Here is a 41,581-nt window from a genome sequence, read left to right on the forward strand (position 1 = left end):
CACCCCGTGACCCTGATGCGAGATCCGGGTCAGCCGGAGTGGAAGGGCGTGGGCCTGGCGAACGCTGCTGCCATTCTCGTCCCCATCGACAGGCGGGCGGCGATCATCATGGAGCCCCCTGGAGTGCCGGACTACGTGCTACCGGCGTCGGCGAAGGCGGCGCGTGAGCTGAATCGCCGCTTCGCCTGGAACTCGCGCACCGAGCTGTTCCATCACCCTGATGACAACCCTCTGGTCGGGATCGAACTGCCTCCGGTGAGGTCGATCGAAGCCGAGTTCAGTCAGACCGCCGAGGACTTCATCCGGCCCGAGGGGTTCACGGAGACCGCCTAGCGCCAGAAGATCTCGACCCCGTCTGGGTTCCGCACGTTGTTGGGCCGGGTTGCGGTACGGATCGGGAAGTGGTCCATGGCCCCCACTGACCGTGGCCCAAACCCGGATGCTCCGCCGGGTGAAGACGGAGCTGACCCGGGCCGCGCAGGCGTCCGCATAGCGTCCCCGGAACCGTCCTTCTGTCTTCGTCGTCTCGGCTGCTGACGTCTCAGATGGAGGGGCACCGTGGCGAAGATCGGTCTGAAGGAAGCGATACAGGCGGCGTACCTGGAGCTGCGTGAGGCGATCACAGAAATCCCGACCCACGACGACTTGAACTTTCAGTACGAAATGATCGAGTTGGAACTCGCCGTGGAAATGGGCGAGGCCAGCGAGACTCAGGGCGGTGTCAAGTTCTGGGTTCTGGAGGGCGGCGCCAAGAGGGCTCGCGACAAGAAGTCGACGCACGTGGTGAGAGTGACCGTCACGCCCCGTGACAGGGATGGGGGACTCGTGACCATCGCGAGTGCCTCTTGATCACTTCCAGAAGATCTCGACCCGGTCCGGGTTCCAGACGTTGAAGGGCCGGGTTGCGGGGTGGATCAGGATCTCCCTGATCAGGCCCCTGTACGTGGACTGCTTCCGGGCGACGGAGTAGTCCTTCCACGCCTCCCGCAGCTCGGCGGCGCTGACCTCGGAGAGGTTGGCCTTGACCGCGTACTGGGCGATCTCCTGACGGGCCCCGGCCATCCGGCCGTTCAGGGTGTCGACTGCGTCCTGGATCTCCCGGGCCGGACGGTCGCCGTCCAGGAGTTCGTCCTCCAGCTCCTTCTTCCGCCGCTCCCAGCGGGCGAGCTTGGCCTCCAGCCCAGGGCGGGGGTCGTTGTCGTCTGCCTCGGCCGCCGCCTCGACCTCGTCCAGGCGCTCGAAAAGGAGCTTCTCCATCAGCGGCTCCAGGTCGGGGATCTGGATCGTCCGGCCGCCACAGCCGCCCCCGTCCTTCTTGCACGTATAGATGGGCATGTCCTTGTCCCCACGCTGCGCCGTGCTCATCTTGTGGTGCCGCTTCCCCTCATCCTGGCAGGAGCAGGGCTCGCCTACGACGTGCGGGACCTTGCACGTGCACTTCACCAGGCCGCTCAGGGGGTACTTCAGGGCCGGGGTGTCGCGCTCCCCGAACTCCGCCTTGAACTCCTCGGAGCGCTGGGCGAGCAGGGCCCGGATCATGTCGCTGTCCTCGGGCTCGATGATCTTCGGCCAGACGGCCTGGCCCTTGATCTCACCCTTGTGCTCCTTGCGCCCGCTGATCCGGCCGGACATCAGCAGGAAGCGCATGGCCTGGTACGACCAGGCTCCGCCGGTGGAGGTCTTGATACCCGCCTCGTTGGCCTCGGCCACGAGGGTCCCGAGCTTCTCGCCCTCCAGGACGCGGCGGGCCCACTTCCTGACGTGGGCGGCCTCCTCCTCGTTGAGGATCTCGCCGAGGATCTTCCGACGCGGCCCCTCGCCGTCGAACAGCCGGGTGTAGCCGAAGGGTCGGTGGCCGGAGTTGTGAATCTTCCCGGCCGCCACCAGCTCCTGGACCTTGCGGAGGATGCGCTCCTGCTTGTGCTCGACCTCGTACTTGGCGATGGCTCCGAGCATGCGGGCCACGAGCCGGCCCGTGGGGGTGCTCAGATCGAGGTCGCCCGCCTTGACGGTCGCGATCTCGGTCTTGTGGTCCTCCACGATGATGATCAGGTCCTCCAGCTCTGCGGGCTGGCGGTACAGGCGGTCCGGGTGCCAACTGATGATCGCGTCGATGTGGCCGGACTCGATGTCCTCCAGCATCCGCAGGTAGTCCTTGCGCTTCTTCCGGCGGTCGGCGGCCGTCACGTCGTTGTCGACGTACACCTCCACGACCTTCCAGCCGAGGGAGGCGGCGAGGAGGCGGCAGTCGTCCTCCTGGCGCTTGACGCCAAGTCCCCCGCCCTCGCGGTCATCCGAGATGCGGACGTAGATGCCGACGCGGCGAACTCGATCTCTGGCGGAGGTCTTCATGTAGTACAGGGTAGGAGAGTAGATACGCTTCAAGGAAGGTATGGCACCACGGTTCGGCCTACCAGGATCCGGGCCTGATAAGCGTGATGGCTCCACGACTGGCCCTCATCTCGGTGGGCGCGGACAACCCCTACGGCCACCCGGCGCCCAGCACGGTCGCCGCGCTGCGGGCCGGGGGAGCCACGGTGCTGCGGACGGACGAGGACGGTGCGATCGCCGTCGCGGGCACGGCGAAGGAGCTGCTCGTGGCGAGAGACTGACGTCATGGACACCGCGAAGCTTGACGCCTACCTACGCCGCCTCGGAGCCGAGCAGCCGGCCCGGCCCACGGACGACGCGCTGCGTGAACTGCAGCTGCGCCATCTGCGGGCGGTGCCGTTCGAGAACCTGTCGATCCACCTCGGCGAGGAGATCGTCCTGGAGGAGAAGCGGCTGCTGGACAAGATCGTGGAGCACCGCAGGGGTGGCTTCTGTTTCGAACTGAACGGACTGTTCGGGGCGTTGCTCACGGCACTCGGGTTCGACGTGACGCTGCTCGCGGCACGGGTGTACGGCGAGCAGGAGCGGCTCGGTATCCCGTACGACCACCTCGCGCTGCGGGTGCGGACGGTGGACGGGGGTGACCGGCTGGTCGATGTCGGGTTCGGGGCGAACAGCCACCGTCCGCTGGAGTTCGGGAATCGGGGTGAGCAGAAGGACCCGGGGGGCACGTTCCGGGTGGCCGAGGCGGACCGGGAGAGCGGAGGGCGTGAGTTCGGGGACCTGGACGTGTTCCGGGAGGGCAAGCCGCAGTACCGGCTGGAGGTGAGGCCGCGCGCGCTCGGGGACTTCGTGGCCGGGGCCTGGTGGCACAGCACGTCACCGGCGTCCCACTTCACCCGGTCCCTGGTCTGCTCCCGCGTCGCCGAGGACGGAGGCCGCATCACCCTCAGCGGCCGCACCCTCACGGTCACCTCGGCGGACGGCGCTCGCGAGGTGACCGAGCCGGCGACGGACGCGGAGGTGTTGGCGGTGTACCGGGAGAGGTTCGGGATCGAGTTGGGGCGGGTGCCGGAGGTGGGAGCGGGGAGGGGCGCGATCTAGCGAGGGAGGGCTCGGGGGAGGGCGGGGGAGGGGGTGGGGGAGGGGAGGGAGGGGCCCCGGAGGAGCAGCGAGAAGGGCGGCGGAGAATGGGGCCGTGAGTGATGTGAGACATGTGCTGGTGCTGCCCGATCGTGACGCGGCCGAGGAGGCGGCGGAGGCGCTCGGGGCGCGGTTCGGGCTGGACGAGGAGCCGCAGCTGGTGCGGGACGCGCTGGCGGGGGAGGACGACGCCGAGGACGCGCAGTGGCTGTTGGTGCTGAGGGACGAGCGGGGACGGCTCGATCCGGCGGCGTTGGACGAGTTCGCGGGGGAGTGGGAGGGATGGCGGGAGGAGCCGTGACGCTCCGCCGGGGGCGTCGGGCCACTAGACGGCTGGTGCGGAGGTGCGGAGGTGCGGGGGGTTCTCGCGTACCCCCTCGCGTATTTCCTGTGTTTCCCGCGCACTTCCCCGTGCCCCTCGTAGGGAGCGGTCGGCGCGCGGGTCGGGTTGTCAGTGGGGCGTGGGATGCTGTCCGGGATGGCCAAGAAGACTGCGCATGACGACCCTCTCGCCCCCGTGACGCTTGCCGTGGGGCAGGAGGAGCTGCTGCTCGACCGTGCCGTGCAGGTGGTGGTGGCCGCCGCGCGGGCCGCCGACGCCGACACGGACGTACGGGATCTGTCCTCGGACCAGGTGCAGCCCGGCACGCTCGCCGAGCTGACGAGTCCGTCGCTCTTCGCGGAGCGGAAGGTCGTGGTCGTGCGGAACGCGCAGGATCTGTCGGCCGACACCGTCAAGGACGTGAAGGCGTATCTCGGGGCTCCCGCCGAGGAGATCACCTTGGTGCTGTTGCACGCGGGTGGGGCCAAGGGGAAGACGCTGCTGGACGCGGCGCGCAAGGCGGGGGCGCGGGAGGTGGCGTGCCCCAAGATGACGAAGCCGGGGGACCGGCTGGCGTTCGTGCGGGGGGAGTTCCGGACGCTCGGGCGGTCGGCGACGCCGGAGGCGTGCCAGGCGCTGGTCGACGCGATCGGGAGTGATCTGCGGGAGTTGGCGGCCGCGGCGTCGCAGTTGGTCGCGGATGTCGAGGGGACCATCGACGAGGCCGTGGTCGGCCGGTACTACACGGGGCGTGCCGAGGCGTCGAGCTTCGAGGTGGCCGACCGGGCGGTGGAGGGGCGGGCGGCGGAGGCGCTGGAGGCGCTGCGGTGGTCGTTGGCGACGGGGGTGGCCCCGGTGTTGATCACCAGTGCGCTGGCCCAGGGCGTGCGGGCGATCGGGAAGCTGTCGTCGGCGCGGGGTGGGCGGCCGGGGGATCTCGCGCGCGAGTTGGGGATGCCGCCGTGGAAGATCGATCGGGTGCGGCAGCAGATGCGGGGGTGGACCCCGGACGGGGTGGCTGTGGCGCTGAGGGCGGTGGCCGAGGCGGATGCGGGAGTGAAGGGCGGGGGGGACGATCCCGAGTACGCGTTGGAGAAGGCGGTTGTGGTGATCGCGCGGGCGGCTCGGTCGCGTCGGGGCTGAGTTCTCGCCCTCCGCCCGCCCGTCCGCAAGCCCGCCCGTCCGCAAGCCCGCCCGTCCGCCAGCCCGCCCGTCCGCCAGCCCGTCCGTCCGCCCGTCCGCGCGTCAGCCCGTCCCTGCCCGGCCCGTCCCGGTTGCCGGCGGCTGCGGGTTCGTCGTGGCTTTCGCGCAGTTCCCCGCGACCCTGAAGGACTGCCGTCACCCGCCCTGAATGCCTGCCGTCACCCGCCCTGCGAGCGTGCCGTCACCCGGACTGCCGACAAGCCCGCCGATCCCCTCCGGTGCGGAGAAGCTCGCACACGCCCCTGCTCCCGAGAACCGCCTGCCCCCGACCGCACAGGCATGCCGAAGGCCCCGCCCCCGTCCCTGGGGAAGGGACGGGCGCGGGGCCTTCGGTCAATGCGTGTGGACCTGTACCCGCGTGGCGAACGCAGGCCGCGTACGGGTCCGGGGTGCCGGGTGGGAGCGGATGAGAGAGGGCCCGCTCTGGGTCCAGCCGGCGGTCAGATCAAAGGTGAAGCTCAGCCCTGGAGGGAAGCGACCTTGGAAGCAAGCGCCGACTTCTTGTTGGCGGCCTGGTTCTTGTGGATGACGCCCTTCGAGACGGCCTTGTCGAGCTGACGCGCGGCAGCGCGCTGGTACTCGGTGGCCTTCTCGGCGTCACCCGCGGCAGCGGCCTCACGGGCCTTGCGGATCGCGGTCTTGAGCGACGACTTGACGGCCTTGTTGCGAAGACGCGCCTTCTCGTTGGTCTTGTTCCGCTTGATCTGGGACTTGATGTTCGCCACGAATGAGCCTTTTCAGCTACAGGTGTACGAGACCATGGAGGTCGTGCAGGACACGCCGCGCACGCCTCGGACACCGTTTGATTTCCTTGGGATGTGTCTCCTGCTGAGAGGGCATGAGACACAGCCGCCCACGCTACCAGCAGCCCCCGGGTCGGCCCAAACCGGTCGCAGTTCTCCGCCCGTGGGACCATGGTGCCTACGTACCAGACCCGCCAGATCCGACCCGAGACCGCAGACGGCTGCGGACACCTCAAGAATCAGGACCCTGCGTGCCCGCGATCCCTAGCCATGTGCCCGAGCCGAGCCGTACCGACCCGGCTCTGATCCGCAACTTCTGCATCATCGCGCACATCGACCACGGCAAGTCCACGCTCGCCGACCGGATGCTCCAGCTGACCGGTGTGGTCGAGCAGCGGCAGATGCGTGCTCAGTACCTCGACCGCATGGACATCGAGCGTGAGCGTGGCATCACGATCAAGTCCCAGGCGGTGCGTCTGCCCTGGGCGCCGACCGACGATCCGGGCAGTACGCACATTCTCAACATGATCGACACCCCTGGGCACGTCGACTTCACGTACGAGGTGTCGCGGTCGCTGGCGGCCTGTGAGGGGACGGTCCTGCTCGTCGACGCGGCCCAGGGCATCGAGGCCCAGACCCTCGCCAACCTCTACCTGGCGATGGAGAACGACCTCAAGATCATCCCCGTACTGAACAAGATCGACCTGCCGGCCGCCCAGCCGGAGAAGTTCAGTGAGGAGCTCGCCAACCTCATCGGCTGTGACCCGGAGGACGTGCTCAAGGTCTCCGCGAAGACGGGCCTGGGTGTCGAGGCGCTGCTGGACCGGGTCGTCGCCGAGGTCCCCGCCCCGGTCGGTGTCCAGGACGCGCCCGCGCGGGCGATGATCTTCGACTCGGTGTACGACTCGTACCGTGGTGTCGTGACGTACGTGCGTGTCATCGACGGGCAGCTCAACAAGCGTGAGCGGATCCGCATGATGTCCACCGGCGCGACCCACGAGCTGCTGGAGATCGGTGTCTCGGCGCCCGAGATGAAGGCGGCCGACGGTCTCGGCGTCGGTGAGGTCGGCTATCTGATCACCGGTGTGAAGGACGTCCGCCAGTCCAAGGTCGGTGACACGATCACCACCCTGCACAAGGGTGCCACCGAGGCGCTCGGCGGTTACAAGGACCCGAAGCCTATGGTCTTCTCGGGTCTGTATCCGCTCGACGGCTCCGACTACCCGGAGCTGCGGGACGCCCTCGACAAGCTGCAGCTGAACGATGCCGCGCTGGTGTACGAGCCGGAGACGTCCGCGGCGCTCGGATTCGGTTTCCGTGTCGGTTTCCTGGGGCTGCTGCACCTCGACGTGATCCGTGAGCGGCTGGAGCGCGAGTTCGGGCTCGATCTGATCGCCACCGCGCCGAACGTGGTCTACCGCGTCGTCATGGAGGACGGCGCCGAGCACACGGTCACCAACCCGAGCGAGTTCCCCGAGGGGAAGATCGACGCCGTCTACGAGCCCGTCGTGCGGGCCACGATCCTCGCGCCCTCCGAGTTCATCGGCTCGATCATGGAGCTGTGCCAGACTCGGCGCGGCACCCTGCTCGGTATGGACTACCTCTCCGAGGACCGGGTCGAGATCCGCTACACGCTCCCGCTCGCGGAGATCGTCTTCGACTTCTTCGACCAGCTGAAGTCGAAGACGCGCGGCTACGCCTCCCTGGACTACGAGCCCACCGGTGAGCAGAGCTCCAGCCTGGTGAAGGTCGACATCCTGCTGCACGGCGACAAGGTGGACGCCTTCTCGGCCGTCACCCACAAGGACGCCGCGTACGCCTACGGTGTGCGGCTCGTCGCCAAGCTGCGCGAGCTGATCCCGCGGCAGGCGTTCGAGGTGCCCATCCAGGCGGCGATCGGGTCGCGGGTCATCGCCCGCGAGACCATCCGCGCCATCCGCAAGGACGTCCTCGCCAAGTGCTACGGCGGTGACATCTCCCGGAAGCGGAAGCTGCTGGAGAAGCAGAAGGAGGGCAAGAAGCGGATGAAGATGGTGGGCTCCGTGGAGGTTCCGCAGGAGGCCTTCATCGCCGTTCTGTCCAGCGACGACAGCGCCGGCGGGGGCAAGGGCAAGAAGTAGCCACCGGGCGGCGGGGGCGGCGGACCGCTGTTACCCCCGGAAACTCGGGCATGATGCGGGCCCGTCGCGTTTCGGCGCGACGGGCCCGCAGGTCGTCCGGGAGATGCCGGCGCGTGTTCGTAGGGTCGTTCTCGGTGGAAAGTGACTGCCCGCCGCCCCTTACGAACCGGCCAGTCGCGCTCTACCCTGATCACCACTCGATGGTTACTCGCGAGTTAAACAACAGCCGCTTTGAGCCAGCCGCGCAGTCCTGAGCACACAGTCCATGAGCCAGCCGCGCTGTCGCGTGCCCCGGAGGATGTCGTGAGCGACACACAGACCCTGATCGAGAACCGCCCGCCGTCCATGGCGGCCCTCTTCCTGGAGCGCGTGGCGGCCACACCGGACGCCGAGGCCTTCCGGTACCCCGTGCCGCCGGCCTCCGGCGAGGGCCCCTCGGACTGGAAGTCGCTGAACTGGACCCAGGCGGCCGAACGGGTCAACGCCATCGCGGCCGGACTCGTCGAGCTGGGCGTCCAGCCCGAGCAGCGGATCGCCCTGTCCTCGGCCACCAGGATCGAGTGGATCCTGTGCGACCTCGGCATCATGTGCGCGGGCGCGGCCAACACCACGGTCTACCCGCAGACGAACGCCGAGGAATCCGCGTACATCCTGTCCGACTCCGGCAGTCGGGTCCTCATCGCCGAGAACGCCGCGCAGCTCGCCAAGGCCCGGGAGAAGAAGGCCGAGCTGCCCGAGCTGACCCATGTCGTCGTCATCGATCCCGAGGGCGCGGACCTCTCCGAGGACTGGGTGCTCTCCCTCGCCGACCTGGAGAAGCGCGGCGCCGCGTACCTGGAGAAGAACCCCGACCTGATCAAGGAGAAGGTCGGCGCGATCACCAAGGACCAGCTCGCCACCCTCATCTACACCTCGGGCACCACGGGCCGCCCCAAGGGCGTGCGTCTGCCGCACGACAACTGGGCGTACATGGCGAAGGCCATCGGCGCGACCGGGCTGCTCGAACCGGCGGACGTGCAGTACCTGTGGCTGCCGCTGGCGCACGTCATGGGCAAGGTGCTCCTCGCCGGGCACATCGAGGTCGGGCACATCACGGCCGTCGACGGCCGGGTCGACAAGATCATCGAGAATCTGCCGGTCGTGCAGCCGACGTACATGGCCGCCGTGCCGCGCATCTTCGAGAAGGTCTACAACGGTGTCGTCGGCAAGGCGCGCGCGGGCGGCCCGGCCAAGTACAAGATCTTCCAGTGGGCGGCGGGGGTCGCCCGGGAGTACGCGAAGGTCAGCCAGGACAACTTCCGGCGCACCGGGACCGCGTCCGTCCCGTTCGGGCTGGAGGCCAAGCACAAGGTCGCCGACGCGCTGGTCTACAAGAAGCTGCGCGAGGCGTTCGGCGGCCGGCTGCGCGCCTGTGTCTCCGGTTCGGTCGCGTTGGCGCCCGAGATCGGCTTCTTCTTCGCCGGCGCGGGCATCCCGATCCTGGAGGGCTACGGCCTGACGGAGTCCTCCGCCGCGTCCTTCCTCAACCCGGGCGAGGCGTACCGCACGGGCACGGTGGGCAAGCCGCTGCCCGGCACGGAGGTGCGCATCGCGGACGACGGCGAGATCCTGCTGCGCGGCCCCGGCATCATGGAGGGCTACCACGGGCTGCCGGAGCAGACCGCGGAGGTCCTGGAGGCCGACGGGTGGTTCCACACCGGTGACATCGGGGAGCTGTCGCCCGACGGGTACCTGCGGATCACCGACCGCAAGAAGGACCTGTTCAAGACGTCCGGCGGCAAGTACATCGCGCCGACCGAGATCGAGGGCCAGTTCAAGGCGCTCTGCCCGTTCACGTCCAACGTGATGGTGATCGGCGCCGACCGTAACTTCTGCACGGCGCTCATCGCCCTCGACGAGCTGGCCATCCAGGCGTGGGCCGCGGAGAACGGGCTGGCCGGGAAGTCGTACGAGGAGGTCATCTCGGCACCGGCGACGGTGGAGATGATCGAGGGGCATGTCACCCAGCTGAACCAGGGGCTGCAGCGGTGGCAGACGATCAAGAAGTTCCGGCTGCTGCCGCGGGATCTCGACGTCGAGCACGGTGAGCTGACGCCGAGCCTGAAGCTGAAGCGGCCGGTGGTGGAGAAGGAGTACAAGCACCTCATCGAGGACATGTACGCCGGGGCGCGTGAGGCGTAGCACGGTGTGAAGGGGGGCGGGGCCGCGTGCGGATGCGGCCCCGCCGTCCGCTTCCCCCTCGGGGTCAGTCGCCGCGGTCCCTCGTCACCAGGGACCGGAGGTCCCGCAGCTGTATGCGGACCTCCGGCAGGTCCGGGGTCATCTCGGCCAGTTGCTTCTCCAGGGCCGCCAGCCGGGCGTCGACCTGTTCCGCGTGCTCCCGCCGGTCCGTCAGCAGGGTCTCCAGCTGCCGGGTCTTGTGGTGCAGTTCCAGGAAGACACTCACCTTCGCCCGTAACACCCAGGGGTCGAAGGGCTTGGTGACGTAGTCCGCCGCGCCCGTGGCATAGCCGCGGAAGGCGTAACCGGCGTCGGCGTCCGTGCCGGTGAGGAAGACGATCGGGACGTCCTTGGTCTGGTCGAGGCGCTTGATGTGCGCGGCGGTCTCGAAGCCGTCCATGCCCGGCATGCGGATGTCGAGGAGGACGACGGCGAAGCGCTGCCGCAGGAGGGCCTTCATGGCCTCCTCGCCCGAACGGGCGCGCACCAGCGGCTCGTCGAGGGACGCCAGGACGGCCTCCAGGGCGACCAGGTTGTCCTCCATGTCGTCGACGAGGAGTATGCCCGCGCGCCCGTCGGCCCGGTCCCGAGTGGTCATGGTGAGGGTGCCTCGTTCTCGTCGGTGCGTCGCCCGGGTGCCGGATCCCCCGCCTCCGCCGGGTCGCGGGCGCCCTCCGGGTCCAGGACCGCGCAGACGACCGTGAGCAGCTGGTCGACGTCCACGGGCTTGGGGACGTAGTCGTTGGCGCCGCGGGCGATGGACTTGTCGCGGTCGCCGGGCATCGCCTTGGCGGTGAGAGCGACGATGGGCAGGCCCGCCCAGCGTGGGGTGCGGCGGATGGCGGAGATCGTCTCGTAGCCGTCCATCTCCGGCATCATGATGTCCATCAGGACGAGTTCGACGTCCGGGTTGCGCTCCAGGGTCTCGATGCCCTCGCGGCCGTTCTCCGCGTACAGGACGGGCATGCCGACGCGGCCCAGGACGTGGGTGAGCGCGAAGACGTTGCGGATGTCGTCGTCGACGATCAGCACCCGGCGGCCGGGCAGGACCTGGCCGGCACGGCCCGCCTTCCACGCCTCCAGCTTGGTGGGGGCCGGCCAGGTGTCGTCGCTGTCGTGCGCGTCGCCGTCCTGCGCGGCCGGGTACGGCTCGCTGGTCAGCTGTTCGGGTACGAGGCTGCCGGGATCCTCGGCGGCGGGGCCCGTCACCCCGTGGCCGGGGCTGAAGACGGGGACGTACAGCGTGAAGGTGGAGCCCTTGCCGGGGACGCTCTCGGCGATGATGCGGCCGCCCAGCAGACCGGCGATCTCCCGGCTGATGGACAGGCCGAGGCCGGTGCCGCCGTACTTCCGGTTGGTGGTGCCGTCGGCCTGCTGGAACGCCTCGAAGATCACCGGGAGTTTCTCCGCCGCGATGCCGATGCCGGTGTCGGAGACCGCGAAGGCGATGACCTCGTCGTGGTGCTCGCGGGTGAACCGGTGGTCGGGGTCCTTGACACGGTCGACGGTCAGTTCGACCCGGCCGGACGCCGTGAACTTGATCGCGTTGGACAGCAGGTTGCGCAGGATCTGCTGGAGGCGCTGCTCGTCCGAGTACATCTCGCGCGGCACGTTCTCGCCGACCGCGACCTCGAAGGCCAGACCGCGGTCGAGGGTGAGCGGGCGGAACGTGGCGTGGACGTAGTCCAGGAGTTTGATGAGGGGCAGACGCTTGGGGCGTACGTCCATCCGGCCCGCCTCGATCTTGGAGAGGTCGAGGATGTCGTTGATCAGCTGGAGGAGGTCGGAGCCCGAGCGGTGGATCGTGGTCGCGAACTGCACCTCCTGGTCGGTGAGATGGCCGTCCGGGTTGTCGGAGAGCAGCCGGGCCAGGATCAGCAGCGAGTTGAGCGGGGTGCGCAGCTCGTGGGACATGTTCGCCAGGAACTCCGACTTGTACTGGGAGGAGGTCGCCAACAGGGCGGCCTTCTCCTCCAGTTCGGCATTGGAGCGCCGCAGCTCCGCCTGCTGCTTCTGGAGTTCGTCCGAGCGTTCCTGGAGCTGCATGGCCAGGCGCTGGGACTCGCCGAGGAGGGACTCGGTACGGGAGTTGGCGATGATGGTGTTGATGGCGACGCCGATGGTGTTCACGAACTGGTCGAAGAACGCCAGGTGGACGTCGGAGAAGCGGGAGAACGAAGCCAGCTCGATCACGCCGAGGAGCTTGTCCTCGAAGAGGATCGGGATGATCACGACGCTGGACGGGGAGGCCTCCCCGAGACCACTGTTGATCTTGATGTAGCCCGGTGGGGCCTCTTCCACCAGGATCCGCTTCTTCTCGCGGGCGGCCTGCGCGACCAGTCCGTGCACCGGCAGACCGCCGGTCTCGACGGTCGCGCCCTGCGCCGCGCCGTACCCCGCGATGAAGGCGAGGCCCTTGGTGGGCGCCACCGGGAGCGGCGCCGCGCCGTCCTCGTCGGGGTCGGCCAGGTAGAAGGCGCCGTACTGGGCGTTCACCAGCGGGGTCAGCTCGCGCAGGATCAGGTCGGCGACCTCCATCAGGTCACGGTGGCCCTGCATCAGGGCGGCGAGCCGGGCGAGGTTGGACTCCAGCCAGTCCTTCGCGCGGGTGGTCTCGCGGAGGTTGGCCACCATCAGGTTGATGTTGTCCTTCAGCTCGGCGACCTCGCCCTGCGTCTCCACCGTGATCGACCGCGACATGTCGCCCTGGGCCACGGCCGAGGCGACCTCGGCGATGGCGCGGACCTGGGTGGTCAGGTTCGAGGCGAGCTCGTTCACGTTCGTCGTCAGACGCTTCCAGGTGCCGTACACGCCCTCGACCCGCGCCTGGCCGCCGAGCCGGCCCTCGGAGCCGACCTCGCGGGCGACGCGGGTGACCTCGGAGGAGAAGGAGGACAGGGTGTCGACCATCGTGTTGATGGCGGTCTTCAGCTCCAGGATCTCGCCGCGCGCGTCCACGTCGATCTTCTTCGAGAGGTCGCCGTTGGCCACGGCCGTGGTCACCTGGGCGATGTTCCTGACCTGGGAGGTCAGGTTGTCCGCCATGTAGTTGACGTTGTCGGTCAGGTCCCGCCACACGCCGGACACGCCCTGCACCTGGGCCCGGCCGCCGAGCGCGCCGTCCGTGCCGACCTCGCGGGCGACCCGGGTCACCTCGTCGGCGAAGGCCCGCAGCTGCTCCACCATCGTGTTGACGGTGTCCTTCAGCTCCAGGATCTCGCCGCGGGCGTCGACGGTGATCTTCTTGGAGAGGTCGCCGTTGGCGACGGCGGTCGTCACCTGGGCGATGTTGCGGACCTGCGAGGTCAGGTTCAGGGCCATGAAGTTGACGTTGTCGGTGAGGTCCTTCCAGACGCCCGACACACCCCGCACCTGCGCCTGACCGCCGAGATTGCCCTCGGTGCCGACCTCGCGGGCGACGCGGGTGACCTCGTCGGCGAAGGCGGAGAGCTGGTCGACCATGGTGTTGATCGTCGACTTCAGTTCGAGGATCTCGCCCTTCGCCTCGACCGTGATCTTCTTGCCGAGGTCTCCCTGCGCGACGGCCGTGGAGACGAGGGCGATGTTCCTGACCTGTGAGGTCAGGTTGTCCGCCATGAAGTTGACGTTGTCGGTGAGGTCCTTCCAGACGCCGGAGACGCCCCGCACCTGGGCCCGGCCGCCCAGGTTCCCCTCGGTGCCGACCTCGCGGGCGACGCGGGTGACCTCACCGGCGAACGCGGAGAGCTGGTCGACCATCGTGTTGATCGTCGACTTCAGCTCCAGGATCTCCCCCTGCGCGTCGACCGTGATCTTCTGGCTGAGGTCGCCGTTGGCCACGGCCGTGGTCACCTGGGCGATGTTGCGGACCTGCGAGGTCAGGTTGGACGCCATGAAGTTGACGTTGTCGGTGAGGTCCTTCCAGACCCCGGAGACGCCTCGGACCTGGGCCCGGCCGCCGAGGCGGCCCTCGGTGCCGACCTCGCGGGCGACGCGGGTGACCTCGTCGGCGAAGGCGGAGAGCTGGTCCACCATCGTGTTCACGGTGAGCTTCAGTTCCAGCAGCTCGCCGGTCGCCTCGACGGTCACCGTCCGGGTGAGGTCGCCGCGCGCCACCGAGGTGGTCACCAGGGCGATGTCCCGCACCTGCGCGGTCAGCCGGGCGGCCATGGTGTTGACCGCCTCCGTCACGTCCCGCCAACTCCCGGACAGACCGCGGACCTTGGCCCGGCCGCCGAGGCGCCCCTCGGTGCCGACCTCACGGGCCACCCTCGTCACCTCGCCGGTGAACAGCGACAGCTGGTCGACCATCGTGTTCACGGCACGGCCCAACCGCCGCAGATCGCCTCGCAGTTGGCGGTTGCCGTCGTGCAGATCGACGCGCTGGGTCAGATCGCCGCCGGCTACCGCGTCCAGCACGCGCGTGGCGTTCGCTGCGGGCGCGACCAGGGCGTCGAGCGTCTGGTTCACGTCGTCGACCCGGGTTGCCCAGGCGCCCTGGCCCGGACTGGCCGACAGCCGCTCGTCGAGGCGTCCGTGGCGGACCAACTCGCGCCGTACGCGCTGCACTTCGGAGCCGAAGTGGGTGCTGCGGTCGATGATCTGGTTGAAGAGGGCGCACAACTCCGCGACCGGCGCGGGGCCCGTCACCGGGACCTTCGTGAAGCTGCCGTCGCGCGCGGCGGTCATGGCCGCGGCCAGCACGCGGAGATCGGACGCGGGGATCAGTTCGTCCGGTGGCCCGTCCGTGCGGCCGTCCGTGCGGCTGCCCGTTCGGTCGTCCTTCCGGCCGTTTTCGGACATCCGCGTACCACTGTTCTCGCTCATGGTGGCCCACTTCGGTAACTCGGCGCTTATGGGCGCGGTCAGTCTGTCACTCTGACCATGCCGCCTGAGGCCTATTCGTCCGAACTTTCTCAGGGAGCCGCTCAGTGGGGGCCATTCCGACGCAACGGGACACCGTGTCCTGCGTTTCTGATGCGCCGGCGCGCGTCGGGTCCGAGTCCCTGCACGCCGCGCCCGCGTACGCGGGTCTCGACCGGCGCGCGACCGCGCATCTGTCACTTCCCGGCGGACCGCTCGCGCCCGGAGCCGCCCGGCGCTTCGTCTCCGCCGCGCTCACGGAGTGGGCGGAGCTGGGCCTGCCCGGCGCCGCCGCGCTCCCGGCCCGCGTCGTCGAGGACGTGCTCGTGGTGGTCAGCGAGCTGGTCACCAACGCGGTCGTCCACGCGGGCACCGATGTCGAACTGTTCTGCCGGCTCGGCCGGGACGCCCCGACCGCCGCCGGGTGGCTGCTCCTGGAGGTCTCGGACCACCATCCCTCCCGGGAGGTACGCAGCGAGGGCGCCGAACGGCCCTACCTCCTCGAACGGCCTTACGGCGCCGCCGAGTACGGGCGCGGCCTGCGCCTGGTCGCCGCGCTCAGCGAAGCCTGGGGGATCACCTACCGGACCGGCGCGAAGACCGTCTGGGCCCGGCTGTCGGTCGACGGCGCGATGGCGGTGGAGGGGGTGTTCGAGCCGTACGGCGGGGATGCGGGTGCGGGGGTCGAGGGCGGCTCGGCGGCTGAGCGTGCCGAGGCGGACGACGTCTGGGACGCGCGGGCGTACGCCGGTGCGGTGGGCCCCGGGCAGGGCGTGGACCCGGCCGGCCCGGTCGCCTCCGTGCCCCGGCCCGGCGGGGAGCACGACCGGGAGTGGCTGAACCGGGGCGCGCTCTCCTTCCTCGCGGAGGCGTCCGACCTGCTCACCGGACAGCTGGACGAGGACCTGGTCGCCGCGCTCGCCGGGCAGCTGCTCGTGCCGAGGCTGGCCGACTGGTGCGCGGTGTGGCTGGAGGAGGAGGGACTGGGCTGGCGCGGCGGCGACGGTTCCCTCGGCCCCGCGCCACGGCTCGCCCGCGTCTGGCACGGCAGCGAGAACCGCATCGACGAACTACGCCGGGTCCTGGAGGAGAACCCCCCGAGGCTCCCCGACTCGGTGAGATCACGAGCGGTGCCCGTGCCGTGGCCGGCGCTGGAGGAGGACGGCGCCGGGGCGTTCGACGGCGAAGCCGGGCCGACGAGGGAGAGCTGCGGGGGAGGGCCGGTCGCGGTCGGTCATGGTGTGCCTGGGATGGAGTACGGAGAGGGGGTGCCCCGGGGCGGGACCGGGCCCGAGGCCGGAACCGATGCCCATGCCGGGCCCGTAGCCGGTGCCGGACACGAGTTCGGGCCTGGAGCCGAGCCCGGAGCCGGAGCCCGGCCCGAGGGCGGAGCCCGGCCCGATGCCGAAGCCGAGGTCGAAGCCGCAGCCGCAGCCGAAGCCCAGGCCGCAGCCGCAGCCGAAGCCCAGGCCGCAGCCGCAGCCGGAGCCTGGCCCGAAACAGCAGCCGCAGCCGCAGCCGCAGCCGAGCCCGGGGCCAAAGCCGAGCCCGGCAAGCAAGGCGGTGCCGCGCTTGCGTACCGATTGATCGCCGGGGGGCGGCCGCTCGGGACGCTTGTCATCGGGCGGGCCGGGCTGCCGCGGTTTCCCGACGAGGTGACCGGGCTGGTCGAGGACCTCAGCCGGCGGATCGCTCTGTCCATCGGCGCGGCCCGCCAGTACGCCCGCCAGGCCACCATCAGCCGCGTCCTGCAGCGCGGACTGCTGCCGGGCGCGGTCGCCGAGATCCCCGGTGTGACGAGCGCGCTCGTCTACGAGCCGTGCGACAAGGGCGGACCCAGCGGCGACTTCTACGACCTCTTCCCGGCGGGCCGGGGCCGCTGGTGCTTCGCGATCGGCGACGTCCAGGGCAAGGGCCCCGAGGCGGCCGTCGTCATCGGCCTCGCCCGGCCCTGGCTGCGGCTGCTCGCCCGCGAGGGCTACGGCGTCGCGGACGTGCTCGACCGCCTCAACCAGCTCCTCCTCGACGACGCCACCGAGGCCGCCGACGCCGCCGCCCGCGCCCTGGTCACGGCCGGCGACCCCGGCCTGGTCGACCCCGACGGCCCGCAGACCCGCTTCCTCTCCCTCCTCTACGGCGAACTCGTCCCCGTCGACGGCGGCGTCCGCTGCACCCTCGCCTCCGCCGGCCACCCGTTGCCGCTGCTGCTGGCCCCCGACGGCGACGTACGGGCCGTGGCCGAGCCGCAGACGCTGCTCGGGGTGATCGAGGACACCGAGTACGTCTCCGAGACCTTCGAACTGCGTCGCGGCGACACCCTGCTGTGCGTGACCGACGGGGTCACCGAGCGCCGCAGCGGCCCGCGCATGTTCGACGACGAGGACGGCCTCGCCATCGCGCTCTCCGGCTGCGCCGGGCTCGACGCCGAACTCACCGCCGAACGCATCCGGCGGCTCGTCCACGAGTTCGGCGACCGGCCCCCCGACGACGACCTCGCGCTGCTGGTGCTGCGGGCGGACTGAGGACCCGCGGGGGTGCGGGACAATGGAGGACATGCCTTCCGCACTCCCCGACGGTGAGCCCGTCCCCGACGACGGCGCGCTGCCCGCGCACGCCCTGGCCGGCGCGGCCGAGCGGCCCCTCGGGTTCTATCTGCACGTCCCGTACTGCGCGACCCGCTGCGGCTACTGCGACTTCAACACCTACACCGCCACCGAGCTGCGCGGCACCGGCGGCGTCCTCGCCTCCCGCGACAACTACGCGGACACCGTCGTCGACGAGATCCGCCTCGCCCGCAAGGTCCTCGGCGACGACCCGCGCCCCGTCCGCACCGTCTTCGTCGGCGGCGGCACCCCCACCCTGCTGGCCGCCGACGACCTCGTGCGGATGCTGGGGGCGGTCCGGGACGAGTTCGGACTCGCCGACGACGCCGAGGTGACGACGGAGGCGAACCCGGAGTCCGTCGACCCCGCGTATCTGGAGACCCTCCGCGCGGGCGGCTTCAACCGCATCTCCTTCGGCATGCAGAGCGCCCGGCAGCACGTCCTGAAGATCCTCGATCGTACGCACACGCCCGGGCGCCCCGAGCGTTGCGTGGCGGAGGCGCGCGCCGCCGGCTTCGACCACGTCAACCTCGACCTGATCTACGGCACGCCCGGCGAGTCCGACGACGACTGGCGGGCCTCCTTGGACGCCGCGCTCGGCGCCGGACCCGACCACGTCTCGGCGTACGCGCTGATCGTCGAGGAGGGCACGCAGCTCGCCCGGCGCATCCGGCGCGGCGAGGTCCCGATGACGGACGACGACGTCCACGCCGACCGGTACCTGATCGCCGAGGAGATGCTGTCGGCCGCCGGGTTCGACTGGTACGAGGTCTCCAACTGGGCCACCTCCGCGGCCGGGCGCTGCCTCCACAACGAGCTGTACTGGCGGGGCGCCGACTGGTGGGGCGCGGGACCGGGCGCCCACAGCCACGTCGGCGGCGTGCGCTGGTGGAACGTCAAGCACCCCGGCGCGTACGCGGGCGCGCTGGCGGCGGGGAAGTCGCCGGGCGCCGGGCGCGAGCTGCTGGCGGACGAGGACCGCCGGGTCGAGCGCATCCTGCTGGAGCTGCGGCTGCGGGAGGGGTGCCCGTTGTCGCTGCTGCGGGAGGAGGGCCTCGCGGCGGCCGGGCGCGCCCTGTCGGACGGCCTGCTGGAGGCGGGCCCGTACGAGGAGGGGCGTGCGGTGCTCACCCTGCGCGGGCGGTTGCTGGCGGACGCGGTGGTGCGGGACCTGGTGGACTGATCACTCTGGGGGTGAATCGGTGCGGAACGGGGGTTCGGTACCTAATCTGGTTCGTAGGCTGCCGCTAAAAGTACGCGGCGGATGTGGAGGGCCACGGCGAAGCCAGCGAGCCCATTCCGGACCTGCTGGTGCTGGAACGCGGCGTGGCTCCGGCCTCGGGAAGTCTGGTTCCCTCTCAGTGGGCCACCTTGGTGGTTGAGGTGGTCTCGAAAACGAGTGTCGACCGGGACTACGGCGTCAAGCGATCTATCTACGCGGCAGGCAAGATCCCCGCTCATCTGATCGTCGACCCCATCGTGGCGCACTGCGTTCTCTTGACCGATCCGGTAGGAGAGGGGGACCAAGCTGACTACCGTGGACAGTGGATCACCAAGTTCGGTGATCCGGTGGTGCTCGGATCGCTCGATCTGAAGCTGGACACGAGCGAGTTCGGGACGGTCACCGGGGTGCGGCTTCACCGGCTGCCGTGACGAAGTCGATCAGCTCCTCCACCCGCCCCAGCAGCTCCGGCTCCAGGTCCCGATAGGACCCCACCCGCCCCAGGATCGCCTGCCACACCGCCCCGGTGTTGTTCGCGGGCCACCCCAGCGCCCGGCACACCCCCGTCTTCCAGTCCTGCCCCCGCGGCACCCGCGGCCACGCCTCGATGCCCACCGACGCCGGCTTCACCGCCTCCCAGATGTCGATGTACGGGTGGCCGACGACGAGCGCGTGCTCGCTGGTCACCGACGCGGCGATACGGGACTCCTTGCTGCCCGGCACCAGATGGTCGACCAGGACCCCGAGGCGGGCGTCCGGTCCCGGGGCGAAGTCCTCGACGATCGCGGGCAGGTCGTCCACGCCCTCCAGGTACTCCACCACCACGCCCTCGACGCGCAGATCGTCACCCCACACCTTCTCGACGAGCTCGGCGTCGTGGCGGCCCTCCACGTAGATGCGCCCGGCGCGGGCGACGCGCGCGCGGGCGCCCGGGACGGCCACCGAGCCGGAGGCCGTGCGGGAGGGACGGACAGGGGCCGGCGACGACGGGCGGACCAGCGTCACCACCCGCCCCTCCAGCAGGAAGCCCCGCGGCTCCAGCGGGAACACACGGTGCTTGCCGAAGCGGTCCTCCAGCGTCACCGTGCCCGCCTCGCAGCCGACGACCGCGCCGCAGAAGCCGGTGGTGGGCTCCTCGACGACCAGACCGGGATCGGCCGGGACCTCGGGGGCCGGCTTCGGCTTCTTCCAGGGAGGGGTCAGGTCGGGTGAGTACTGGCGCATTCGAGTGACGATAGGAGAAGCCGCGCCCGGATGCCCCCGAGCTCAGTCCGACACGCCGAAACGGCGCGCCAGGGCGTCGCGCTGGGCCCGGACGAACGCCGCGTCCACCACCGCCCCGTGGCCCGGCACGTACAGCGCGTCCTCGCCGCCCAGGTCCAGCAGCCGGTCCAGGGCGGCCGGCCAGCGCGCGGGGATCGCGTCGGGTCCGGCCTGCGGCTCGCCGGACTCCTCGACCAGGTCTCCGCAGAACACCACCTCCCGGGAGCCGTCCGCGGTGCCGGGGACCAGGACCGCCAGGTCGTGGCCCGTGTGCCCGGGGCCCACGTTCGCCAGGAGCACCCGGACCTCGCCCCCGAGGTCGAGGGTCCACTCGCCGGAGACCAGGTGCCGGGGGCGTACCAGCAGGTCGGCGGCCTCGGTGGCGTCCGCCGGGGGAAGGCCGTGGTGCACGGCGTCCGCGCGGAGGGCCTCGTGGTCCCGGCTCAGGACGCCGTCGAGACCCACCGCGCCGAAGACCTCCACACCGGCGAACGCCGCCGCCCCGAAGACATGGTCGAAGTGGGGGTGGGTGAGCGCGAGATGTGTCACACGGGCGCCACCGAGCAGCCGGCACGCCTCGCCGCGCAACCGCGCGCCCTCCCGCAGGCTCGAACCCGCGTCGATCACGAGGGCCGCGCCCTCCCCGACCACCAGCCCGGCCGTGCAGTCCCAGCCGGGCAGGCGGCATCGTCCGACCCTGGGCGTCAATTCCTGCCACCCGCACTCTTCCCAAGTCACCGTCATGCGCCGACGCTAGCCGTAGCTCCGGCGACGGCGTCGCCGTGTACTCCCCAGTAGGAAAGTGCCCCCGACCGGAGACCGGCCTTGCCGGGGGCGTACCCCACCGCCGTACACTGGGCGGGGAGTGCTGGCACTCGCCCGGGGTGAGTGCCAAGGGGAAGCCGCAGGAGAGCGAAGTGGAGGTGTGCGCGGTGCTCAGTGAACGCAGGCTCCAAGTGCTGCGCGCCATCGTCCAGGACTACGTGGGCACCGAGGAGCCGGTCGGTTCCAAGGCGCTCACCGAGCGGCACAACCTCGGCGTCTCCCCGGCGACCGTCCGCAACGACATGGCGGCGCTGGAGGACGAGGGCTTCATCGCCCAGCCCCACACCAGCGCGGGCCGCATCCCCACCGACAAGGGGTACCGGCTCTTCGTCGACAAGCTCGCCGGGGTCAAGCCGATGACCCCGCCCGAGCGGCGCGCCATCCAGAACTTCCTGGACGGCGCGGTCGATCTCGACGACGTGGTGGCGCGGACCGTACGGCTGCTCGCGCAGCTCACGCGGCAGGTCGCCGTCGTGCAGTACCCGTCGCTCACACGGTCGACGGTGCGGCACGTGGAGTTGCTGGCGCTGGCGCCCGCCAGGCTGATGCTCGTGCTGATCACGGACACGGGACGGGTGGAGCAGCGGCTGGTGGACTGCCCGGCGCCGTTCGGAGAAACGTCACTCGCGGATCTGCGGGCCCGGCTCAACAGCAAGGTCGCGGGCCGCCGGTTCACCGACGTGCCCCGGCTGGTCGAGGACCTGCCGGAGGCGTTCGACGTCGAGGACCGGGGCACGGTCGCGACCGTGCTCTCCACCCTCCTCGAAGCACTTGTCGAGGAGAGCGAGGAGCGGCTGATGATCGGCGGAACCGCCAATCTCACCCGCTTCGGACATGACTTCCCCCTCACCATCCGGCCCGTTCTGGAAGCCTTGGAGGAGCAGGTCGTCCTCCTCAAGTTGCTTGGTGAGGCGGGAGATTCGGGCATGACCGTACGCATCGGTCATGAGAACGCGTATGAGGGACTCAACTCCACGTCCGTCGTCTCCGTCGGCTACGGTTCGGGCGGCGAGGCAGTAGCGAAACTGGGCGTGGTCGGACCTACGCGCATGGACTATCCGGGAACGATGGGAGCGGTACGAGCGGTGGCACGGTACGTCGGACAGATCCTGGCGGAGTCCTGAGTGGCCACGGACTACTACGCCGTGCTCGGCGTGCGCCGCGACGCTTCCCAGGACGAGATCAAGAAGGCGTTCCGGAGGCTCGCGCGCGAGCTGCACCCGGACGTCAACCCCGATCCGAAGACCCAGGAGCGGTTCAAGGAGATCAACGCCGCCTACGAGGTGTTGTCGGACCCGCAGAAGAAGCAGGTCTACGACCTCGGCGGCGACCCCCTGTCCCAGGCGGGCGGCGGAGGTGCGGGCGGCTTCGGCGCCGGTGGCTTCGGGAACTTCTCGGACATCATGGACGCCTTCTTCGGCACGGCGTCGCAGCGGGGTCCCCGCTCGCGTACGCGCCGGGGGCAGGACGCGATGATCCGGCTGGAGATCGACCTCGACGAGGCGGCCTTCGGCACGACGAAGGACATCCAGGTCGACACCGCCGTCGTCTGCACGACGTGCAGCGGCGAGGGCGCGGCCCCGGGTACGACCGCGCAGACCTGTGACATGTGCCGCGGCCGCGGTGAGGTCTCGCAGGTCACGCGGTCCTTCCTCGGCCAGGTCATGACCTCCCGGCCCTGCCCGCAGTGCCAGGGGTTCGGCACGATCGTCCCCAACCCCTGCCCCGAGTGCGCGGGCGACGGGCGGGTGCGGTCGCGGCGGACGCTCACGGTCAAGATCCCGGCCGGTGTCGACAACGGCACGCGGATCCAGCTCGCCGGTGAGGGCGAGGTCGGGCCCGGTGGCGGTCCCGCCGGTGACCTCTACGTCGAGATCCACGAGCTGCCGCACTCGACGTTCCAGCGGCGCGGTGACGATCTGCACTGCACGGTCACGATCCCGATGACGGCGGCCTCCCTCGGCACGAAGGTGCCGCTGGAGACGCTGGACGGTCTGGAGGAGGTCGACATCCGGCCCGGGACGCAGTCCGGGCAGTCGATCCCGCTGCACGGCCGCGGTGTCACGCATCTGCGGGGCGGCGGCCGGGGCGATCTGATCGTCCACGTCGAGGTGCAGACGCCGACGAAGCTGGATCCCGAGCAGGAGGGGCTGCTGCGGCAGCTCGCCGCGCTGCGGGGGGAGGAGCGGCCCACGGGGCAGTTCCAGCCCGGGCAGCAGGGGCTGTTCTCCCGGCTGAAGGACGCGTTCAACGGGCGCTGAGCGGGTGCGTCGTCGGGTGCGGCTGCGTGGGGCCGATCGCGCCCACGCGGCGGAGCCGCATATCGACACGGGCCTGGTCGTTCAGGAGGCCAGGGCCTGTGCTTGTGAGGGGCGCGGGGAACTGCGCGAGCAACCCCCGCCCACCCGCACCCGACGAACAACCGTCCGCCTCGATTCGGCTCCACCCGGAGGGCGTGGCACCATGCCGTCATGTCCTCCGCGCTGACCGATCTCGTCCCGCTGCCGATCGTGCAGGCCCCCATGGCGGGCGGCGTGTCCGTGCCGCGGCTGGCCGCCGCCGTGTCCGAGGCGGGCGGGCTGGGCTTCCTCGCCGCCGGGTACAAGACGGCCGACGGGATGTACCAGGAGATCAAGGCGCTGCGGGCCCTCACCTCGCGCCCCTTCGGCGTGAACCTGTTCATGCCACAGCCGGAGTACTCCGAGCCCGCTGCCGTCGACGTCTACGCGGAGCAGCTGGCCGGCGAGGCCACCTGGTACGACGCCGGGCTCGGCGACCCGGACAGCGGACGCGACGACGGCTACGAGGCCAAGCTCGCCGTGCTGCTGGACAACCCCGTGCCGGTGGTGTCGTTCCACTTCGGCTGCCCGACCCCCGAGGTCGTGGAGTCCCTCGCCCGCAAGGGCACGCTCACCCTGGTCACCGCGACCTCGGCGGAGGAGGCCCAGGCCGTGGAGCGGTCCGGGGCCCACGCCGTGATCGTGCAGGGGGTCGAGGCGGGCGGCCACCAGGGCACCCACCGCGACGACCCCGAGCGGGACTGCGCCGGCATCGGCCTGCTCTCCCTGGTCGCCCAGGTCCGCGAGGCCGTGGCGCTGCCGATGGTCGCGGCCGGCGGCATCATGCGCGGCGGTCAGATCGCCGCCCTCCTCACGGCGGGCGTGAGCGCGGCCCAGCTCGGCACGGCCTTCCTCGCCACCGCCGAGTCCGGTGCGCACGCCGTCCACAAGCAGGCCCTGACCGACCCCCTGTTCGTCCGCACCGAGCTGACCCGCGCCTTCTCCGGGCGCCCGGCCCGCGGCCTGCTCAACCGCTTCCTGCGCGAGCACGGCCCGTACGCGCCCGTCGCCTACCCCGAGGTGCACCACCTCACCTCACCGCTGCGCAAGGCCGCCGCCCAGGCCGGCGACGCGCAGGGCATGGCGTTGTGGGCCGGCCAGGGGCACCGGATGGCCCGGAACCTGCCGGCCGGGGAACTGGTCGCGGTGCTGGCCGCCGAGATCGCCGCCGCGCAGGCCGAGCAGGCCGCCGCGCGGGTCGGCAGCCAGGGCGGCGGCCAGACCGGGAGCGAGGGCCGATGACCGCACCCGTGTTCGTGGTGGACCGGTTCGACGGCCGGGGACCGGAGATCGTGCTCGACGGCCCCGAAGGACGGCACGCCGTCTCGGTGAAGCGGATGAAGCCCGGTGAGGACGTCGTCCTCACCGACGGGCGGGGCCGGTGGCTGGAAGGTGTGGTGAAGGCCGCCGAGGGCAAGGACCGGCTGGTCGTCATGGACGTGGGGAGCCTGCGCGAGGAGCCCCCGGCCGAGCCCCGGCTCACCGTCGTCCAGGCGCTGCCCAAGGGCGACCGGGGTGAACTCGCCGTCGAGACCATGACCGAGGTCGGCATCGACGCGATCGTTCCCTGGACGGCCTCCCGCTGCATCACCCAGTGGCGGGGCGACCGGGGGCTGAAGGCGCTCGCCAAGTGGCGGGCCACCGCGCGGGAGGCGGGCAAGCAGTCCCGCCGGACGCGGTTCCCCGAGGTCGCGGACGCGGCCACGAGCAAGCAGGTCGCGGCACTGCTGGCGAAGGCCGACTTCGCCGCCGTCCTGCACGAGAGCGGCGACGAGACCCTGGCGACGGCGGAGCTGCCTGCGGCCGGGGAGATCGTGCTCGTCGTGGGGCCCGAGGGGGGCGTGTCGCCGGAGGAGCTGGCGCTCTTCGGCGAGGCGGGCGCGGGGGCGTACCGACTCGGGCCCAGCGTGCTGCGGACGTCGACCGCCGGAACGGCGGCCGGGGCGCTGCTGCTGGGCAGAACCGGACGCTGGTCCTGACCGCCCCGGTCCCGGCCGCCGTCCCCGTACCCCTGGGAGCATCGTGGAACTCGCACAGGTAAGACTGCTCGTCTCCGACTTCGCCGCGTGCTATCGCTTCTACGCCGACGTCCTCGGGCTGAAACCGCAGTCCGGGGCGGCCGAGGGGCCGTACGAGAAGTTCAGCCCGGCGGTCGGGTCCGCGGGCATCGCCCTGCAGGACCGGGCGATGATGGCGGAGATCCTCGGCGAGCTGGCCGGCGCGGCGAACGGACACAGGTCGCTGGTCGTCCTGCGGGTCGACGACCTCGACGCGTACTGCGAGCAGATCACCGAGCGCGGCGCACACCTGCTGCACGGGCCCGCACCCATGACCGACCGGATGCGCGTGGCCCATCTCAAGGACCCCGAGGGGAACTTGGTGGAGCTGCAGGAATGGCTGCTGATGCGCGGCTGAGGCCGCGTACGCCCGGTGCACCCCCGGTTCACCCTTCCCGGCGGCATGGCCGCACGCGGTCTTCCGCGGCGCGGCCACCGGTGGCAGGCTGCCGTGCATGCGGGTATGGAGGCGTGTCAGGGCGCACCGGACCGGCGGGCGCCGGCTTCTGCTGGGAGCCGGGCTCGGACTCGGCGCCGTCATGAGCCTGGTGGCCTGTGAGGGCGGCGGGCTCAACACCGGCGCGGTCGCGTTCACGACGGACCAGCTGGCCACCAAGGAGCTGGAGCGGGAGGGCCTCGACGTCCGGTGGCTGACCTGCACGGCCTCGTACGACGGCGACGCGGGCAAGAAGTCCGGGTCGCCGTCCGCGTCCGTCGCCACCGTCGCGGACGTCGACTGCACGGGTGAGGACAAGGAAGGCCGGGACATCAGCCTCACCGGCAAGGTGACGAAAGGCGTCAACGGCAGGTGCGTACGCGGGGACCTGACCGCGAAGGTCGGCGGCAAGGAGTGGTTCCACGTCGAGGGGCTCGGCAACTGCGACGCCCCCGCCCCGAGCACCGGGCCGACGGATCCGGACCGGCCGGGACCGACCGTGACGGTCACCGTCACCCAGACCATCTGGTGCCAGAAGGACCCGGCGTGCGTGCCCGAGGGCAAGTGAGGCCCGGCCCCGAGGGCAACCGGGGCCCGGGTCGAGGGACATGATCCAAACCCCTCCCCATCAGACCGAACGCTGCTTACAGTGACCGGGTGACTCAGCTCGCGTATTTCCGGTATCCGCACCTGCACGGCGACCTGGTCGCCTTCACCGCCGAGGACGACGTGTGGGTCGCGCCTCTGGACGGCGGCCGTGCCTGGCGGGTCAGCGCGGACAACGTGCCCGTGAACCATCCCCGGATCTCCCCCGACGGCGCCACGCTCGCGTGGACCTCCACACGGGACGGCGCGCCCGAGGTGCATGTGGCGCCCGTCGACGGCGGATCGGCCAGGCGCCTGACGTACTGGGGGAGTTGGCGCACCCAGGTGCGCGGCTGGACACCCGACGGCCGGGTCCTCGCGCTCAGCACCGAGGGGCAGGCCAGCCTCCGGCGGAGCTGGGCGCGCGCCGTCCCGCTCGACGGCGGGCCGGCCACCACCCTCCCGTACGGGCCGGTCGGCGATGTCGCCCACGGTCCCGCCACCGTGCTGCTGTCCGCGCCGATGGGTCGCGAGGCCGCCTGGTGGAAGCGCTACCGGGGCGGCACGGCGGGCAAGCTGTGGATCGACCGCACCGACGCCGGTGACGAGAACACCGGGGAGTTCACCCGTCTGCACGCCGAGTTGGACGGCAACCTCGAATACCCGCTGTGGGTGGGGGACCGGATCGCGTTCCTCTCCGACCACGAGGGCGTCGGGGCGCTGTACTCCTCCCTCTCCGACGGCTCCGACCTGCGCCGGCACACACCTCTCGACGGTTTCTACGCCCGCCACGCGGCCACCGACGGCACCCGGGTCGTGTACGCGGCCGCGGGTGAACTGTGGCTGCTGGACGACCTGGACGGGGCCGAACCGCGCAGGCTCGACATCCGCCTCGGCGGGCAGCGCGTCGACCTCCAGCCCTTCCCGGCGAACGCGTCCCGCTGGTTCGGTTCCGCCTCGCCCGACCACACCGCCCGGGGCAGTGCCGTCTCCGTGCGCGGCTCGGTCCACTTCGTCACCCACCGCTCCGGCCCCGCCCGCGCGCTCGCCGCCGAGCAGGGCGTCCGGGCCCGGCTGCCGCGCACCTTCCGGGTGGAGGGCGAGGAGTGGGTGGTGTGGGTGACGGACGCCGAGGGCGACGACGCGCTGGAGTTCGCCCCCGCGACCGGTGCCGCCCCGGGCGCCACCCCGCGCCGGCTCGCCGCCGGGCAGCTGGGCCGCGTCCTCGGGCTCGCGGTCGCGCCGGACGGCAGCCGGGTCGCCGTCGCCGCGCACGACGGCCGGGTCCTGCTCGTCGAACGGGAGACGGGGGAGGTGCGGGAGGTCGACCGCAGCGCGGACGGCGAGGTGTCGGGGCTGGTCTTCTCGCCCGACTCCGCCTGGCTCGCGTGGTCGCACCCCGGCCCGCGCCCGCTGCGGCAGCTCAAGCTCGCCAACACCGCCGACCTGTCCGTCACCGAGGCGACCCCGCTCCGCTTCCAGGACTTCTCGCCGACGTTCACCCTCGACGGCAAGCACCTCGCCTTCCTCTCCGCCCGCGCCTTCGACCCCGTCTACGACGAACACGTCTTCGACCTCCACTTCGTCAGCGGGGCCAGGCCGCACCTCATCACGCTCGCCGCGACCACCCCGTCGCCCTTCGGGCCGCAGCGGCACGGGCGCCCGTTCGAGGCGCCCGACAAGGACGAGACCCCGGACAGCGAGGGCGCCCCGGCGACCCGGATCGACCTGGACGGGCTCGCCGACCGGATCGTCCCCTTCCCGGTCGAGGCCGCCCGCTACTCCACGCTCCGCGCCGCCAAGGACGGTGTCCTGTGGCTGCACCACCCCGTCACCGGCGTCCTCGGCCACTCCCGGGCCACCCCCGAGGACCCCGAGCCGAAGACCTCCCTGGAGCGCTACGACCTCGCCCAGCGGCGTCTCGAACACCTCGCCTCCGACGCCGACCACTTCGCCGTCAGCGGCGACGGCAAACGGGTCCTGCTGTGGACCGACGGCAAGCTCAAGGTCGTCCCCAGCGACCGGCGCGCCTCGAACGACGACGAGAGCGACAGCAACGTCACCGTCGACCTCTCGCGCGTCCGGCAGACCGTCGACCCGGCCGCCGAATGGCGCCAGATGTTCGACGAGACCGGCCGTCTGATGCGGGACAACTTCTGGCGCCCGGACCTCGGCGGCGTCGACTGGGACGGCGTCCTGGACCGGTACCGCCCCGTCCTGGAGCGGGTGGCCACCCACGACGACCTCGTGGACCTGCTGTGGGAGGTGCAGGGCGAGCTCGGGACCTCGCACGCGTACGTGACCCCGCGCGGCCGGGGCGGCTCCGGTGACCGGCGGCAGGGGCTGCTCGGGGCGGACGTCTCCCGGCACGAGGACGGCAGCTGGCGCATCGACCGGGTGCTGCCCTCGGAGACCTCCGACCCGGACGCGCACTCGCCGCTCGCCGCGCCCGGGGTGGCCGTGCGGGCCGGGGACGCGATCGTCGCCGTGGGCGGCCGGCCGGTCGACCCGGTGGCCGGGCCCGGACCGCTGCTCGTCGGCACGGCGGGCAAGGCGGTCGAGCTGACCGTCCTGCCGGCCGGCGGCGGGGACCTGCGGCATCCCGTGGTGGTGCCCATCTCCGACGAGGAGCCGCTGCGCTATCACGCGTGGGTGGCGGACCGGCGGGCCTACGTCCACGAGAGGTCCGGCGGCCGGCTCGGGTATCTGCACGTGCCCGACATGGTCGGCTCCGGCTGGGCGCAGCTCCACCGCGACCTGCGGGTCGAGGTCGCCCGGGAGGGGCTCGTCGTGGACGTCCGGGAGAACCGGGGCGGGCACACCTCGCAGCTCGTCGTGGAGAAGCTGGCGCGGCGGATCGTCGGCTGGGACCTGCCGCGCGGGATGCGCGCGACCAGCTACCCCGACGACGCGCCCCGGGGGCCCGTCGTCGCCGTCGCCAACGAGTTCTCCGGGTCCGACGGGGACATCGTCAACGCGGCGATCACGGCGCTCGGGATCGGGCCGGTGGTGGGGACGCGGACGTGGGGCGGTGTCGTCGGGATCGACAGCCGCTACCGGCTGGTGGACGGCACGCTCGTGACACAGCCGAAGTACGCGTTCTGGCTGGAGGGGTACGGCTGGGGCGTGGAGAACCACGGGGTCGATCCGGACGTGGAGGTCGTGCAGGCGCCGCAGGATCACGCGGCGGGGCGTGACCCACAGTTGGACGAGGCGATCCGGATCGCGCTGGAGGGGCTGGAGACGACACCGGCGAAGGTGGCACCCCCGTTGCCGGAGGCGTAGCGGCGCGGGGGTGCGTGGTCGGGTGCGGGTGCGTGGGGGGCTGGTCGCGCAGTTCCCCGCGCCCCTGAGAAGCGGGGGCTGCGCCCACTGCTTTTCAGGCCCGCCGCCGGTCGCCTTCCAGAGCCGTGGGGGTCCTGGGCTTTCAGGCCCGCGGGGCCTGGGCTTTCCAGGGCGCCGGTAACTGCGCGAGAAGCCCACCGGGCCCGCACCCGACCACGCTCCCGCACCAACACCCGCGCCCTCGTCGCACCCTGGCGCTACCATGCCCCCGGTAAGGGATCACCGGTGGCTGGGAGGCACGCGCATGGCTGGGGAGCCGCAGGACGACTGCCTGTTCTGCAAGATCGTGGCGGGACACGTCCCGGCGACGATCGTGCGGGAGACCGACACGACCGTCGCGTTCAGGGACATCAACCCCCAGGCGCCGACGCACGTCCTGGTCATCCCGAAGGCGCACTACGCGGACGCCGCGACCCTCGCCGCCGCCGCCCCGGACCTCGCCGCCGACGTCCTGCGCGAGACGCGGGCCGTCGCCGAGGAGGACAAGCTGGAGAGCTACCGGATCGTCTTCAACACCGGCACCGGCGCCGGCCAGACCGTGTTCCACGCGCACGCCCACGTCGTCGGCGGCCGCGGCCTGCAGTGGCCCCCCGGGTAGCGCGCCGTGTCCGTACGTGAACTGGTGGTCCTCGGCACCGCCAGCCAGGTCCCGACCCGGCACCGCAACCACAACGGCTATCTGCTGCGCTGGGACGCGCAGGGGCTGCTGTTCGACCCGGGCGAGGGCACCCAGCGGCAGATGCTGCGCGCCGGGGTCGCCGCACACGACCTGAACCGGATATGCGTCACCCACTTCCACGGGGACCACTCGCTGGGGCTGGCCGGTGTCATCCAGCGGATCAACCTCGACCGGGTCCCGCACGAGGTCACCGCGCACTACCCGCGCTCCGGGCAGCGGTTCTTCGACCGGCTGCGGTACGCCACCGCGTACCGGGAGACGGTCCAGCTGGTCCAGGCGCCGGTCGACGGGGACGGCGGGACACTGGCCGCCGACTCCTCGTACACCCTCGACGCGCGCAGGCTCTCGCACCCCGTCGAGTCCTACGGCTACCGGCTCGTCGAACCCGACGGGCGCCGGATGCTGCCCGATCGGCTCGCCGAGCGCGGGATCGCGGGGCCCGACATCGGACGGATCCAGCGGGAGGGCGCGGTCGGCGACGTCACCCTGGACGACGTGAGCGAGCCGCGGCGCGGACAGCGGTTCGCGTTCGTCATGGACACCCGGCTGTGCGACGGGGTCTACGCCCTCGCCGACGCGGCCGACATGCTCGTCATCGAGTCCACGTTCCTCGACGAGGACGTCCAACTCGCCGTGGACCACGGGCATCTGACGGCTGGACAGGCTGCCTCGGTCGCCCGCGACTGCGGCGTACGGCATCTCGTGCTCACCCACTTCAGCCAGCGGTACTCCGATCCCGCCGAGTTCGAACGGCAGGCGCGCGCCGCCGGGTTCGAGGGGGAGCTGACCGTGGCGCACGACCTGCTGCGGGTGGCGCTTCCGAAACGGCGGTAGAGCGGCCGTACGATGCTTTGATGCCCCTCCCCAAAGCTGAACTGCACCTGCACATCGAAGGCACCCTGGAACCGGAGCTGGCGTTCGCGCTGGCGGACCGGAACGAGGTGGCGCTGCCGTACGCGGACACGGACGCGCTCCGTAAGGCGTACGAGTTCGAGGATCTGCAGTCGTTCCTGAATCTGTACTACGAGCTGATGGCCGTCCTGCGCACCGAGCGGGACTTCGCCGACCTCGCCGACGCCTATCTGGCCCGCGCCGCCGCCCAGGGCGTACGCCACGCGGAGATCTTCTTCGATCCGCAGGCCCACATCGCGCGGGGTGTGGACATGGGGACGGTCGTCGAGGGACTGTGGCGGGCGCTGGGGCGGAGCGAGGAGACCCACGGCGTCTCCACGCGGCTGATCATGTGCTTTCTGCGGGACGAGTCCGCCGAGTCGGCCCTCGCCACCCTGGACGCGGCGAAGCCGTACCTCGACCGGATCACCGGGATCGGGCTGGACTCCGCCGAGGTCGGGCATCCGCCGGTCAAGTTCCGCGCGGTGTACGAGGCGGCCGCCGCGCTGGGACTGCGGCGGGTCGCGCACGCGGGGGAGGAGGGGCCGCCGGAGTACATCACCGAGGCCCTCGACGTCCTCGGTGTCGAACGGGTCGACCACGGGCTGCGGTGTATGGAGGACCCGGCCCTCGTCGAACGGCTGGTGCGGGACCGGATCCCGCTGACGCTGTGCCCGCTGTCGAACGTGCGGCTGCGGACCGTCGACACCCTCGCCGACCACCCCCTGCCCGCCATGCTCGACGCGGGCCTGCTCTGCACGGTCAACTCCGACGACCCGGCCTACTTCGGCGGGTACGCAGGCGACAACTTCGACGCCGTGCGGCGCACGCTCGGCCTGAGCGAGGAGCGGCTGCGCGCACTGGCCCGCAACTCCTTCACCGCCTCCTTCCTGGAGGACGACGAGGAGCGGCGGGCCCGGTACCTCGCCGAGGTGGACGCGTACGAGTTCGGCTGAGACGGGGGCCTCGTGACCCGCGGACGAACCGCCGGCGGCCGTCAGGCCGAGCGGCGGAAGCCGATCGTGGGGACCGCCCGGCGCAGCGGCCAGGGGCTGACGTGGTCCGTCGGCAGCAGGTCCGCGAGGAAGGCGTACCGGCGCAGCGCCTCGGGGTCCTGGCCGTCCAGCGACCGCACCCGGCGCCACCACGCGGCCAGCTCCGACCAGCCGGGAGCGGACAGCGACCCGCCGAACTCCTGCACCGACAGGGCGGCGGTCAGGCCCGCGAAGGCCAGCCGGTCCGCGAGGGGCCAGTCCGCAAGGGTGCCGGTGACGAAGCCGGCCACGAACACGTCACCCGCGCCCGTGGGGTCCAGGGCCTCCACGGCGATGGCCGGCACCTCCGCCGTCTCGCCGGTCCGGCCGTCCACGGCGTACGCGCCCTCCGCGCCCAGGGTCACCACGGCCACCGGGACGTGGTCGGTCAGGGCGCGGGCGGCGGCCCGGGGGCACTCGGCGCCGGTGTACCGCATCGCCTCGGCCGCGTTGGGCAGGAACGCCTCGCAGTGGGCGAGATCGGGCAGGCCCGCCAGGTCCCAGGCGCCGGTCTCGTCCCAGCCGACGTCCGCGAAGATCCGGGTGCCCGTGCTCGCGGCGCGCGCGATCCAGGGGGCGCGCACGCCGGGCGTGAGGGAGGCGACGGCGGCGCGGGCGTGGGGCGGGTACTCCGGCTCGGACTGCTCCGGGGGTGCGGCGTGGCCGTGGGAGACCATCGTGCGTTCGCCCTCGTAGGCCATGGAGACCGTGACCGGGGAGTGCCAGCCGAGGACCGTGCGGGAGGCGGAGAGGTCGATGCCCTCGCCCTGCTCCAGGGCGTCCCAGCAGTACTCGCCGTAGTGGTCGTCACCGAAGGCCGCCGCGAGGGAGGTCTTCAGGCCCAGCCGGGCCAGGGCCGTGGCCATGTTGGCCACACCGCCGGGGCTCGATCCCATGCCGCGCGCCCAGGACTCCGTCCCGCGCACCGGGGCGGAGTCGAGGCCGGTGAAGATGATGTCGAGGAAGACGGTGCCCGTCAGGTAGACGTCCCAGGGCGGGTCGTCCGGTGCGCGCAGGGCCCTCAGCGGGTCTACCTGGGGCCGGTGCGGTCGCTCTCCCTTGAACGCGGTCACGATGTGCTCCCTGGCGTGGTGCGGATCCAGCCAGTCTGCACCACGCGCTCCGCTCGGGGGTGCGGGTCGGGGTGGTGGGGGGGCTCGGGTGTGTTGTCGGGCGCGGGTGCGTGGGGGCTGGTCGCGCAGGTCCCCGCTTTCCTGAGAAGCAGGGGCTGCGCCCACTGCTTTTCATGCCTGCCGCCCCTGTCGCCTTTCAGGCCCGCAGGGGCCTGATGTTTTCAGGGGCGTGGGGAACTGCGCGAGAAGCCCCACCGGGCCGCAGCGACGACGCACCCGGCGGTCTACCAGCGGGGCATCCGCGGCGTCACCCACCCCGGCTCCGCCACCCGCATCGCCGCCGCGTCGTCCCGCTCCCGCAGGGCACCGTCGTCGGACAGCCAGCGCCGGTGCAGGAACTCCAGCTTCGCCCGGTCGAGTTCGACCCCGAGGCCCGGCGCGTCCGACACCCTGACCGCCCCGTCCTCGAACGTGAGCCGGGACGTGAGGACGTCCTCCGACTGCCAGGGATAGTGGGAGTCGCAGGCGTGGTGCAGATTCGGCACGGTCGAGGCCACCTGGGTCATCGCCGCCAGGCTGATCCCCAGGTGCGTGTTGGAGTGCATGGAGACCCCGACACCGAACACCCGGCAGATCGCGGCCAGTTCACGGGTGTTGCGCAGCCCGCCCCAGTAGTGGTGATCGGAGAGGACGACCTGCACGGCCCCCTTCGTGAACGCCTCCTCGATCTCCGCGAAGGTCGTCACGCACATGTTCGTGGCGAGCGGCACGGGCGTCCCCGCCGCCACCTCGGCCATCGCGGGCGTCCCGAGAGCAGGGTCCTCCAGGTACTCCAGTACGTCCGCCAGCGCGTCGGCGACCCGCAGGGAGGTCGCGACGGTCCACGCCCCGTTGGGGTCCAGCCGCAGCGGATGGCCGGGGAACGCCTCGGCCAGCGCGCGGACCGCCGCGATCTCCTCGTCCGGCGGGAAGACGCCTCCCTTGAGCTTGAACGACGTGAACCCGTACCGGTCCTTGAACCGCCGGGCCTGCGCGACGACCCCGGCCGGGTCCACCGCCGCTCCCCAGTCGTCCTTCTCGCAGGCGACGCCCTCGGGATGCTCCGCCCACTTGTAGAAGAGGTAGGCGCTGTACTCCACGGCGTCCCGGACCTTCCCGCCGAGCAGGGCGTGCACGGGCAGCCCCAGCGCCTTGCCGAGCGCGTCGAGACAGGCGACCTCGAACGCCGAGACGACCGACAGCCGGAGTTTGTCGGCGGTCTGGACGCCCCGCAGCCCGCCCACGTCGACCTGTCGCGAGACCCGCGCCCCGTCGACCGCCACCTCGTCGGCGAGGACGGACAGCGCGTTCAGATCGCTCACCCGGCGGCCCACCAGCTTCCGCGCGAACGGCCGGGCCAGCTCCAGGTACTTGGTGTCGCCGTAGGTCTCGCCCACACCCGTGGTCCCGTCGGCGGTGACGACCTCCACGATCAGTCGCGGGGTGTACGGCTGGTGCACGCCCTGTGTGTTCAGCAGCGGCGGGTCGGCGACCAGGATCGGGGTCAGCCGGACGTCGGTGACGGTCAGGTCGCGGGTCACAGGGCGGCTCCGGCGGTCGGTACGGCGGACACGGGGCGGGTGGGGCCGCCGGCGGGCGTGCCGACCAGGCCGAGACCGTCGGCGAGCAGCTTCTCCAGGTCCGCGAGGTCGGCGGGCGAGGGGTCGGTGAGCGGGGCGCGCACGGGGCCGACGGGGCGGCCACGCAGCCGGGCCGCCGCCTTGACCAGGGAGACCGCGTATCCAGGGCGGCGGTCGCGCAGGTCGACGAACGGCACGTAGAAGCCGCGCAGCAGCCGGTCCACCGCCGCGTCGTCGCCGCCGCGCAGCGCGTCGAAGAAGGCGCCGGCGATCTCGGGCGCGAAGGCGTGCACGGCGGAGGAGTAGGCGGGGACACCGACGGTGGCGTACGCGCGGGCCTGGATCTCGGCGGTGGCGGCGCCGTTGAAGAAGAGGAAGCCCTCGGGGGCGGCGAGCGTGAGGCGCTGCAGCCGGTCGAGGTCGCTGTGGCCGTCCTTGAGGCCGACGACCCGCGGGATCCGGGCGATCCGCCGCAGCGATGCGGCGGTGAGGGCGACCTGGCCGCGCTGGTAGGCGATGAGCGGCAGCCGGGTGCGGGCGGCGATCTCCTCCAGTTGCCGGACCAGGCCCTCCTGCGGGGCGGCGACGAGGTAGTGCGGCAGGACGAGCAGGGCGTCGGCGCCCGCCTCCTCGGCGATCCGTGCGAACCGTACGGCCTGCGCCCAGCCGTAGCCGATGCCCGCGACGACGGGCACCCGGCCCGCGGTGACCTCCACGGCGGCGGTCACGACCTGCCGGTACTCGTCCTCGTCGAGCGAGAAGAACTCGCCGGTGCCGCAGGCGGGGAAGACGGCGCCGGGAGCGGTGGCGACCTGTGCGTCGAGGTGCGCGCGGAAACCCTCGAGGTCGAGGGAGCCGTCGGCGCGGAAGCTGGTGAGCGGGAACGACAGGACGCCGTCCGCCATGCCGTGCCGCAGCCGCCGGACCGTGTCCGCGCAGGGGTCCGCGGCCTGACCGGTCGCCGCTCGGTTCGCCGGGTCCGTGTCGCTGCCCACACGCATCATCTTCCTATGGAGACATCATTCATGTATGGAAATGGAGATTAGGTAAGTGAACGAGGGGCGTCAAGAGGCCCGCGGACGGGGGCGACGGCCCGCATACGATCGGCCCATGGCGGAGACAGACGGCGCCGGGGGCGTCCGCGAGGTGAAATCGGCGGCCCGTACGGTCGACCTGCTGGAACTGCTGGCCGCACGCGGCGACCGCCCGGCACGCCTCCAGGAACTGGCGGACGAGCTGCGGGTCCCGCGCAGCTCCATGTACGCCCTGCTGCAGACCCTGATCGGCCGCGGCTGGGTCCGTACCGACACCACCGGCTCCCTCTACGGCATCGGGATCCGCGCGCTGCTCACCGGCACCGGCTACCTGGACTCGGACCCGCGCGTGCGCGCCGTACGGCCCTATCTCGACGAGGCGTCCGAGGCCCTCGGGGAGACCATCCACCTCGCCCGTCTCGACGGCACGGACGTCGCCTACCTCGCCACCCGCGAGTCCCACGAGTACCTGCGCACGATCACCCGCGTCGGCCGCCGCCTCCCCGCCCACGCCGGCGCCCTCGGCAAGGCCCTCCTCGCCGAACGCCCCGACACGGACCTCCCCGAGGGGCCCTACGAGGCGCTCACCCCGAACACCCGCACCACCCGCGACGCCCTCGCCGCCGACCTCGCCGCCGTCCGTGCCCGCGGCTACGCCGTCGACCGCGAGGAGGGCGTCACCGGCATCGTCGGCTTCGGCTTCGCCCTGCGCACCGACACCCCGGCCGAGGACGCCGTCAGCTGCTCGGTCCCGGTCGCGCGCCTGACCCCGGAGCACGAGCGCCGCATCGTGGAGGTGATGCGGGAGATCCGCGCGAAGATCGAGGCGGTGACCCCGTCAGGGGCAGGGGTGCCGGTCTGGCGCTGACCGGCGAGGGGCGCGGCCCCGGCCGTCACCCGGTAAAAGCCCTACGGCACTGTCACCGCCGCGTCGTACTCTGGAGAAGGGCGACACGAGCCCCACGGGCAAGAGGAGGAACCGCGGCCTACAGAGCCGGCCCATGACTCAGACACGCACAGTTCGCACCTCCGCGCAGGGCAAGGCGAGAGCGCAGTTCACCGTCCCCGCGGCGCACCCCATGGTGACCGTGCTGGGTTCCGGCGACTCCCTCTTGCGCGTGATCGAGAAGGCCTTCCCGGCGGTCGACATCCATGTCCGGGGCAATGAGATCAGCGCGGTCGGCGAGGCTCCCGAAGTCACTCTCGTCCAGCGCGTGTTCGACGAGATGATGCTGGTGCTCCGCACCGGACAGCCGATGACGGAGGACGCAGTGGAACGCTCGATCGCCATGCTGAGGGCGAGCGAGAACGGGAAGAGCGACGGCCAGGAGACCCCGGCCGAGGTACTGACGCAGAACATCCTGTCCTCGCGCGGCCGCACGATCCGCCCCAAGACGCTCAACCAGAAGCGGTACGTCGACGCCATCGACAAGCACACCGTCGTCTTCGGCATCGGCCCCGCCGGTACGGGCAAGACCTACCTGGCCATGGCCAAGGCCGTCCAGGCCCTGCAGTCCAAGCAGGTCAACCGCATCATCCTGACCCGTCCGGCGGTCGAGGCCGGCGAGCGTCTGGGCTTCCTGCCGGGCACGCTCTACGAGAAGATCGACCCCTATCTGCGCCCGCTGTACGACGCGCTGCACGACATGCTCGACCCGGACTCGATCCCGCGGCTGATGGCCGCCGGGACCATCGAGGTCGCGCCCCTGGCGTACATGCGCGGTCGCACGCTCAACGACGCCTTCATCATCCTCGACGAGGCCCAGAACACCTCGCCCGAGCAGATGAAGATGTTCCTCACCCGCCTCGGTTTCGACTCGAAGATCGTCATCACCGGTGACGTGACCCAGGTCGACCTGCCGAACGGCACGAAGTCCGGTCTGCGTCAGGTGCAGGACATCCTGGAGGGGCTGGACGACGTGCACTTCTCCCGGCTGTCGTCGCAGGATGTCGTACGGCACAAGCTCGTCGGCCGTATCGTCGACGCGTACGAGAAGTACGACAGCGAGCACGGCACCGAGAACGGCGGCCACCAGGGCGGCCGGGGCAGGCAGTCCGGGCCCAAGGGGAAGTAGACAGACACCGCACCATGTCGATCGACGTCAACAACGAGTCCGGAACCGAGGTCGACGAGCAGGCGATCCTCGACATCGCCCGCTACGCGCTGACACGGATGCGCATCCACCCCCTCTCCGAACTGTCGGTGATCGTGGTGGACGCGGACGCCATGGAGCAGCTGCACATCCAGTGGATGGACCTCCCCGGTCCGACCGATGTCATGTCCTTCCCGATGGACGAGCTGCGTCCGCCGTCGAAGGACGACGACGAGCCGCCGCAGGGCCTGCTCGGCGACATCGTGCTCTGTCCCGAGGTCGCCGAGAAGCAGGGCAAGGACGCCGAGACGCAGCACTCCATGGACGAGGAGCTCCAGCTCCTCACCGTCCACGGAGTGCTGCACCTGCTCGGCTACGACCACGAGGAGCCGGACGAGAAGGCCGAGATGTTCGGCCTCCAGGCCGCCATCGTGGACGGCTGGCGCGCGGAGAAGGGCTTCACCGGCCCCTCCCCGGCACCGACCGTGTCATGAGCGCGACTCTCATCGCGGGTGCCGTCGCCCTGGTCGTCGTCGCCTGGCTCGCCGCCTGCGCGGAGGCGGGCCTCGCGCGCGTCTCCAGCTTCCGCGCCGAGGAGGCCGTACGGTCCGGGCGGCGCGGCAGTGCCGGGCTCGCCCAGATCTCCGCGGACCCGACCCGCTATCTGAACCTCGCGCTGCTGGTGCGGGTGGCCTGCGAGATGGCCGCCGCCGCGCTCGTCACCTACGCCTGTCTGCAGGAGTTCGACCGGACCTGGCAGGCCCTGGCCGTCGCGATCGGGGTCATGGTCCTCGTCAGCTACGTGGCCGTCGGGGTCTCGCCCCGCACCATCGGCCGCCAGCACCCCCTGAACACGGCCACGGCGGCGGCGTACGTGCTGCTGCCGCTGGCCAGGGTCATGGGCCCCATCCCCTCGCTGCTCATCCTCATCGGCAACGCGCTGACACCCGGCAAGGGCTTCCGGCGCGGCCCGTTCGCCTCCGAGGCGGAGCTGCGCGCACTGGTCGACCTGGCCGAGAAGGAGTCGCTGATCGAGGCGGAGGAGCGCCGCATGGTGCACTCGGTCTTCGAACTGGGCGACACCCTCGTCCGCGAGGTGATGGTCCCGCGCACCGATCTGGTCGCCATCGAGCGCTACAAGACGATCCGCCAGGCCCTCACCCTCGCCCTGCGCTCCGGTTTCTCCCGTATACCGGTCACCGGCGAGAACGAGGACGACGTCGTCGGGATCGTGTACCTGAAGGACCTGGCCCGCAAGACGCACATCAGCCGGGACGCCGAGAGCGAACTGGTCTCCACGGCCATGCGCCCCGCCGTCTTCGTCCCCGACACCAAGAACGCCGGCGACCTGCTCCGCGAGATGCAGCAGGAGCGCAACCATGTCGCCGTCGTCATCGACGAGTACGGCGGCACCGCCGGGATCGTCACCATCGAGGACATCCTGGAGGAGATCGTCGGCGAGATCACCGACGAGTACGACCGCGAACTCCCGCCGGTGGAGGACCTCGGCGAGGACCGCTACCGCGTCACCGCCCGCCTCGACATCACCGACCTCGGCGAGCTGTACGGCCTGGATGCCTACGACGACGAGGACGTGGAGACCGTGGGCGGCCTCCTCGCCAAGGCCCTGGGCCGCGTGCCCATCGCCGGGGCCTCCTCGGTCGTCGCGCTGCCGGACGAGCGGGAGCTGCGTCTGACGGCGGAGGCCGCGGCAGGACGCCGGAACAAGATCGTCACGGTCCTGGTGGAGCCGATCGGTCCGGCGGGCCCGCCGCAGGAGGAGACGAAGTCCGAGTGACCCCACAGGAGTTGCGTGCCTTCTGCCTCTCGTTCGACGAGGCCGTCGAGGACTTCCCCTTCCGCCCGGAGATCTCCGTCTTCAAGGTCCTCGGCAAGATGTTCGCGCTCAGCTGGATCGACCAGCGCCCCCTCAAGGTCAACCTCAAGTGCGACCCCGAGGACGCGATCCGGCTCCGCACCGCGCACCCCGGCCTGATCGCCCCCGGCTATCACATGAACAAGCGCCATTGGAACACCGTGACCCTCGACGCGAATCTGCCCGACGGTCTGGCCCGGGAGCTGATCGAGGACTCGTACGACCTGGTGGTGGCCGGACTGCCCCGCGCGGACCGGCTCCGGCTCGACCGGGCGTGAAACGTATGCTCGGCTCATGACCGACAGCAGCGCGCTCGCCCCCGAGGACCGCAAGATCGTGACCCTGGCCCGTTCCGCGCGGGCCCGCAACGGGGTGCCCGAGGGGGCGGCCGTCCGGGACGAGACGGGGCGCACCTATGTCGCCGGGACCGTGGCCCTCGACTCCCTGCGGCTGAGCGCGCTGCGCACGGCCGTCGCCATGGCGGTCGCCTCCGGTGCCACCTCCCTGGAGGCGGCGGCCGTGGTGACCGCCGCCGACACCGTCTGCGACGAGGACCGGGCGGCCGTCCGGGACCTCGGCGGCCCGGAGACCCCGGTGCTCCTGGCCGCACCGGACGGGTCCGTACGGGCGACGGTGCAGGCGGGCTGAGAACCACCGGAAGGCCGGCGTGACGCCCCGCCGGCCAGGGGCCCTACGGGGTGGGCCGGGCGGCCGAAGTCCGGCGCCCCCGGTGGTGGCCGTCACGAGGAGCCCGATCCTGGCCGGTGGGTGACGCCGGGGCGCTCGCCGCATAGCGTTACGGCCGGTAACGGCCCTTCGAGCTGCGCGAAACCCATGCGCGGGCGAGTGGACATCCGCGCCGAGCCACCGGCGAAAGCGTGCGGGGCGGGACAGATCGGCGCACCGGCACGGCACCTCGGACGGGTCGGCCCGTGCCGTCGGCGAACGGGTTCGGCCACTTTCACCCGCCCCCGGCACAAGCCGCGGACCGCCCCTTGCAATCTCGAGCCGCCCGCGTCTCAATGGAGCCGTTCTCCTGACGGACCGTCATATTCCGCCGCGCGGCCGCGCAGTGCACCGCCCCCACATGGCAACGCCCGTACCGGGACGTACGGGGCTCCCCCATGCCCCCGTGCGCCTCCCGTACCAGGGAAGGGAATTCGCTCGATGAGACGCATACGACTCGGAGCCGGCTCGGCGCTCCTCGCAGGGACGCTGGCCGTCACCGGCCTCGCGCTCGCCCCCACCGCCGTGGCCGTCACCCCTGACGTCGCGACGATCAACGCCAGCTGCACGATCGGCGGTTCAGGAGTGGCCACGCTCACGGCCACCCAGGACGGCACCTCCGCCACCGTCACCGTCACCTCCGAGGAGATCACCGCTCCGATCGCCCTCGCCGAGGACTCCATCCAGTCCACGCTCACCCTGGTGAACGCGAGCGGCGGCACCGTCGCCTTCACCGGCACCGAGAACCCGGCGCTGGCCGCCGGGGACGGCGTGGAGGTCGGACCCCTCACCGGCACCGTCGCTCCCGGGGACTCCCTGGACGCCTTCGGTGGCTCGCTGCAGATGGTGATCTTCGGGTTCCCCGTGACGTGCACCGCGGGCGCGGCCCAGTCGCCGGGGCCGTTCGTCTTCGACTGACCCGTCGTGGCCCCCTGAGCAACGGGTGAGGGGTGGTGC

General features: G+C 71.6%; 35 protein-coding genes and 2 pseudogenes (1 of these 37 cut by a window edge). 28 read left to right on the forward strand and 9 right to left on the reverse strand.

Translation table 11 applies throughout. The features are described from left to right. Both ACFU5F_RS16580 and ACFU5F_RS16585 read left to right on the forward strand, forming a co-directional pair. Positions 1-333 carry the 3' end of a DUF4238 domain-containing protein gene (locus ACFU5F_RS16580; protein WP_383887433.1) on the forward strand. 645 nt of this gene lie to the left of the window's left edge, so only the last 333 of its 978 coding nucleotides appear in the window; its start codon lies beyond the left edge, outside the window; it ends in the stop codon at positions 331-333. Positions 334-558: 225 nt separating this feature from the next. Further along, a complete protein-coding gene (locus tag ACFU5F_RS16585) occupies positions 559-849 on the forward strand; it encodes a trypco2 family protein (RefSeq protein WP_383887435.1) in 291 nt (96 codons plus the stop codon). Here the strand turns inward: ACFU5F_RS16585 and ACFU5F_RS16590 are convergent, their stop codons facing one another. Beyond that, positions 850-2,352 (reverse strand): recombinase family protein, encoded by a 1,503-nt coding sequence (locus ACFU5F_RS16590; protein ID WP_383887437.1) that lies wholly within the window; start codon positions 2,350-2,352, stop codon positions 850-852. 35 nt (positions 2,353-2,387) lie between these two features. On the opposite strand from ACFU5F_RS16590, the pseudogene ACFU5F_RS16595 reads away from it, so the two are divergent. The 4 genes and pseudogenes from ACFU5F_RS16595 to holA all read left to right on the forward strand — a co-directional run. Then, positions 2,388-2,612 (forward strand): annotated as a pseudogene (locus ACFU5F_RS16595) (ComEC/Rec2 family competence protein); the annotation flags it as partial. Positions 2,613-2,616: 4 nt separating this feature from the next. Then, entirely contained in the window at positions 2,617-3,435 is an 819-nt protein-coding gene (locus ACFU5F_RS16600) for an arylamine N-acetyltransferase (RefSeq protein ID WP_383887439.1), read from the forward strand. Between the two features lie 94 nt (positions 3,436-3,529). Next, the gene (locus ACFU5F_RS16605) at positions 3,530-3,775 is read left to right on the forward strand and encodes a hypothetical protein (protein ID WP_383887441.1); all 246 of its coding nucleotides are present in this window, start codon (positions 3,530-3,532) and stop codon (positions 3,773-3,775) included. Between the two features lie 177 nt (positions 3,776-3,952). Continuing rightward, positions 3,953-4,939 (forward strand): DNA polymerase III subunit delta, encoded by a 987-nt coding sequence (holA, locus tag ACFU5F_RS16610; protein ID WP_383887443.1) that lies wholly within the window; start codon positions 3,953-3,955, stop codon positions 4,937-4,939. 518 nt (positions 4,940-5,457) lie between these two features. Here the strand turns inward: holA and rpsT are convergent. Then, positions 5,458-5,724 carry a 30S ribosomal protein S20 gene (gene rpsT / locus ACFU5F_RS16615; RefSeq protein ID WP_383887445.1) on the reverse strand — a complete coding sequence of 89 codons (267 nt, stop codon included), beginning with the start codon at positions 5,722-5,724 and terminating at the stop codon, positions 5,458-5,460. Between the two features lie 269 nt (positions 5,725-5,993). Between rpsT and lepA the strand changes: the two genes are divergently transcribed. Beyond that, the gene (gene lepA, locus ACFU5F_RS16620) at positions 5,994-7,862 is read left to right on the forward strand and encodes a translation elongation factor 4 (protein ID WP_383887447.1); all 1,869 of its coding nucleotides are present in this window, start codon (positions 5,994-5,996) and stop codon (positions 7,860-7,862) included. 303 nt (positions 7,863-8,165) lie between these two features. After that, complete coding sequence (locus ACFU5F_RS16625; protein WP_383887449.1) at positions 8,166-10,043, forward strand: AMP-dependent synthetase/ligase; 1,878 nt, start codon at positions 8,166-8,168, stop codon at positions 10,041-10,043. A 64-nt stretch (positions 10,044-10,107) separates the two neighbouring features. Here the strand turns inward: ACFU5F_RS16625 and ACFU5F_RS16630 are convergent, their stop codons facing one another. Then, on the reverse strand, positions 10,108-10,680 hold the full coding sequence (locus ACFU5F_RS16630; protein ID WP_383887451.1) for a two-component system response regulator: 573 nt from the start codon (positions 10,678-10,680) through the stop codon (positions 10,108-10,110). After that, positions 10,677-14,888 (reverse strand): HAMP domain-containing protein, encoded by a 4,212-nt coding sequence (locus tag ACFU5F_RS16635; protein WP_383887453.1) that lies wholly within the window; start codon positions 14,886-14,888, stop codon positions 10,677-10,679. The genes ACFU5F_RS16630 and ACFU5F_RS16635 overlap by 4 nt, the downstream gene beginning before the upstream one ends. Before the next feature lie 104 nt (positions 14,889-14,992). Here ACFU5F_RS16635 and ACFU5F_RS16640 point away from each other — a divergent pair, with 104 nt between their 5' ends. From ACFU5F_RS16640 to ACFU5F_RS16650, 3 genes and pseudogenes are all read left to right on the forward strand, one after another. Then, complete coding sequence (locus ACFU5F_RS16640) at positions 14,993-17,446, forward strand: SpoIIE family protein phosphatase (protein ID WP_383887455.1); 2,454 nt, start codon at positions 14,993-14,995, stop codon at positions 17,444-17,446. Positions 17,447-17,477: 31 nt separating this feature from the next. Then, the gene (gene hemW / locus ACFU5F_RS16645) at positions 17,478-18,710 is read left to right on the forward strand and encodes a radical SAM family heme chaperone HemW (RefSeq protein WP_383887457.1); all 1,233 of its coding nucleotides are present in this window, start codon (positions 17,478-17,480) and stop codon (positions 18,708-18,710) included. Between the two features lie 80 nt (positions 18,711-18,790). Next, positions 18,791-19,180: pseudogene (locus ACFU5F_RS16650) on the forward strand (Uma2 family endonuclease); the annotation flags it as partial. Here ACFU5F_RS16650 and ACFU5F_RS16655 read toward each other — a convergent pair. Both ACFU5F_RS16655 and ACFU5F_RS16660 read right to left on the reverse strand, forming a co-directional pair. Further along, positions 19,149-19,973, reverse strand: coding sequence for a DUF3097 domain-containing protein (locus ACFU5F_RS16655; protein ID WP_383887459.1), 825 nt, complete (start codon positions 19,971-19,973; stop codon positions 19,149-19,151). The pseudogene ACFU5F_RS16650 and the gene ACFU5F_RS16655 overlap by 32 nt on opposite strands. A 42-nt stretch (positions 19,974-20,015) precedes the next feature. Next, positions 20,016-20,756: an MBL fold metallo-hydrolase gene (locus ACFU5F_RS16660; protein ID WP_383887461.1), complete on the reverse strand. Its 741-nt coding sequence runs from the start codon at positions 20,754-20,756 to the stop codon at positions 20,016-20,018. A gap of 188 nt (positions 20,757-20,944) precedes the next feature. Here ACFU5F_RS16660 and hrcA point away from each other — a divergent pair, with 188 nt between their 5' ends. From hrcA to ACFU5F_RS16710, 10 genes are all read left to right on the forward strand, one after another. Beyond that, the gene (gene hrcA / locus ACFU5F_RS16665; protein WP_086754402.1) at positions 20,945-21,961 is read left to right on the forward strand and encodes a heat-inducible transcriptional repressor HrcA; all 1,017 of its coding nucleotides are present in this window, start codon (positions 20,945-20,947) and stop codon (positions 21,959-21,961) included. Next, on the forward strand, positions 21,962-23,098 hold the full coding sequence (gene dnaJ / locus ACFU5F_RS16670) for a molecular chaperone DnaJ (protein WP_383887463.1): 1,137 nt from the start codon (positions 21,962-21,964) through the stop codon (positions 23,096-23,098). Between the two features lie 210 nt (positions 23,099-23,308). Then, positions 23,309-24,418, forward strand: a complete 1,110-nt coding sequence (locus ACFU5F_RS16675) for a nitronate monooxygenase (protein WP_383887465.1) — start codon at positions 23,309-23,311, stop codon at positions 24,416-24,418. After that, positions 24,415-25,155 carry a 16S rRNA (uracil(1498)-N(3))-methyltransferase gene (locus ACFU5F_RS16680; protein WP_383887467.1) on the forward strand — a complete coding sequence of 247 codons (741 nt, stop codon included), beginning with the start codon at positions 24,415-24,417 and terminating at the stop codon, positions 25,153-25,155. Before ACFU5F_RS16675 ends, ACFU5F_RS16680 begins: the two co-directional genes overlap by 4 nt. Positions 25,156-25,198: 43 nt before the next feature. Beyond that, on the forward strand, positions 25,199-25,591 hold the full coding sequence (locus ACFU5F_RS16685; RefSeq protein WP_383887469.1) for a VOC family protein: 393 nt from the start codon (positions 25,199-25,201) through the stop codon (positions 25,589-25,591). A gap of 181 nt (positions 25,592-25,772) precedes the next feature. Then, positions 25,773-26,237: a hypothetical protein gene (locus ACFU5F_RS16690; RefSeq protein WP_383887500.1), complete on the forward strand. Its 465-nt coding sequence runs from the start codon at positions 25,773-25,775 to the stop codon at positions 26,235-26,237. Positions 26,238-26,326: 89 nt separating this feature from the next. Then, positions 26,327-29,539: a S41 family peptidase gene (locus tag ACFU5F_RS16695; protein WP_383887470.1), complete on the forward strand. Its 3,213-nt coding sequence runs from the start codon at positions 26,327-26,329 to the stop codon at positions 29,537-29,539. A gap of 304 nt (positions 29,540-29,843) precedes the next feature. After that, entirely contained in the window at positions 29,844-30,197 is a 354-nt protein-coding gene (locus ACFU5F_RS16700; protein ID WP_383887472.1) for an HIT domain-containing protein, read from the forward strand. A gap of 6 nt (positions 30,198-30,203) precedes the next feature. Further along, positions 30,204-31,112 carry a ribonuclease Z gene (locus tag ACFU5F_RS16705; protein ID WP_383887474.1) on the forward strand — a complete coding sequence of 303 codons (909 nt, stop codon included), beginning with the start codon at positions 30,204-30,206 and terminating at the stop codon, positions 31,110-31,112. A gap of 20 nt (positions 31,113-31,132) precedes the next feature. Beyond that, a complete protein-coding gene (locus tag ACFU5F_RS16710) occupies positions 31,133-32,125 on the forward strand; it encodes an adenosine deaminase (protein WP_383887476.1) in 993 nt (330 codons plus the stop codon). Positions 32,126-32,166: 41 nt separating this feature from the next. Here ACFU5F_RS16710 and ACFU5F_RS16715 read toward each other — a convergent pair whose 3' ends face one another. The 3 genes from ACFU5F_RS16715 to ACFU5F_RS16725 all read right to left on the reverse strand — a co-directional run bounded on the left by ACFU5F_RS16715 (position 32,167) and on the right by ACFU5F_RS16725 (position 35,899). Continuing rightward, positions 32,167-33,276 carry a carbohydrate kinase family protein gene (locus ACFU5F_RS16715; protein WP_383887478.1) on the reverse strand — a complete coding sequence of 370 codons (1,110 nt, stop codon included), beginning with the start codon at positions 33,274-33,276 and terminating at the stop codon, positions 32,167-32,169. Between the two features lie 284 nt (positions 33,277-33,560). After that, on the reverse strand, positions 33,561-34,856 hold the full coding sequence (locus tag ACFU5F_RS16720) for a glucarate dehydratase family protein (protein ID WP_383887480.1): 1,296 nt from the start codon (positions 34,854-34,856) through the stop codon (positions 33,561-33,563). Next, entirely contained in the window at positions 34,853-35,899 is a 1,047-nt protein-coding gene (locus tag ACFU5F_RS16725) for a 5-dehydro-4-deoxyglucarate dehydratase (protein WP_383887482.1), read from the reverse strand. The genes ACFU5F_RS16720 and ACFU5F_RS16725 overlap by 4 nt, the downstream gene beginning before the upstream one ends. Before the next feature lie 106 nt (positions 35,900-36,005). On the opposite strand from ACFU5F_RS16725, the gene ACFU5F_RS16730 reads away from it, so the two are divergent. The 7 genes from ACFU5F_RS16730 to ACFU5F_RS16760 all read left to right on the forward strand — a co-directional run bounded on the left by ACFU5F_RS16730 (position 36,006) and on the right by ACFU5F_RS16760 (position 41,542). Next, positions 36,006-36,797, forward strand: a complete 792-nt coding sequence (locus ACFU5F_RS16730) for an IclR family transcriptional regulator (protein WP_383887484.1) — start codon at positions 36,006-36,008, stop codon at positions 36,795-36,797. A gap of 133 nt (positions 36,798-36,930) precedes the next feature. After that, complete coding sequence (locus ACFU5F_RS16735; RefSeq protein WP_383887486.1) at positions 36,931-38,004, forward strand: PhoH family protein; 1,074 nt, start codon at positions 36,931-36,933, stop codon at positions 38,002-38,004. Between the two features lie 14 nt (positions 38,005-38,018). Next, a complete protein-coding gene (gene ybeY, locus ACFU5F_RS16740) occupies positions 38,019-38,516 on the forward strand; it encodes an rRNA maturation RNase YbeY (protein WP_059081074.1) in 498 nt (165 codons plus the stop codon). Continuing rightward, a complete protein-coding gene (locus ACFU5F_RS16745; RefSeq protein ID WP_383887488.1) occupies positions 38,513-39,820 on the forward strand; it encodes a hemolysin family protein in 1,308 nt (435 codons plus the stop codon). The genes ybeY and ACFU5F_RS16745 overlap by 4 nt, the downstream gene beginning before the upstream one ends. After that, positions 39,817-40,176, forward strand: a complete 360-nt coding sequence (locus ACFU5F_RS16750; protein ID WP_383887490.1) for an MmcQ/YjbR family DNA-binding protein — start codon at positions 39,817-39,819, stop codon at positions 40,174-40,176. Before ACFU5F_RS16745 ends, ACFU5F_RS16750 begins: the two co-directional genes overlap by 4 nt. 16 nt (positions 40,177-40,192) lie before the next feature. Beyond that, positions 40,193-40,546 (forward strand): cytidine deaminase, encoded by a 354-nt coding sequence (locus ACFU5F_RS16755; RefSeq protein ID WP_383887492.1) that lies wholly within the window; start codon positions 40,193-40,195, stop codon positions 40,544-40,546. A gap of 519 nt (positions 40,547-41,065) precedes the next feature. Beyond that, positions 41,066-41,542, forward strand: a complete 477-nt coding sequence (locus tag ACFU5F_RS16760) for a hypothetical protein (RefSeq protein WP_383887494.1) — start codon at positions 41,066-41,068, stop codon at positions 41,540-41,542. The last annotated feature ends 39 nt before the right edge of the window (positions 41,543-41,581 follow it).

The sequence above is a fragment of the Streptomyces sp. NPDC057438 genome (assembly GCF_042802995.1).
GTDB lineage: Bacteria > Actinomycetota > Actinomycetes > Streptomycetales > Streptomycetaceae > Streptomyces.

Coding starts and splice junctions, on each gene's coding strand:
- ACFU5F_RS16700 (WP_383887472.1), top strand. CDS start 29,844: ATGGCTGGGGAGCCGCAGGACGACTGCCTGTTCTGCAAGATCGTGGCG.
- ACFU5F_RS16730 (WP_383887484.1), top strand. CDS start 36,006: ATGGCGGAGACAGACGGCGCCGGGGGCGTCCGCGAGGTGAAATCGGCG.
- ACFU5F_RS16635 (WP_383887453.1), bottom strand. CDS start 14,888: ATGAGCGAGAACAGTGGTACGCGGATGTCCGAAAACGGCCGGAAGGAC.
- ACFU5F_RS16680 (WP_383887467.1), top strand. CDS start 24,415: ATGACCGCACCCGTGTTCGTGGTGGACCGGTTCGACGGCCGGGGACCG.
- holA (WP_383887443.1), top strand. CDS start 3,953: ATGGCCAAGAAGACTGCGCATGACGACCCTCTCGCCCCCGTGACGCTT.
- ACFU5F_RS16725 (WP_383887482.1), bottom strand. CDS start 35,899: ATGATGCGTGTGGGCAGCGACACGGACCCGGCGAACCGAGCGGCGACC.
- ybeY (WP_059081074.1), top strand. CDS start 38,019: ATGTCGATCGACGTCAACAACGAGTCCGGAACCGAGGTCGACGAGCAG.
- ACFU5F_RS16755 (WP_383887492.1), top strand. CDS start 40,193: ATGACCGACAGCAGCGCGCTCGCCCCCGAGGACCGCAAGATCGTGACC.
- ACFU5F_RS16660 (WP_383887461.1), bottom strand. CDS start 20,756: ATGACGGTGACTTGGGAAGAGTGCGGGTGGCAGGAATTGACGCCCAGG.
- ACFU5F_RS16735 (WP_383887486.1), top strand. CDS start 36,931: ATGACTCAGACACGCACAGTTCGCACCTCCGCGCAGGGCAAGGCGAGA.
- ACFU5F_RS16675 (WP_383887465.1), top strand. CDS start 23,309: ATGTCCTCCGCGCTGACCGATCTCGTCCCGCTGCCGATCGTGCAGGCC.
- ACFU5F_RS16630 (WP_383887451.1), bottom strand. CDS start 10,680: ATGACCACTCGGGACCGGGCCGACGGGCGCGCGGGCATACTCCTCGTC.
- ACFU5F_RS16760 (WP_383887494.1), top strand. CDS start 41,066: ATGAGACGCATACGACTCGGAGCCGGCTCGGCGCTCCTCGCAGGGACG.
- ACFU5F_RS16745 (WP_383887488.1), top strand. CDS start 38,513: ATGAGCGCGACTCTCATCGCGGGTGCCGTCGCCCTGGTCGTCGTCGCC.
- ACFU5F_RS16600 (WP_383887439.1), top strand. CDS start 2,617: ATGGACACCGCGAAGCTTGACGCCTACCTACGCCGCCTCGGAGCCGAG.
- ACFU5F_RS16590 (WP_383887437.1), bottom strand. CDS start 2,352: ATGAAGACCTCCGCCAGAGATCGAGTTCGCCGCGTCGGCATCTACGTC.
- ACFU5F_RS16710 (WP_383887476.1), top strand. CDS start 31,133: ATGCCCCTCCCCAAAGCTGAACTGCACCTGCACATCGAAGGCACCCTG.
- hemW (WP_383887457.1), top strand. CDS start 17,478: ATGCCTTCCGCACTCCCCGACGGTGAGCCCGTCCCCGACGACGGCGCG.
- ACFU5F_RS16690 (WP_383887500.1), top strand. CDS start 25,773: ATGAGCCTGGTGGCCTGTGAGGGCGGCGGGCTCAACACCGGCGCGGTC.
- ACFU5F_RS16655 (WP_383887459.1), bottom strand. CDS start 19,973: ATGCGCCAGTACTCACCCGACCTGACCCCTCCCTGGAAGAAGCCGAAG.